Origin of the sequence: Gymnodinialimonas mytili, from assembly GCF_037544085.1 — a bacterium.
Classification (GTDB): Bacteria; Pseudomonadota; Alphaproteobacteria; order Rhodobacterales; family Rhodobacteraceae; genus Gymnodinialimonas; species Gymnodinialimonas mytili.
Window position 1 is genome coordinate 226443 of record NZ_JBBIFW010000003.1, and the last position, 56002, is coordinate 282444.

Sequence of the window (56002 nt, forward strand, 5' to 3'; positions counted from 1 at the left end):
GATCTCCACGCCACTGGCAAAATCAGTTCCGGCCAGTTCCATCACCTCCGGCACGACATCCTCTCCCTGACGCCGCCATTCATAGGCGCAAAGCAGCACGCATTGCGCCAGATTCAGCGACGGGAAATCCGGGTTCACCGGCACCGAAATAATCGCATCGGCCCGCGCCACATCGGCATTTTCCAGGCCTGCACGTTCCGGCCCGAACAAAACCGCCACCTTGCCCCCCGATGCCGCCATAGCCCGCGCCTGCTCCATTGCGCGCTCCGGCGTGACCACCGGCTTGGTCAGCCCCCGCCCACGGGCCGTCGTGGCAAAGACATAGGTGCAATCGGCCAATGCCTCGGGCAGATCCGCATAAGGCCCCGCATTCTCCAACAACCGCCCCGCCCCGCTGGCCAAGGCAACCGCGCGTTCATTCGGCCAGTCATCGCGCGGATCCACAACGCGCAGCCGGTCCAGCCCGAAATTCCACATCGCCCGCGCCGCGGCACCGATATTCTCGCCCATCTGCGGGCGGACCAAGACGAAGGCGGGTTGGCGGGGGGGCTGGGCGTTGGACATGGCCGCGCGATAAAGCCCGGCGCGCAGCGATGCAACCATGCCATTGCCCGGAGCGCGCCCAACCGCTATCAGCCCAGGGCAAAACGACGCCCAAAGGCACCGATATCATGGCTCAACCCGATCCCGATCACCCGCAAATCTATCTGATCAGCCCCACCGCTTTCGATCCGATGACCTTCGCGCCAAGCCTTGCGAGCCTGCTGGATGCGGTCGAAATCGCCTGCCTGCGCCTTGCGATTGCCGAAAGCGATGAGGATGCGGTGGCCCGCGCGGCCGATATGTGTCGTGAGGTTGCCCATGCCCGCGACGTGCCCCTGGTCATCGACCGGCATGTGCAGTTGGTGGAGCGATTGGGCCTCGACGGTGTGCATTTGACCGATGGCGCACGTTCTGTTCGGGCGACGCGCAAAACCTTGGGCGCCGATGCGATCCTGGGCAGCTATTGCGCCGCCTCTCGCCATGATGGGATGACGGCCGGTGAAACCGGGGCGGATTACATCAGCTTCGGCCCGGTCGGCAGCACCGATCTGGGGGATGGTACGCGTGCCGAGGCCGATCTGTTCGCCTGGTGGTCTCAGATGATTGAACTCCCCGTCGTCGCTGAAGGCGCGCTGGATGTCGCGCTGATCGAAGCTTTGGCGCCTGTCACAGATTTCTTCGCCATCGGCCCCGAAATCTGGCGCCATGAGGATCCGCTCAGGGCTCTCACCGAACTGACCGCACCGCTGCGCTAATCTTCGGTCAGACCGGCGCGCACCGCCTCCTCGGCGGCCGCGGCCAATGCCTTGCGCCCGCCCGATGCCGCGACATCGATCGGCGCGTGATAGACAACCTCGACATTCCCCCGGCCCGGGGTCGCCAAAACCTGCAACAGCGACCCGCCGAACTCCATAGACCCCCACCAGCCATAATGGCGCGGATGGGTGCCGGGCGGCGCCGTGTAGCGCAGTGTTACCGGCTGGATCGCAATGTCATCGGGCAAATGATCCGAGAAAAAGGCCGCAAACAACGTCGTTTTGAACGGTAAAACCCGCTTGCCGTCGGTTGAGGTGCCCTCAGGGAAGAACAACAGATGATGCCCGGCGCTCAGCCGATCCTCGAACAACCGGGTCTGCGCGGCGGCCTCTGCCCGGTCGCGGCGGATGAACAACGTGCCCGTTCCCCGTGCCAGCCAACCGATCCCCGCCCAGCCCGACACCTCGGCCTTGGCCACGAAATACATCCGCAGACCCGCATTCAGCACAAAGACATCCAGCCAGCTGACATGGTTCGCCACAAACGCGCCTGGCCGGACCATGGGGCGGCCGGACGTTCTTCGGCGCAGACCCACCAAGCGGCACGCCCAAATGCATACGAATTGGGTGATGAACGGAGTGAAGGGGCGGCGCAAACCCCAAATCATCCGCTCAGGCGGGCGCAGCAGCAAGAGCAGCGGAAAACAGATGCCCAGCAACAAAAGCAGAGGGGCCCCGCGTAAGATGATGCGCAGCCAATCGCTCAGACCTAGTTGCCGCATCTCCGGCTCAGGCGCTCCGCGCCAAGTGGTGCTCATGGGGCGGGCGCGCGTTGATAGATCGCGCGGTGGCTATCCGATATCCGGGCCACATCCATGACCAGGCACACATCGATGCAATTGAACGGACGGTCGATAAAGGCACCCTCCCCCACAAAACCACCCAGACGCAGATAGGCTTTGATCAGGGCCGGGATTTCGCGCACAGCACTCCGGCGATCCAGTTCCGCCGCCGGGATCAGATCCATCGGATACGCGCCGGGCGCCTTGGCCTTTGGGCGAATATCCTCAGGCGCCAGATGGCGATGATGCAGCAGCGATAGCGGCGCCGACAAGGGCTGCGGGTCAGTGCCATGGAATGAGGCGACACCGAACATCACCTCGATGCCATGTTCGGCGATGTAATCCGCCAAACCGTTCCACATCAGCATCATTGCAGGTCCGCCACGATATTCGGCATGGACGCAGGACCGGCCAAGCTCAAGCAATTGTCGACCCGATGCGCGGAGTGGCGTGATGTCGTACTCATCCTCCGAATAGAATTGCCCAGCCGCGCGCGCACCATCCAGGCGCATGACACGGTAGACCGCGACCACTTGGGCCTCTGCCGGACGGCGATGATCGAGAAGCATAAGATGGTCGAAAAACGGGTCGAACCGGTCGGCTTCCAACCGGGTGTCGTGGTCGACCAGCGCCCCGTCACCCCCCAATTCTTCTACAAAAACCTCGTAGCGCAGCCGTTGGGCCGCCCGGCGATCTGCATCGCTTCGGGCCAGGCGAAGCTCAAAATAAGGCGCGTCGATCTGCATCGGGTAGACCCATTCCTGTCCGCAGCCCTCTTAGCAGCCCCTTGCCCATATGCAAGGCGCAGCCCGAGTATGGTAGACGTAAGGGAATGCCGAGCGTTAAACGCTGGTTAACCAGTTTGGGCTAGTGTCACCTGCAACTATCAGGAGGGTGCGTCGATGATCAAAGCCACACGATTGCCGTCTAGCACGACTTTGCCCTCATGTTCGAAGTTCACTGTCACCTTGCCACCGATATTGGATTGCACCTGTCCAAGCCCCCATTCAGGGGCTGTGGGGTGGCGCACAAACATGCCAGGTTCCAGGATTGCGGTGATATCACCGGCAGCGGGATCGTCGCTGGCCATTGAAAAAGGATCCTTTCACGATGCGGGATGAGCATATCGATGCAGATGCGCGGTTGGCCGACCTTGTGGCGTCGCGGCTATGTCATGATTTAGTTAATCCGTTGGGTGCGATCGGCAATGGTGTTGAGCTGCTGGAAATGACCGGCAAGGCCGACGGCCCCGAGGTCGATTTGATCCGCGATGCCGTCCGCGCGGCAGAGGCGCGGATCCGCCTGTTTCGCCTCGCCTTCGGGGGCGCCGCGCCGGGTCAGGTCACCAGCGCGCGCGAAGCCCGCGCTGCGGCAGAGGGATATTTCAACCAAAGTCGCGTGGATCTGACCTGGATGAACGAGGCCGACGCGCCCCGTGCCGCAGTCAAGAACGCCTTCCTGATGCTGCTTTGCGCGGAAACGGCCCTGCCGCTGGGTGGGACGATCCGTATTTCGGTGGGTGAAAACTGGAATTGGCAGTTGGAGGCGACGGGTTCGCGGCTGAATATCGACGAAGATATCTGGTCGCTGCTGCGGTTCGGCACCCCCGGCGAAGGCCGCGCGCTTCGCCCCGCGGATGCTCAATTCCCCGTGCTGCAATTCGTTTGTGAGAAAACCGAGCGCAGCGTGAATTACGTGGTCGAAGACGACACGTTGCGCATGTCGCTATCCTGACGCCGCTTAAAGCGCGACCAGACCGGCGCGGAACCGGCGCATATTCTGTCGGTAATGCTCGGCTGACATCAGAAGCGCCTGCTTTGCGGCATCGTCAAGCTCTCGAACGACCCTGCCAGGCATGCCCATCACCAGCGATCCGTCCGGGATAACCTTGCCCTCAGGGATCAGAGCACCCGCTCCGATCAGGCAACCTGCGCCGATCACTGCACCGTTCAGCACCGTTGCGCCCATTCCGATCAGCGACCCGTCACCGATCGTGCAGCCATGGAGCATTGCCTTATGCCCGATCGTGCAATCCGCGCCGATCACCAGCGGAGAGCCGGGATCGGTGTGACAGACAACGTTTTCTTGCACATTAGATCCCGCGCCGACGCGGATTTCTTCATTGTCGCCGCGCAACGTGCATCCGAACCAGACCGAGGCGCCGGGTTCCAGCACCACATTGCCGATGACATGCGCATCCGGGGCGATCCAACTATCCTCGGCCACCTGCGGCGCGACCCCGTCCAAGGCATAGATCATAGCATATCCTCAAATTCCGATTGCAGCGCCCGCACCTGCCCCATCAAGGCAGGTTGTTGGGCGGCCTTCATGCGTTCGGCCGCGATGATGGTTTTCAGCTTCGCCTCGGTCGCATCGAGATCGTCGTTGATCAGGACGTAATCATACCCGTCCCAATGGCTGATTTCATCCCAGCTTTTCTGCATGCGCTTGGAAATCACGTCGGCCCCATCCTGACCGCGCGTTTCAAGACGCCGCCGCAACTCGCGAATCGAGGGGGGCAGGATGAAGATCGACAGCACATGGGGCGCCAAAGTTGATTTCTGGATTTGCTGCGCACCTTGCCAATCGATGTCGAACAGCACATCGCGCCCGGCCTCGATCGACGCCTGCACAGGCTCCAGGGGCGAGCCATAGAAATTCCCGAAGACGAATGCATGCTCCAGCATCGCACCGTCCTTGACCAAAGCTTTGAACCCCACCTCGTCCATGAACCGGTAATGCACGCCGTCTTCCTCGCCGGGACGCGGCGGGCGCGTCGTGGCCGAAACCGAGAAACTCAACGACGGATCCCAAGCCATCAACCGGCGGGCCAAGGTAGATTTCCCTGCCCCCGAAGGCGAGGACAGGATGATCAATAAACCGCGGCGATCGGGGCTGTCTTGCATGCTCATTCCACGTTTTGAACCTGTTCGCGCATCTGATCGATGGTCAGTTTCAGGTCAAGGCCAATGGCGGTCAGCGCGGCATCCTGCGCCTTGGAGCATAGCGTGTTGGCCTCGCGGTTGAACTCCTGCATCAGGAAATCCAGCTTGCGCCCGACCGGCCCGCCCCCAGCGATCAGATCGCGCGCGGCCTGGATATGGGCGCGGAGCCGGTCCAATTCTTCGGTGATGTCGGCTTTCACGGCGATCAGCGCCAATTCCTGCGCCAGGCGTGCCTCCTCAACCGCCTCGGTCGTTTCCAACACGGCCGCAATCTGGCTGCGTAATCGGGCGCCCTGGCCCGCCGCGCGCGCCTCTGCGGTGGTGGCGGCCTGTTCGGTCAGTTCTGCCATGCGCTCCAACTGGCCCAGCATCACCGTTTCCAGCGCCGCGCCCTCACTGCAGCGCATCGCCACGAAGGCCGCAATCAACGCGTCTGCTTCAGTCATCAGCGCCCCAACCTCGGGCAGAGCGCCGGTATCGGCGCCATCCATGACGCCGCGCAGGCCGAGAACATCCGCGGCGCGAGAGGGCGCCAGATCAACACCGGCTGCCCGCGCCCGCGCCTCGACCTCCGAAAGAGCGGCCAAGGCCTTGTTCAACGCGGAATCGTCCAAGGCCAATGCGCCGTCAGTTCCGGCGCGGCTCAGCCGCAGGCCAAGTTGGACATTGCCCCGCGTCAATGCGGTTTGCAGCGCCTTGCGCAGCGGCGCCTCCAATGCGCCCAACCCGTCAGGCAGACGCAGGCGCAGATCCAGACCGCGGCCATTGACACCGCGCATCTCCCAACTCCAGGTAAAGGCGCCCGCGCCACCTTCCGCCGAGGCATACGCCGTCATCGAGGCCAAGCCGGACTTACCCAAAATCTGATCCTAAGAAATTAACCATTTGCTCAGACTCCCCCTGCCCAGAAAATTTTATTCAGTGTATTTAAAAAAGGGACAGGAAGTGTCGGGCCGCGTCAAGATGGGCCGTTCAGTGCACACCCTGCCAGGGGGCCAGTTATAGTCGACCGAATAACCGGCGGAGTACGAATGATGACGATTGATACACAGATGAACGCTTCCGGCGGTAAGATCGATGCACGCCTGACGGCTCTGATCCGGTATTGGGACACGCTGCGCGGTGACCGTTTGGTGCCCGGCCGATTGGATGTGCAACCTGCCGAAATCGCGCGGCACCTGTCGCGGGTCTCGATCCTGGAACGCCCGCGCGCTGGCACGGTGCGGATGCGCTTGTCGGGCGCCAATCTGTCGAACCGGATGGGCCACGAATTACGCGGGATGCCGTTCCGCTCCCTGTTTGAAGCCAATGATCGCGAGCACGCCATGATTGCCGCTGAAACCGCCATGGCGACGCCTGCGATCACCGTTCTCGCCCTTGGGAACGCAAGCACTGGCGCGCTGTTGGATGGCCATCTGGCGATCCTGCCGCTGCTGGATACGCGCGGCCAATTGACCCGCGCCATGGCTGTCTATTCCGAACGGCCTGCCACCGCGGCCTTCCCGGCGATCGCATCCGGCCGGTTCACGGTGCTGAACACCTGGCAGATCGACATCCCCGAACATGGCCCGGTTCTGACCGAGTCAGGCCAACCCAAAGCGGTCTCTCGCCCGGTTCTGACATCTGGCAACCGCCAGATCGCGTTCGAAGCCGCGCCCTTGCCACAGGCGTCACTGCCGGTCGCAGCGCTTGCGGAAGGCCGCCCAGTCTTTCGAGTTATCCAGGGCGGACGCGCCTGATCGAGGCGACGCGCCGACAAAGAAAGGGCCCGAACCGCAACCGGTCGGGCCCTTTTTGGTATCTGATACGTCGGCTTTAGGCCGTGGCCCGCAACCCTTCGCGGCTATCGGACAATTCTTGCGCGACGAGGAAAGCCAGTTCCAGCGATTGCGATGCATTCAGGCGCGGATCGCAGGCGGTGTGGTACCGGCTGGCCAGGTCCTCCTCCATCACCGCGCGGACACCGCCGGTGCATTCGGTCACATCTTGGCCGGTCATCTCGAAATGCACGCCGCCGGGGATCGTGCCCTCGGCCCGGTGCACCGCGAAAAACTCCTGCACCTCTTCCAACACGCGCTGGAAGGGCCGGGTTTTGTAGCCGGTATTGGATTTGATCGTGTTGCCGTGCATCGGATCGCAGGTCCAGACCACAGGATGGGCCTCTTCCTCGACCGCGCGGATCAGCTTGGGCATGTGTTCGCCCACCGCGCCCGCCCCGAACCGGTTGATCAAAACGATCCGGCCCGCTTCGCGGGTTGGGTTCAGCAGATCCAGCAATTCTTTGAGATCCGAGCGTGTCAAAGACGGGCCGCATTTAATGCCGATCGGGTTCTGCACGCCACGGCAGAACTCCACATGGGCGCCATCGGGCTGCCGCGTGCGGTCGCCGATCCAGATCATATGACCCGAGCCCGCGAGCCATTTGCCCGAGGTCGAATCAAGCCGGCACAGCGCCTCTTCATATTCCAGCAGCAGCGCTTCGTGGCTGGTGTAGAATTCGACTTGGCTCAGTTCGTGATTGGTCTCACTGGTCAATCCGGCAGCCGTCATGAAATCCAACGCATCTTGGATCTGCCGCGCCATATCGGCATATTTCTCAGCCCCCTGCCCCTGGGTGAAACCCAGGGTCCAGGAATGGACATGATGAATATTGGCAAAGCCGCCGGTCGAAAACGCCCGCACCAGATTCAGCGACGCCGCCGCCTGGGTGTAGGCTTGCAGCATCTTCTCGGGGTTCGGAATGCGCGCCTCGGGTGTGAAGTCGAGTTCATTGATGATGTCGCCGCGATAGCTAGGCAACTCCACGCCGTCCTTCACCTCCATCGGCGCCGAGCGTGGCTTGGCGAATTGCCCGGCCATACGACCGATCTTCACCACAGGCACCTTGGCGCCATAGGTCAGCACCATCGCCATCTGCAACATCACCTTGAACGTGTCGCGAATGTTGTCGGCAGAGAATTCCGCGAAGCTTTCGGCACAATCGCCGCCTTGCAACAGAAAACCCTCTCCCCGCGCAACGGCCGCCAATTCGCGTTTCAGACGCCGCGCCTCACCGGCAAAGACCAGTGGCGGATACTTGGCCAACTGCGCCTCGACGGCGCCGAGAGCAGCTTGGTCGGGGTAATCGGGCATCTGGATCCGGGGCTTGCTGCGCCAGTCAGATTTTTCCCAATTTTGGGCAGTGGTCATAGTCATCTCCATCGATAAACGAGCCTCTCCTTACACAAGGCCCGCCTGGCTTCCAATCCCGCAAATTGTCAGCGTGGCATTGTCCCGATTGCCCGTGGCATTCTGGCCCGGTCTGATGGCCGGTCGACGCAGCCGCAATTGGCATCGATCTGGTGGTTTTTTCGCAGTTCTATCGCGGGGAAACCGGCTTTTGCATCTTCTGGGATTGCGCGAGTGAATAATTAGTGGTTTCGCTTAAAACGTGTGCAAGAAGCGCTGTGTCGAAGCAGTGCCGCCCGGTTGGAGAATGCGATGTCTGACGCATCCAGATCTGCGCGCCCCGGTGAGGGTCCGAAGCGGTTTATCTTCGTATTGCTGGACCAGTTTACGCTGCTGTGTTTTTCCTCGGCCGTTGAAGCGCTGCGTATTGCCAATCGCATGTCGGGGCGTGACCTGTATTCCTGGACCCTGGCGGGCGAAGGCGGCGATTATGCGCAAAGCTCATCCGGCATCTGGTTTCGCCTCGATACCGATCTGGACGAGGTGATGCGCGACGATACCGTTCTGATCTGCGGCGGCATCGATGTGGCCAAGGCCACCAGCAAGCGCATGCTCAGCTGGATCCGGCGCGAGGCTCGCAAGGGCCCGATGATCGGCGGGTTGTGCACGGCGGGCTACACGCTGGCCAAGGCCGGGCTGCTCGATGGCAAACGCGCCACGATCCATTGGGAAAACCAGGACAGTTTCACCGAGGAATTCGAAGAGGTCACCCTGACCAAATCGGTCTTCGTGATCGATGGCAACCGTATCACGACAGCGGGCGGCACGGCCTCGATCGATTTGATGCTCAAGATCATCGCCCAGGACCAGGGTGAGGAATTGGCCAATCTGGTGGCCGATCAGCTGATCTACACCTCGATCCGCACCGACCAAGACACGCAACGCCTGTCGATCCCGACACGGATCGGCGTGCGCCACCCCAAATTGGGCCAGGTCATCCGCATGATGGAGACCAATATCGAAGATCCGATCAGCCCGGCGCAACTGGCCCAGGAGGTCGGCATGTCGACGCGGCAATTGGAGCGGCTGTTCCGCCGCTATCTGAACCGCTCACCCAAGCGGTATTATATGGAATTGCGTCTGGCCAAGGCGCGAAACCTGCTGATGCAGACGGATATGAGCGTAATCAATGTGGCGCTGGCCTGTGGCTTTGCCTCACCTTCGCATTTCTCAAAATGCTACCGCGCGCATTACAGCACCACCCCCTATCGTGAGCGCGGCACCCACGCGGCCCGCACCAGCGCATGATCACCAAGCGGGCCTTGCTGGTTGTGGCCGCACCGATTGCAGCCGCGGCCCTTGGCTATTTTGCGATCCTGCTGCCGGTCAGCCAATGGCTTCGCGGGCATGATATCGAAGAGGCGATGGCGCAATTGCCCTCGCGCCTGATCGCACCGATGATCCTGGCCGAAGAAACCACACCCGATTTGGTTGTGTTCCAGGATGGCGATGACGGCTGGTTTGAATTGGATGTGTCCGCCCTGTCGCCGGAGCTTGAGATTGGCTTTTACGGCCCGCGCCTGTTCGACGCGATGATCGGAAATGACCATCTGCCGCTTTATTGCGGCGGCGAACGCGCGCAAGCGGGCAAGATCATCTGGGCCGTCTCCGACCGGCAGATCGCGCGCGATTATGCCTTTTGCAATCCCGGTCGCATGGATCTGGCCGCGCTCAGGCCGCTTGCCGCCCCGGTTGAGATGATCACCAGCGATTTCAACCGCGCTGAGCTTGATGCCGTCGGCGCCGAAATCAGCTCTGACCCTGATCGCGCGTGGGTGTCGTGGCCGCAAAGCTTCAGCCCACAAACCCATCGGCGTATTCTGTCCCTGCCGATGCTGTGGTTCGCCCCCGACAGTGATCGGTCGCGCCTCGATGTTCAGTTTCGTGTCGAAGAGGCCCTGTTGGAGGCGTTGGACCAGGATGGGACCGTCACGTTCAATCGACGCCCCAACACGCAGATGGTGGTCAGCATCGACCAGACGGATCAGGGCCCGGTTTCTGGCATGGCCGTGCGCCAAGGCGACGATTTGGTCGTTCTGAACGGCTTTTGGGCAGAGGCGCCGTTGGTGTCGGTCGATTGCATGCCAGACCGATGCGGTCGCCTGGATCAGGTGGACCTGGCACCGCTGATTGCGCCGGGCCGCGATATGGTCGCCCTGGAAAACGGCCTGCGCGATGGCGCCGTCTCGGAGGTCGAAATCGGGCCCGCCAGCAACGTCCCGAGCCTTGAGGCCCTGCGCCAAGACCGGATCTCCTGGACCTCTGCCACGCCGATCACCTACCAGATCCGCTATATCCAGCGGCCCTAGCCGTTGGTCTTCAAGCGGGCATTCCGCCCGCCCCGGCGTTTGGCGGCTGGCGCTTGGGCCAGTCCTTCGGTCAAGACAGCGCGCATCGGGTGGGTCTCGGGCTCGTGGCCGTGGCGGTCCAATAGCGCGCGGATCGCGGGGCTCGGATCGGGCGCGGTCTGGCTCAACGCCCAATCCACGAAGATCGAGCGGCATTCGGGCGCGCTGATCCCGTCAATCCGAAACGCTTCACGGATCAGGCCCTTGGGATCGATCGGATCATCCTGGCGCATGGTCTTTGGCTCCGGCATGGGGTGAAAGGGCTGCGTCGATGCTAAAGGCAGCATCTGCCCGCCACCTGTCAAGTTGCGCCACAAGGGCGGCCGTATCCGGCATATCCGTCAAGCGACACAGAAAATCGCGCCCGCCCGCCCCGATCACGTCCGGATCCAGGGGACCCTCGGCCATCAGGCGCCCGGCCTGGTTAACCTGCGCCTGGCCCGCATAGGCAGCGGCCAGCGCGTCGTCGTCCAATTGATCCACCACCGACCGCGCCGGGCTGCCCGCAATCAAGGCACGCGCCTGGGCCAGCAGCGCGATGTCCTGCATCCCGCCGGGGCCATCTTTCACCGCCCAAGTGCCGCCACGCCGCCCCGCCTCGGCCAGCCGGGCGCGCATCTGGGCGGCATCGTCCAACACTTCTTGCGCCTGACCCTGTCGCGCCGCAATGACGTCGCAACGCACCGCCTCCACATCGCGGGCCAGGCTCGCATCGCCAGCCACGGCACGCGCGCGGGTCAGGGCCATGTGCTCCCAGGTCCAGGCTTCATCCCGCTGATAACGTTCGAAAGCGGCCAGGGAAGTCGCCACAGGCCCCTGCCCACCGGACGGCCGCAAACGCATATCGACATCATAGAGCTTGCCCTCTGCCGTGGGTGCGGACAAAGCCGTGATCAGCGCCTTGGTCGCTTTGGCAAACCAATTGCGCGGATCGAGCGGCCTTGGGCCGTCGGTCATATCCACATCCCCCGCATCGAAGATCACGATCAGGTCCAGATCCGAGGCCGCATTCATTTCCTGCGCGCCCAGACTACCCATGGCCAGAACCACTCCGCCGCGCCCCGGCGCGGGCCCGTGGCGTTGCGCGATCTGTGCGCAAACCGCAGGCCAAAGAGCCGCCACCACCGCCTCACCAAGATCGCTGTAATGCCGCGCCGCATCTTCAGCCGAGATCAACCCGCGCAGCAAATGCACTCCGACACGGAAATGCCATTCCCGCCGCCATCGCCGCGCCATGTCCAGCTGAGCCTCGTAATCCAGCGGCGCCAATTCTTGCATAAGATCATCGCGCAATTCCTGGGCCCCAGGCCAAGGTGCAAAGAATTGACCATCCAGCACCGCATCCAACACCGCCGAATGGCGCGACAGATATTGCGCAAGGCCCGGCGCCGTCGCGCAGATATCGCAGATCAGATCCACCAGGCTTGGATTGGCCTCGAACAGGGAAAATAGCTGCACCCCGGCGGGCAATCCGCGCAGGAAGCCATCAAAATTCGCCAGCGCCTCATCGGGCTTGGCGGCCAGCGCAAAGCGGGCCAGCAGGTCGGGTTTCAGACGGTCGAAAATCTCCTGCCCGCGGGTGGACCGCAACGCGGGATAGCCCGGCCACCGCGCCATGATATCCTGCGCGCCCGCACTAACCTCGGGGGCCTCTTGAATGCGGGTCTTGGAGGCGTAGAGATCGCCGGTGATCTCTTCCACCGCCGCCAACCGATCCTCAAGATCCGCGCGATACCGGTCCACATCGTCCACGCCGCTCAGGCAGGCCAAACGCGCAAATCCGGCCGCGCTGCCCGGCAGATCATGGGTCTGGGCGTCGTCGATCATCTGAACGCGGTGTTCAGCCTCGCGCAGCGCCGTGTAGTGATCGGCCAGCGCCCCGGCCTGATCGCGACTGATCCAATCCGCGCGCGCCAGCGCCGCCAGCGCCTTGACGGTGCGCGGCTGGCGCAGCGCCGGATCGCGGCCACCGGCCACCAGCTGCCGTGTCTGGGCGAAAAACTCGATCTCGCGGATCCCGCCCGGACCCAGCTTCAGATTGCGCCCCTCTAAGGCCCGGGAATGCAGGCCCTTATGGTCACGGATACGCTGGCGCATGTCCATCGTCTCGGCCACAGCGGCAAAATCCAGATGGCGACGCCAGACAAAGGGCACCAGCGCCTCCAGAAACCGTGCGCCCGCCGCGACATTGCCCGCCGCGGGGCGCGCCTTGATATAGGCGGAACGCTCCCAGGTGCGCCCCTCGGCCTCGTAATAGCGCTCCGCCGCCGCCATCGAAATGCAGACCGGCGTGACCGACGCATCGGGCCGCAGCCGCAGATCGGTCCGGAACACATATCCGTCGGCCGTGATATCGCCGAGGCTCGCGGCCATGGCGCGGGTCGCTTTGATGAACCCGGCGCGCGCCTCCATCTCTTCGGCGGGGCCGTGAAACCGGGTTTCATCAAACAGGCAGATCAGGTCGATATCGGACGAATAATTCAGCTCTCCGGCGCCCATCTTGCCCATGGCCAGCGCCACCATGCCCGCCCCGTCGCGCAGCGCGTCTTCTTCGGTCTGGCCGGGGATCTTTCCGCGTTTCGCTTGCGTTTTGACATGAACGGCCAGCGCCGCCGAGACACACGCATCTGCAAAATCGCTCCAGGCCTGCGTCACGGTCGGCAAGGCCCACACACCACCCAGATCCGCCAGTGCCACAATTAATGCCGCGCGCCGTTTCAGGCCCCGCAGGCCCACATTTAACGTCTCAGCGGTCAAATCCCCGGTGGCCGCAATCAATTCCGCAATCACATCCTCGGGCGGCTGATCCAAGGCATGGCTCAGCCAATGCCCTTCCTTGCCAATCAACCCCGTCAGATAGGGCGAGGATCCCGCGCTGCCCCGGATCAGCTCGGCCATTTCCGGCCCCAAATGGGGCATCTTCGCCAACGCCTCGGCCCCGCGATCGGGCATATGGGCGATGGGGCAGCGGGTCAGACGGGCGGCAAAGGACATCGGGGGGCTTTTTTTCCGGGGTCAGATGACAATAGTGGCGCGGTACCGGAATGGCAGGGGAGAGGCAGCGTGTCAAAGTCACTGAAACGGGTCAAACGCGCCTTGGAAGAGGCTGGGCTGGCCATCGAGGTGGTCGAGATGGCCGAAGGCACCAAAACCGCTGCTGCCGCCGCACAAGCCGCCGGATGTGAGATCGACCAGATCGCGAAATCCATCATCTTCCGCGATGAGGCGACGGGCGCGGCGGTTCTGTTCGTGACGGCGGGCGGAAACCAAGTCGATGCGGCAAAGGCCAGCGCGTTGGCAGGGGCACCTTTGGGCAAGGCCGACGCCGCGCTGATCCGCGCCCAGACTGGCTTTGCCATTGGCGGCGTGTCCCCCGTGGGCCATCTGAACCCGATCCGCGCGTGGTATGATCCGCGCTTGCTGGAATTTGACGTGGTCTATGCCGCGGCGGGCACGCCAAATCACATCTTCGCCGCAGCGCCCGAGGATTTGCGCGTGCTGGCAGGGGCCGACACCGCCGATTTTACCGGCTAAGCGCGTTCAGCACCGATTGCGCCGCCCGCAGACCGGGCGGCGTGCCACCCGCCCCCAGACGCTCCATCGTCAGCTCCATAGCCGCCTGCTGCGCCACGCCCTGCCCGGTTAGAAGCCCGTCAAGCGCCCCGCGGATGGCATCCGGCTTGCAGTTTTCGGCCAGGAATTCCGGGATCGTGCGGGTTTCGGACACCAGATTGACCAAGGTCACGGTGTCGATCAGGATCGCGCGCTTCATGATGCGGCGCGTCAGCCAGTTCATGTCATAGGCAATCACCATCGGCACATGATTGGCGGCAAGCTCCAGCGACACCGTGCCCGACGCCGCCAAGGCCACATCCGCCGCCGCAAAGGCCGCACGTTTCTGGGCCGCGTCAGATGCGGGAAGAATCAGGGGCGTAGGCGCCCAATCCGCGGTCAGCTCTCGGACCGCATCGATGACATTCGGCGGTGCAGGGAGAACCAAATGCGCCTTGATACCCCGCAACGCGGTGCCAAAGATCGGCGCAAGCCGCGTCACCTCGGACCGTCGAGATCCCGGCAGAACCAGAACCATGGGGCCGTCGATCCCATGGGCCGCCCGGAAGGCTTGCGCCTCATCCGCATCCGCCACGGGCTCGGTCACCACCGGATGACCCACAAAATCGCAGCTCATCCCAGCCGCTTCCATATAGGGCGGCTCAAAAGGCAACAGCGCCAGCACATGGTCGATGACCTTGGCCATCTTATCCGCGCGCCCGGGCCGCCACGCCCAGACCGACGGCGCCACGTAATGAATGGTCTTCAGGCTCGGATTGGCCTGTTTCGCCAATTTCGCCACGCGCAGACAGAAATCCGGGCTGTCGATGGTGATCAACGCCTCCGCCCCGCTTTCGGCCACGGCCTGCGCCGTCTGCGCAATGCGGCGTTTGAGGTGAAAATACTTCGGCAGCACCTCTGCAATGCCCATCACCGCGAGTTCGTCATACGGAAAAAGCGAGCGAAGCCCCTGATCCGCCATCAGCGGCCCGCCGACACCATGGGCCTCGATCTCGCCCCCCGCCTCGCGCAGCCCCGCCATCAACGCCCCGCCCAATCGGTCGCCAGACGGCTCTCCGGCGACGAAGAACAGCCGTGTCACGGACCGGCCCATAGGTTGATGCCGGTCTCCGTACAGGCAGCCTCGATCCCGTCGCGATCCAACATCAGCACACCGCCCGCCGCGATCTCGATCCCGGCAAGCCCGGCGGCGGCGGCGGCGCGGATCGTCTCGGGTCCGATCGCGGGCATGTCGACACGCAGATCCTGACCGGGCTTGGGCCGCTTGACGAACACGCCGCCAGAGCCCGGCGCAGAGCTTGCCACAAACGCCAGCATCGAATCGGTGCCTTGCAGGGTTTCGATCCCGATCACCTGGCCGCCCGCAGCCACGGCGCCCTGCCCCACATCCAGCGGCCCGAGCGCGTCCAGAACGGCGCGGGCCCGGGCGGCATCCGCATCGCCCATCTGTTCACCGTAGAGAACACCCGCGGGCGCGATCAGGTCGGGCCGGATCTCATGGGCGGCAACAACGCGGAACCCATCCGCTTCGATCACCGCAATCACCGCGCGCAGCAGGGCATCATCGCCCTGCGACATCGCCGCCATCAGGGCGGGCATCTGCCGCGCGGTGAAGGGATCGAAGGCCACCGGATCCAGAGGCGGACGCGACATCGCACCTGCGAGGCAGATCTCTTCCACCTCAAGCTCCCTTAGCTTGTCGAACAATGCACCCAATTGCTCGAACCGCGCCTCAAGGGTTGGAACGACGCTGTCGATCTCGACCCCGCGGAACTGCACGATATGGGCCGGTTCGACCGCCGATAGCAGCCCCGGCAGTGCGCCCTGCCCCGCGAGGATCGCCAACATCACACTACTCCGGCGTCAGGAACGAGCGGTCGGAATCGCCCAGAACAAAATCAACGATATCGCGCACATAATCGCTGTCGATATCCTCATTGTCAGCCAGCCGCCGCGCGCGATCCTGGAACGAATTGCCCTCGCCCTGTTTCAGCGCCTGCAGGGCGGCGCGCAGAGCGGTGATATCGGATTTGGCAACACCGCGGCGCTTCAATCCAACCAGATTCAACCCGTCTAGCCGCCCGCGCGGCCCCTGCACTAGACCGTAGGGGATCACATCGTTGGTCACCATCGTCACAGCACCAATGATCACGCCTGACCCGATCCGTACCCGTTGCAAGACCCCCGACAGACCGCCGATGATGACGTCATCCCCGACGATGCAATGACCCGCCAGAGCCGAACAGTTCACCATCACCACCCGGTCGCCCACATGGCAATCATGCGCCACATGGGAATTGGCCAGAAACAACCCGTCATCGCCCACCTGCGTGACGCCGCCACCGCCCTCGGTACCGGTATTCATGGTCACCCCTTCGCGGATACGATTGCGCTTGCCCACGATCAGACGCGTTCGCTCGCCGCCGAATTTCTTGTCCTGGGGGATCTCGCCGATGGAGGTGAAGGGAAAGATCTCGGTTCCTTCGCCGATATCGGTCCAGCCGGTGACAATGGCATGCGATTTCAGTGTGACATTCGCCCCAAGCGTCACCTCGGGACCGACCATAGAAAACGGCCCGATGTAACATCCCGGCCCGATCACTGCGCCATCGTCGACAATGGCGGAGGCGTGAATCTCCGCGCTGGGATCAATCGCCATCAGCCAGCCTCCTTCGGCAGATCCATCATCGCGGTGAAGGCGCATTCGCAGGCCAATTCGCCCTCGACCAGGCCCTGCCCCTCGAATTTCCAGACCTTGGCGCCCGGCTTGCCGCGAGTCGCGTTCACATGCAGCTCCAGCACATCGCCCGGCCCCACCTTGCGGCGGAACTTGCAGGCATCGATCCCCATGAAATAGACGAGGAAATTCTTGTCGGCGAGGTCAGCCGACACCCCGACCATAACGGCCGCGGTTTGCGCCATCGCCTCGACAATCGTGACGCCGGGCATGATCGGCACGCCTGGAAAATGGCCTTGGAAATGCGGCTCGTTCACGGTGACGTTCTTAAGACCGATCGCCGAGGTGAAGGGCACGATATCCTTGACCCGGTCAACCAACAAAAACGGGTAGCGGTGGGGCAGAATGCGCTGGATCAGATCGATATCGGCGATGTCGGGCGTTTCGGCCGTCATGGGCTGCCTCCGGTATTGATCGGGATGGGTGTGGCCCTCCCGCTGCGTAAAACATGGGCGCTTCGCCCGGTTCGGCGACGGTTAGCAACTCCGCCCCGCCACGGCAAGGCGCGTGGGATTACTCCGGGTCGGTCAATCCGGGCAAATCGATGATCGGATCCGGCCCGCCATCGCCCAAGGTCTCGTCGATCTCGGCAATGGCTTCCTCGGTGATGTCGATGGAATCCGCGGAAAGCAGCACCGAGCGGGAATCGAGCAGCACAGCCGCGCCGCGATCTTCGATCAGTTGCAGCAAGACCGGCACCGATTCCTCGAAGAACCGCTGCTGCGCCGCATCGGCCTGCGCTTGCAAATCGCGGGTCTTGGCGTCTTGCGCGGCACGGATCGCGGTGACACGGATGTCAAACTCATCGGCCAGACCGCGAAATTCATCGGGCGGCATCGTTTCGCGCCGCTCGGTCAGGGCCAGTTCCTCTTCGGTCAAAAGCGACTCGATTTGGCGGTTCTCGTTCGCCAAAGCGGCAGAGGCCGCCTCAAGCTCACGCTGAAGGCGCATACCGTATTGCGTCAATTGCAGAAGACGTTCCTGGTTCAATACCAAAACCGCTGTGCCCTGATCCGGCGCATCCTGCTGCGCCAAGATCGGCGCAACAGGCAAGCAGAATGCAACACATAGGGCCAGAGCCAGGCGCATCGGGATCAGAAGCGCGCCTCGACGGTGAAGTCAAAGTTGCGCGTTTCGTCGTAATCCTCGACATCCACCGGATGCGTGAAGTTGAAGCGCAGTGGCCCCAGCGCGGTATCCCAGAAGATCGACACACCGACGACCGAGCGCAGGCGGAAGGAATCATCCACCTCCGTCCCGCCGAAACCCGCCGTATCATCCAGACCCCAGACCGACCCGACATCGGCGAACACGCCGCCGGAGATGCCGTATTCCTCGGGCAGACCAAGGGGGAACGCCGCTTCGAACCGCGCCACGGCGAAGTAGTTGCCGCCCAGGGGGTTTTCATTGGGCGCGGCAGTGTCGCGCGGCCCAAGGCCGAAGGGTTCAAAACCACGGATCTGGCGCGAGTTCAGCCGGAAGCGGTTGGACAAGCGCGTCCCATCATCCAGGGCGCTGACGGCACCGCCTTCAAGTGTCGCCCGCAAAGTGACCTCTTCACGGGCCACGCGGGTCTCGCCGATACCGGTGAAGCGGGTCCGAATGAATTCCGTATCGCCACCCAGGCCCGCATATTCGGCGGATACATTGAAGGCGACGCCTGCATTTGGGTTCAGGCCGGTTTCACGATTGTCGAAGGAATAGGCAAAGCCGACCGAAGAGGTATAGGCCTCGGTCTCTTCCCGCACCAAGATGGGGGAATCTTCTGTCGCATCCAGGCCGTCGATCTCATCGTAGTCGAACGAATAGAACAATCTCAGGCGGCCATTCTCGCTGATCGGGAATGCGATGGAGCTTCCGATACCATAATTGATCGTATCGAATTCCTGGTTCTGCGACTGTGTTTGGCCGTAGAAAGCCGTCAGCCCCAGCGCAAGATCCCGGCGTAAGAAGGCGGGCTCGGTGAACGAGAAGTTCAACGATTGGCCACCGGATACCGTGCTGAAGCTCAATGCGACGGCCTGGCCACGGCCCAGGAAATTCTGTTCCGAGAAATTCACCGCAATACCGGCGCCGCTATCGGTCGAATAGCTCGCCGAGAAGCCCAAGGCCCCCGTCGGTTGTTCTTCGACATCGACATCGACAATGACCTGCCCTTCGGAGGTGCCGGGGCGTCCATCCACGGCCACATCCGAGAAAAAGCCCGTGGCGCGGATGCGTTCGGCTGCGGCACGGATCTGGCGCGGATCTAGCGGGTCGCCTTCGACCACGTCGAATTGCCGGCGGATCACGCGATCCAAGGTCGTCTGGTTGCCCTCGATATCGATACGCTCAACAAAGACACGCTCACCGGGCGAGATGACGAATTCCACATCCACGGTCAGCGCCGCATCGTTGCGCACCAGCCGCGGTTCGATCCGCACAAACCGCAGACCCTGACTTGAGGCGAGGTTTTCCATCCGTGTGATCGTCGCATCGACGATGCGCGGCGAGTACCGAACGCCGGGACGGATGCGGATGACGTCCTGAAAATCAGCGGCATTGGCGCCGGGGAATTCAGAGACAACCGACAGGTTGCCGATCCGATAGCTCTGCCCTTCGCGAATGTTGAACGTCACGAAGTAAGCGCCACGGTCACGGCTAAGCTCCGGCGTCACGGACAGGATTTCGAAATCGATATAGCCACGGTCCTGGTAGAAATCGATCAGCAACTGGCGATCCAGCGCGATGCGATCCTCGATGAAGGTATCTGACCGGATCAAAGCGCGGAACAGGCCCGCCTGGGTCGATTCCAGCACCTGGCGCAGCCGACGGTCGGAATAATCACGGTTGCCGACAAAGGCGATGCGCTGGGTTTCCACGACCGAGCCTTCGGACACTTCGAAGACCAGATCGACGCGGTTGTTGTCGCGGCGAATGATCTGCGGCGTCGCAACAGCGGTCAGGCGCCCTGTAACGCGATACGCCTCCGCGATGGCGGCGGCATCACGCTCGGCGGTGACCGGCGAATAAACGCGGCGCGGGGTCGAACTGATCACCGCAAACAAATCATCATCGTCCAGGCGGCGATTGCCCTCAATCGCGATGCGATTGATCGTCGGAAATTCCACCACGCTGATGACCAGCGTATTTCCGCGCGGCGCGACCTCGACCGTCTCGAACAGGCCGGAATTCTGCAACCGCTGCAGGGCGTCATTGACCTGCCCCGCCGTCACCGTGGTGCCGGGCTCAAGCCCCGCCACCTCAAGGACAGACGCGTCATTGGTGCGTTCGTTGCCCTGAACATCGAAATTGTTGAACCGGAAGGCTTGAGCATGCGCCGGAGCTGCGAGCACCAAAACCAATAAAATAGCACTGACCAGACCGAACAGCAGACCTGCTCGTTCAGACTGGATTTGCGGAACCAAGTGCATGCGCGCACGACGGGCCATAGAATCCCACCTTCTTCGTCACTTTGCAGACAGCCTACGGGTATCCTGCGCCCGCGGGATCGTCAAACAGATGTGGCACATAAGTTGTGGGGCCACATGGGTTTGTCACAACCTGTGGCGAATCCAGCACGGGGCCACAGCATAGCTGCAGCCCTGAAAAGACTCGGAAATTTTGGGAATGCGATCGCTTAGAACGGTGCGATCAAACGCACGACCCAGCCCGCCAATGTCAGCGCGGCCATGATCAGAAGCGGCGCCAGAAAACGATCCATGTTCCACAGGACAAGGGCGCTCATACCGCGGTAGCTGTCTGCAAGAATACGCATCTCTTCGGGCTCCATCTCTCTCGGATGATGCGAAGATGCCCGCAGAATGTGGCACAAATCTGGCCACGATTGGGTCACTTTGCGCCGCTGCCCCTAAATCTAGGGGCAGAAGATATCGTTGGTCAGCGCAAACAGCATCAGCGACAGCAGCAATACCAGGCCCGTGGTCATGAAGGCATTCAGCACACGCGCGCTCGGCGGCTTGCCCGCCACCGCCTCATAGGCGTGGAAAACCAGATGGCCGCCATCCAGAACCGGAATGGGGAACAGGTTCAACAGGCCGACCGCCGTCGACAAAACCGCGATGAACCAGATGAAATTATCGATGCCCTGCGACGCCGCCGCGCCCGATGTCTCGGCAATGCCGATGGGCCCTTGCAGATTACAGGTCGAAATCTCGCCGACGATGATATGCCAAAGGCCCGACAGAGAGCTTTCCACCACAAACAGCGTCTGTTCCGCCCCAAATCCGATGGCCGCCAATGGCCCGACATTCTCGGTCAAAGGCTCGAAGATTAAACCGCCTGTGATGCCGATCAGCCAGCGTGTTTCAAATCCCCCATCCCGGTCGGGCAGCGCGGTTGACCGGGGGCTGAGTTCCTTTTCCAAGATCTCGCCATCACGCCAGAGCGTCAGCGCCAGAGGCGCCCCTTCCGAGGCATCGACAGCGGCCCGCAATTGGCTGAACGCATGGATCGGGGTGCCGTCCACGGCGGTCAGCACGTCCCCTTCCTGAATCCCGGCCGCGATGGCCGCCGATTGTGGCGTTACCGATTGCACGATGGGCAGGAGCGGGAATGCGGCCTCGACCGTGATCGCCTGTCCGTCGCGCACCACATCGTAGCTCACGGTCTGCGCGGGCTCCATATCACGGCTGATCGTGTAGACATCCGCCAAGGATTCCACGGGTTCGCCCGCGATGGCGGTGATCAAATCGCCCTCCTGCAGGATCGTCACATCGGCCGGAAGCGCCGCGGGGGGGCCGACGCGCGGCTCATCCACCGCGCGCCCCGATACCAGCACAACCGCGCCGAAAATCAGGATCGAGAGGATGAAGTTGAAGATCGGGCCTGCCGCCACCGTCGCCGCACGCGCCCATAGGGGCGCACCCGGCATGGTGCGCCGCCGCTCCGCCGGATCAAGCGCGTCGACGACCTCGGCATCCGCACCGGCAGAGGCCGCATTGGCATCGCCCAGGAATTTCACATATCCGCCAAAGGGCAATGCCGCCACCTGCCATCGCGTGCCACGTTTATCGACGCGGCTGAACAAGACCGGGCCGAAGCCGATGGAAAACACCTCGGCATGGATGCCCGACCAGCGCCCCACGATGTAGTGACCATATTCGTGGATCGCCACGATGATCGACAATGCGACGACGAAGGCGATCAGCGTGAAGCCGATATTGCCAAAGTTCGGAAGAAATTCCATTCCGCGTGCCTCTTAATTACTGCGCGTTCTGCCGTCGCTCTATCTGAGACCAAGCCGCCTGTCGTGCCATGTGGTCGGTCTGCATCACGTCCTCAAGGGTTTTGGGGGCAATTGAAAGGCTGGTTTGCGACGACATCGCGTCAAGACTTTCCTCAACAATGGTTGACATATCCATAAAACCAAGGCGCCCGGCAAGGAAACCGTCAAGTGCGACCTCTTTGGCCGCGTTGAAGATGGCGCCCGAAATGCCGCCCGTTTCCATGACCGCCCGCGCGATGCGCAGGGCCGGGTAGCGGGTGTCACAGGGCGCGCGGAATTCCAGCGTGGCGATCTGCGCCAGATCGATCCGCGCCACCGGCAGGTCGCGCCGATCCGGATAATGCAGCGCATAGCCGATGGCGTGGCGCATATCCGGCGCCCCCAGATGCGCCATCAACGCGCCATCGGTAAATCCGACCAGCGCATGGACGATGCTTTGCGGATGCACCACCGCTTCGATCCGGTCAGGCCCGACGCCAAAGAACTCTTTTGTTTCAATGAGTTCCATGGCTTTGTTGAACATGGAGGCGCTGTCGATGGTGATCCGCTGCCCCATATCCCAATTCGGATGGGCGCCCGCATCTTCGGGCGTGGCGCTGGCCAAGGCCTCAATCGGCCAATCGCGCAGGCCGCCACCCGAGGCGGTGATGATGATCCGCTCAACCGCCGCGATCTCTTCGCCCACCAGGGCCTGGAATACCGCCGAATGCTCACTATCGACGGGCAGGATCCGCGCGCCATGGGCGACCGCCTCGGCCAACAGGATCGGCCCCGCCGTCACCAGGCTTTCCTTGTTGGCCAGGGCCAGCGTGGTGCCATGGCGCAGGGCACGCAGCCCGGGCGCCAGGCCCGCCGCGCCGACAATGGCCGACATGATCCAATCGGCGGGGCGGTCCGCAGCCTCGATCAAGGCCGCCTCACCCGCCGCGGCCTCCACCCCAGAGCCCGCCAGCGCGCCGCGCAACTCATCCAACCGGGTCTCATCCGCGGTCACGGCGACATCGGCCCCCAGCCGGATCGCGTCGGCGGCAAGCTGTGCCACATTCCCCGCCCCCGTCAGCGCCACCACCTCATAGGCCTCAGGGTCCCGCGCGATCAGATCGAGCGTGTTTTGCCCGATCGAGCCCGTGGCCCCAAAGACGCTGACCCTGCGCGGCGCCCGCATCATGGCACCATCGCGTAGCCGACCAGCACAAAGGTCAGCCCCGCCACCAGAAATCCACCCATCATGCCGTCGAACCGGTCCAGCACGCCGCCATGGCCCGGCAACAGGTTGGAGCTGTCTTTCACCCCGGCCCGCCGCTTCAACGCCGATTCCGCGATATCCGACATCTGCGCGGCAAAGGACACGACCATCAGGAACAGCACGCCCACGATCACCGTCCCAAACGGAGAGCTCCAGCCAACCGCAACCGCGATCAGCGCAGCGCAGAGCCAGCCCGACACCGTGCCCGCCCAGGTCTTGTTGGGGCTGAGCGTGGGCCAGAATTTCGGCCCGCCGATCAGCTTGCCGAAGAAATAGCCCGCCACATCAGTGGCGATGACCGTGGCCACAACCAGCCACATCGCCGCCGGAACGCTTTGATGCAGATAGAAGAACAGGAAGGTTGCGGCAGGGATCATCGCGCCAAATGCGGTTTCCAGCCACGATTTGCGCACCACCGCCATCACCGCCAGCATCGCCAGCGCCATGACGATCAAAGCCACAGGCGCCGGGGCCAGAACCTGCGGCAGCGCGCTGTCCGTGGCCTCGGCAGTGACGGCAAATCGGTCCTCCAATATCAACGACACCGCTAACAACGCCGCCGTGATCACCGTGGCGCCCATTGCAAAAGGTTTTGTCAGCCGCACGATCAGACGAAAATACTCCCATAGCATCACAGCGCCCAAAACCGACAGAAGCAGCGCCAGAACCGGGCCGCCCAGCCACAGGCCCAGGCCCGCAACCCCTAACAGGACAAAGGCTGACACAAGGCGCGGCACCAGATCGGCAAATTTCGGACCCGACGCCATGGGAATTTAGGCCACGACCGCGCCGAACCGCCGTTCCCGCGCGCCAAACCGCCCCACCACCTCGGCAAAGATCTCGTCCGTGAAATCCGGCCAGAGCGTGTCGATGAACTCATATTCCGCGTAGGCCGATTGCCAGAGCAGGAAGTTCGAAATCCGTGCCTCGCCGGAGGTGCGGATCACCAGATCGGGATCGGGCAGCACATGGGTGTCGAGATATTTCGGAAAGGTCTCGTCATTGATCGATTTCGGATCCAGCTTGCCCAGTTGCACATCATAGGCCAAGCGCCGCGCCGCGCGCGCCACCTCGTCCCGACCGCCGTAATTCAGCGCAACCGTCAGATGCACCAGATCGTTATCGGCGGTCAGCAATTCCAGATTGTCCATCATATCGACCAGGGTCGGCTCCAGCCGCGTGCGATCGCCGATGAACCGCACCCGAACGCCATTGTTCAGCAGGTTCTGCGCCTCGCGCCGCAGATAGCGCTTGAACAGCTTCATCAGCCCCGCAACCTCGGTCTGGGTGCGCTTCCAATTCTCGGTCGAGAACGCGAAAATGGTCAGATATTTGACCGACAGGCCCGGACAGGCCTCGACAATCTCTTTCACGCGCTTGGCGCCGGCATGATGGCCGATCAGCCTTGGGCGATTGCGCATCTGCGCCCACCGTCCATTGCCGTCCATAATAATCGCCACATGATTGGGCGAAGTCGTCGATCGTGACATTGTCATGTCCTTTCGCGGCATCCAGGGCCGCTGCGTTTGGCGCGGTTATCTAGGGGCATAAACGATATTGCGAATGAAAGAACCGTTAGGTCTAAAAACAAGCGGGCCCGACGTGCCGCGAAGGTAACACTTGGCGGCGGGAACACGCCGATCCGCAGCAGACCCTTAGACCTGCATGATCTCTTCTTGTTTGGCATCCAACGCATCATCAACACGTTTGATATAGGTATCGGTCAACTCTTGTACCGCCCCTTCCCAGAATTTCTGGTCGTCTTCGCTGATCCCGTCGGCCTTGGCCTTCTTGATCTGGTCCATTCCATCGCGGCGGATATTGCGGATCGCAACGCGGCCATTTTCGGCATAGGTGCCCGCCACCTTGGTCAATTCGCGACGGCGTTCTTCGTTCAATTCGGGGATCGGCAGCATGATGATTGTGCCGTTCAGCTGCGGATTGATGCCCAGCCCGCTTTCACGGATCGCCTTTTCGACCTTGCCCACCAGGCCCTTGTCCCAGACATTCACCGTCACCATCCGCGGCTCGGGCACATTCACCGTGCCGACCTGATTGATCGGGGTCATGGCCCCATAGGCATCCACCATCACCGGCTCCAACATCGACGCGCTGGCCCGCCCGGTCCTGAGCGAGGCGAATTCGGTGCGCAGCGCCCCAATCGCGCCATCCATCCGCCGTTCCAGATCATCGGTATCGAGCATAAAATCGTCTGACATGGGTGCCTCGGAGCCTTCTTTTTGATCAGCACGTGAATAGGACAGCGAAGCGCTATTGTATAGACCGGCAAACCTGACCCCAGCCGCCACCGACCAAAGCGACCCTTTTCGCAGCGGTTTTAAGGCGGCTGCCGCTGCGTCAGCGCCATCTTGCGGGGGGCTGAGCCTACCAAAGATGTAATATTTGTGACATAGCCAACGCCACCGGTCTCTCCCGACATTGATATCTTGTAGAAGTCGTAATGAACAAGAGTCCCACCCCATCGCCTCAGGACAAGCCGAAACAGAAAGTGGAGGCGCCGATGGCGACGTCGCGCCGCCCAAAATGGTTGCGGCTCAGCTCGATCACCAAGATTTGTCTCGGCGTCTTTGGGATCGAGTTTTTAATCGGTGGCTCGGCGGAATTGTTCGGCATACCGGTGCGAGAATTGGTGCGCGACCCTGCCGCGGAATACGGATTTCCGGTCTATGGCGGCGCGTTTTCGACCATCGGCCTCGTCATTCTGGGCGCGGCCAGCATCTTGCTGATCGTCGGCTCTTTTGGGATCAGCTCGCCGTTGAAACGGGTTATGCAGCTAGGAGGCGTTCTCTCGGCCTGCATGACGATTGATGACGCGTTTATGCTACATGAACAGGTGCTGCCGGGCGTTTTCGGCATCTCCGAATATGCGGTTTATCTCATGTATTTTTGCGGCGCGCTTTATCTTTACGTCGAAACCTGGCGCATCGCGGATGCCTATCTGTTATCCGCGGCGCACGCTGCGGCGTTTTTCCTATGTGTGTCCGTTACGGCCGATGTCAGCGGGCTTTATGGCGGCTTCGCGTTCTGGTTTGAGGATTTTGCGAAGCTGTCAGGCTATGTCGCCATCCTGGCCTTCGCCATCCATGCCGCACGGCGCAACCTTCAGACCGCGCCGCCTGCCGAAAACTAGGCGGTGATGTCGTCGGCCCGTGGCATAGCACCGTCGCGCTCAGCCTCTCTTGGCGGGGTCAATCCGTCACTTTCGTGAACGTGCCCTCGCCCGACAGGATCGAGCGGAAGCCGCCCGGCGCGTCCAGGCTGAACACGATGATCGGCAGGTCGTTCTCGCGCGCCAGGGCGATGGCCGAGGCGTCCATGACCCCCAGATGCTGGGCCAGCACCTCATCATAGGTGACCGTCTCGAACCGTTTGGCATCTGCATGTTTGGCCGGGTCCTTGTCATAGACCCCGTCCACCTTGGTGCCCTTGAAGATCGCCTCACAATCCATCTCATTGGCGCGCAGGGTCGCGGCGGTGTCGGTGGTGAAATACGGATTGCCGGTGCCCGCCGCGAAGATCACGACGCGCTTTTTCTCAAGGTGGCGGATCGCGCGGCGGCGAATATACGGCTCAGCCACTTCGTTCATCGTGATCGCCGAGATCACCCGCGTGAACACACCGCTGCTTTCCAAGGCACTTTGCATGGCCAGCGCGTTCATCACCGTCGCCAGCATCCCCATGTAATCGGCCGTCGTCCGCTCCATCCCTTGGGCCGAGCCTTGGAGGCCGCGAAAAATGTTGCCGCCGCCGATCACCAGACAGATCTCCACCCCCAGATCGTGGACCGATTTGATCTCTGCCGCGATCCGTTCAACGGTGGGCGGGTGCAATCCAAATCCCTGGTCGCCCATCAACGCCTCGCCTGAGATTTTCAGCATGACACGGGAATATCGGGCGGCGGGGTTGGCGTCGGTGGACATGGGCGCTTCCTCGGTTTGAAATTTGGCGGCACCATGATCTAAAAGCGCATCCGGTTCAACGCCTTGCCACGCGGCAGGGGCACGCACCCGGATCGCAACATGAAGAACGGCGCGCATTGCATTGATAGACATCGACAATATCGATCCCGGAAAGCCGGTTTTAATCGCCGGTCCAACCGCATCGGGCAAGTCCGCCCTGGCCATGCGCATCGCCGAGACCCAGGGCCGGACCATCGTGAATGCCGATGCGCTGCAGGTCTATGAGGGCTGGCGCGTGCTGACCGCGCGCCCGTCACCCGCCGATGAGGCCGCCCTGCCCCATGCGCTTTACGGACATGTCCCGTTCGAGGCCAGCTACAGCGCCGGCCATTGGCTGCGTGACGCCACACAATATTTGACCGCTAACCCGGTCATCGTCGGCGGCACCGGGCTCTATTTCAAGGCCCTGACCGAGGGGCTGGCCGATATCCCCGCGACCCCGCCCGAGATCCGGGCCGAAGCCGACGCCCTGCCCTTTGCCCAACTCCTCGCCGATCTTGATGCCCACGACCCGACCCTCTCCGCGCGGATAGACCGGCAGAACCGCGCCCGCGTGCAGCGCGGCTGGGAGGTCTGGCGCGCCACCGGCACGCCGCTCTCCATCTGGCAGGCGCAGACCGCGCCGCCCGCCCTGCCCCTCAGCCGCGCCCATCCGATTGTGCTCAACGCCGACCGCGACTGGCTGGCCGAGCGCATCGCGCGCCGCTTCGACCTGATGATCGCGGACGGCGCCTTGGACGAGGCGCGCGCCAACCTGCCGCGCTGGCCCCAAGCGGGCGGAGCCGCCAAGGCCATCGGCGCGCCGGAACTGATCGCCCATCTCAACGGCGATCTGTCGCTGGACGACGCCCGCACAGCCGCCATCACCGCGACGCTGCAATATGCCAAGCGACAACGCACCTGGTTCCGCTCCAATATGGGGGCCTGGACCGCCCTCGACCTGCCGCGTTAACACTTCACCCTTGCGCGCGCCCTCCGCACCGCTACGCTACCCAAATGTTCGAACACTCTCGCCGCCCCATCGCCCATTCGGTCGCCTCTTTGGGCAAGCTCAGGATGCAAAATGCCTGGCGGGTCGAGATGCTGCACGCCTCGCCGAAGAACCGGCTTTACTGGATCACCCGCGGTCAGGGGCGCGTGACGATAAACTGCATCACCCGCGGCTATGGCCCCAATACGGCGGTCTTCGTGCCCGCGCGGGTGCCCATGGCGCTGGAGCTGGCCTCACAAACCCAGGGGCTCGAACTGTGCCTGCCGCCCGATAGCAGCCTGCGCCTGCCCGAGGCGCCGTTTCACCTGCGCGTCTCCAACATCGAAAGCCAATCCGCCCTGACCTCGCATATCGAAAAGATCGAGGCGGAACTGGCAGGCCGCGCGCCCGCGCTGGATCTGACCCTGATGGCCTATTCGCTGTTGATCTCGGCCTGGATGACGCGGGAATTGGCCAAACAGGAAGGCAGCATTCTGCGCGAACGCGCCCACCGCCTGGCCGAATTGTTCGCCGACCGGATGGAGGCGCAGTTCCGCAGCGGCAAAGGGGTCGCCGATTATGCCAAGGAATTGCAGGTCACGCCCACCCATCTCAGCCGCGTCTGCCGCGAGGCGGCGGGGCGTCCGGCCCATGCGCTGCTGACAGAGCGCATCATGTATGAGGCACGTCGCCTGCTGCTGGAAACCGATCTGGCGGCGCGCGAGGTGGCCGAACAGCTTGGCTTTTCCTCTGCTGCCTACTTCACCCGGGCCTTCAGCCAGGCCACCGGGCGCACCCCGACCGAGTTCCGCAAACCGCGCATTCGCGCATAGCCTGACGCTACGGAAGCTGGATCGCGACTCGCCTCACGCAGCGGTATACAGGTATATCTTCTACTGTCATTTCACCGGCGCAGGTCGGTTTTTGGCAAGTCTGATGTCGCAAATCATCACTTTCGCGGCGTTTCTGCCTGTTGACGCAAGTGTCCAATGCGGGCGCTAATATGATTGACACTGGCAGAGCCACCCCACCCATCACTCGGTCGTGGCGGCAAAAACACAAAAAAGAACGAAACGTTCATCAGGGAGATAAAAGAATGACAGATCGGACTCATATCACGCAAACGGGCGGGCTCGACACGCATCCCGTCGCCGAGATGTATGCAAGCGAACATCAGCGTGGCGAGCTGAGCCGCCGCGAATTCATGGTGCGCGCCACCGCCTTGGGGCTAAGCGCCGCCGCCGCCTATTCGCTGATCGGGGTTAACCCGGCCCAGGCCGATGGCCACCGCGTCACACCCGCCGCGGGCGGAACGCTGCGTATCCAGCAAGAGGTCCGCGCGCTGAAAGATCCGCGCACCTTCGATTGGTCGCAAATGGCCAATGTGACCCGCGGATTTCTGGAATACCTGATCGAATACAATGCCGATGGCTCGTTCTCCGGCATCCTGCTCGATTCTTGGGAGGCCAATGAAGACGCGACCGTCTACACGCTGAATGTGCGCCAGGGGATCACCTGGAACAACGGCGATCCGTTCACCGCCGAAGACGTCGCCGCCAATTTCGTTGGCTGGTGCGATGGCACGGTGGAAGGCAATTCCATGGCCACGCGGATGGGCGGCCTGGTCGATCCCGAAACCAACCAGGTGCGCGACGGCGCCATCGAGGTGGTCGATGAATATACGGTGCGTGTGACCTACCCCTCGCCCGATATCACTCTGGTGCCCGGCATCGCCGATTACCCGTCGGCCGTGCAGCACCGTGACCTGATCGGCACCAATCCTGCAGATCACGGCGTCGGCACGGGCGCCTACCGCATCACCTCTTACGAAGTGGGCGTCTCCGCGCGACTCGAACGCAACCCCGACCACACCTATTGGGGCGAGACCTATCTGGACGAGATCGTGTTCGTCGATCTGGGCCAGGACCCCGCCGCCTGGTTTGCGGGCGCCGAGGCCGACGAATTCGACATGACCTACGAGACCGTGGGCGAATTCGTGGATCTGTTTGCCGCCATCGGCTGGACCCAATCCGAGGTCACGACAGCCGCCACCGTGGTGATCCGCCCCAACCAGGGCAATGCGCCCTATGACGATGTGCGCGTGCGCCGCGCCATCGCAATGGCCGTCGATCCGCAGGTCTGCCTGGATCTGGGTATCAACGGCCAGGGCGTGACGGCAGAAAACCACCATGTCTGCCCGATCCATCCCGAATATGCCGAGCTTGACCCGCTGGTCCATGATCCTGCCGGCGCCCAGGCGCTGTTGGAAGAGGCCGGCCATGCCGAGACCGAGTTCGAGCTGATCTCGATCGATGACGATTACCGCAAGAACACCACCGATGCCGTGGCCGCCCAGCTGCGCGATGCGGGCTTCAATGTAACGCGGACAATCATCCCCGGCTCCACCTTCTGGAACGATTGGACGTCGTATCCGTTCAGCTCGACCAATTGGAACCACCGCGAATTGGGGGTGCAGATCCTCAACCTCGCCTACCGCACCGGTGTGCCATGGAACGAATCCGGCTTCTCCAATGCCGAGTTCGATGAGCTCCTGACACAGGCCAACGGAATCCAGGATGCCGATGCACGGCGCGAAGTCATGGCGCGGCTGCAAACGATCATGCAGGATGAGGGCGTGACGCTGCAGCCCTATTGGCGTTCGCTCTTCAGGCATTACCGTGACGGGATCGTGAATGCCGATATGCACCCAAAATTCGAAATCAACGTGCACTACCTTGGTTTCGCGGCGTGATGGGTTAGACTACTGACATCGGCGCCCGAAAACGGGCGTCGGTGAAGCCAGGCGGGGCAAAAGCAAAAATCCAATTTCCCGCACAGACTGAACCGGCCCCACGCCTTGCCTGCGTATCCTTGAGGGCCGGACAGTTGACCCAGGTGGCGCGTCGCCAAAACACCCCGCGCGCCGCCCAGACAACAGGGGATATCATCATATGGGGATGTTCATCTTGCGCCGGACCGGCGTGATGATCTTGACGGCCTTGTGCCTGACCTTCGTGGTCTTCTTTCTGACAAACCTGTTTCCGAACCTTGAGAAGCTCGCCAAAACCCAGGGCAATGCAAGGATGAGCGATGCCGAGGTTGTCAGCTGGCTCGACCGCAACGGCTATGGCGGACCGCTGGTGGTGCGCTACGGCGAATGGCTGGGCGTGGTCCCGGGATGGACCCGGACCAATGACGATACCGGCGCGGTGACAGGCCGCTGTATCGATTTCGGCATGGACGCCGAAGACGCGCCCACGCGCTGCGGTTTGCTGCAAGGCGATCTGGGCTTTTCCACCGTCTCCGATGACGAGGTCGGCAACATCATCGGCGGGCGGCTGATCCTGACAGGCAAGCTGATGTTCTGGGCCTTTGCCCTCATGGTGCCCGCCGCTTTGCTGGTCGGTGTGCTCGCCGGAATGCGCGAGGGCTCGCGGCTGGATCGAAGTCTCTCCACCTTCTCCATCGCCTCGACCGCCACACCGGAATATGTCTCGGGCGTGATCTTCATCGTGGTCTTCGCCTCCACCACGGCGGGCATCTCGGGCACGTTGACGGAATGGGGCTGGCTCGGCAGCGAGGGCTGGCTCGGCGACCGCCGCACGCTGTTTCTCGGCTCGGCCCGCTCGGCCATGGAAGACGGCATCACCTTCTGGAACTTCTTCCTGCCGGTCTTCACCATCGCGCTTTACGGCATGGGCTATATCGCCCGCATGACCCGCGCCTCCATGGCCGAGGTGATGACGGCACAATATATCCGCACCGCCCGCCTCAAAGGCGTCAGCTTCCGCAACATCGTCCTGAAACACGCGCTCCGCAACGCGCTGATCGCCCCTTTCACCGTCATCATGCTGCAATTCCCCTGGCTGCTGACCGGCGTGGTGATCGTGGAGACGCTGTTCAACTATAACGGCTTCGGCTGGACCATGGTGCAGGCCGCCTCCAACAACGATATCGAACTGCTCCTGGCCTGTTCCATCGTGGCGGTCTTCGTCGTCCTCGTGACCCAGCTGATCTCGGATATCGGCTACGTCTTCCTGAACCCCCGTATTCGGATCGCGTGAAGGAGCGCTCGGCATGGAACAACTCACCTGGACCGGCAGCTTCGGCGCCTTTCTCAACCCGCTCCTGCTGGCCGCCCTGGTCATCTTCCTTCTGGGCTTTGTCGCCAACACGATCCTGGCGCTAGCGGGCCTGCGCGCCGGTGATATGGAGGTCAATGCCGACGGCACGCTGGTCTTCAAACGCACCCCTGTCGACTATGCGCTGATGACGATGAAATACGCCGTGCTGCTGTTTCTGGCCTGCTGCGTGGTCTTTGTTCTGGGCGGCATCTTCCAGCCCGATATCCAGGCCAAAGGCATCTTGGGCGCGATGGCCGCGCGGCTGGTGCCGGTCTGGATCGCGCTGATCGTGATCTTTGCGGTCTCTGTCACCTTCAAGCGCAAGCTGGGCCTCTATGGCAAACTCTTCGACAGCCCGATCGGCATGGCCGGGTTTGGCCTGGTGATGTTCTGGATCTTTGCGGCGGTCTTTTCGGGGCTGATCGCGACCCATGGGGCACTCGACGTGATCTCCGGCCTGCGCAACGATCTGCCCGGCACGCCGCTGCCGAACCCGGCTGAGGGCCAATATCCCTATTACCTGCTGGGCGGCGACAATCTGGGCCGCGATGTGTTTTCCCGCGTGGTCTTCGGCGCGGCGGATGTACTGCAGATCGCACCGGTCGCGACGCTGTTTGCCTTCATGGTCGGCATCACACTGGGCCTGCCCGCGGGCTATTTCAGCGGATCCGCGTTCGAGATGCGGTCCCCCGGCTTCTACATCACCTGCGCCCTGGCCGGACTTGCCGCCGTGATCGGCGCAATCAGTGGCGGCCTGTCGGTGGGCCTCTGGACCCTGGTCGCGGCGGCGGTGGCGATCGGGCTGTTCCTGACCGTAAAACTCGACACGATCCTGACCTTCATCGCCAATCTCGCCCTGGCCTTTCCGGTCATCCTGCTGTTCTTCCTGCTGGTGACACCGGAAATCGTCGCCGCGGGCGTGCCGCAATATATGTCGATGGTGCTGTTCCTGTTCCCGATCATCTTCCTGGTGGTTCTGTTCAACTCGCGCTTCCACACACAGCCGATGACGCGCAATATCCTGGTCGCGGCGGCGGCGATTGTGGGCTTCACCGCCTATTTCTCGCTGATCTCGAACCGATCCGATGCCGATGCGCCGATCCGCTTCTGGCCAGAGGCGCTGGATTTCTTCGACATCCCCGGCAATCTCTTGATCGTCTTCGTGGCGGTGGTCTTCGTGAACTCACCCACCGTCTTCCGCATCGTGCGTGGCATCGTGCTGGATGTGAAAACCCGCGACTACGTGGCCGCGGCGCAAACCCGCGGCGAGGGCCCCTGGTACATCATGTTGTGGGAGATCCTGCCCAATGCGCGCGGGCCGCTGATCGTCGATTTCTGCCTGCGCATCGGCTATACCACGATCCTTCTGGGGACCTTGGGCTTCTTCGGTCTGGGGGTCAGCCCCGAAAGCCCCGATTGGGGCAGCACGATCAACGAAGGCCGCCGCCTTCTGACCGTCTATCCCCACCCGGCCCTGCCGCCCGCCTTGGCGCTGATGAGCCTGGTGCTGGGCCTCAACCTGCTGGCCGACGGCCTCCGCGAAGAAAGCCTGAGGGATTGATGCGCGGAGTGGTCCTTTCCCTCGCGGTGCTACAGGTTCCTGGCGCGCCAGCGGCGGCGCAAGATGTTCCGATTTGGCTGACCTGCAGCGGCATGGCCGAATACACCTATTGGGCCTACGACCAAATCCAGCAGGCCGAGGGTCACACCGACCATGCAGAGCGTATTCGCCTCCTGCGCATTTCATCCGGCGTCTTCGTGCAGACCCATGTCGAAGAGGTCGGCTGTACCGTAGACCGGCAGGATATTCGCGCCACGATCCAGGCTGAGGCGAACCTCGCATCCGACTACTTCGGCATCCGGCGTCAGGACGGAGACACTGCGCAGGACATACTGACCGAATATGACGGTATCCTGGATACCTGCATCGCCGATGTGGGAGCGGACCGTTTCACCCGCCTGATGGCTGATTTCGCCGAAAACGGCCCGCCCTGCGGGTGGACGGAATGAGCCCGCTGCATGCCCCCCGCCCTGGCCCTGATGCCGATGTTCTTGGGCCGCAACCTGCTGGCCGACGGCCTGCGCGCAGTCAGCCTGCCGGGTTAAAGATGGAGCGCCAAGATGATCTTCCCTCCGTCGAGCCGACCACCGCATACTCGCCGTGGGGCCTGGGGCTTTGTGGCGGTGATCGGCATCTTAGCGATTGTTGGGGCCATCGCCGTTGCCATCGAAATGCGCCGCGCACCCGCAAACGAACCCGGAGTGGCGCTGGCCTGGGGGCGCTACGGCCCAACCCACTCCATCGCCGAACGCGGCGAGACGGATGGCGCATGGGTTCTCTATTGCAGACGCACCGCAACCGAATGCCTGCCCCGGGCCGCTCGGCTCTGCGGTGGCCCGTTCGAAGCGACCGCGCTGCCGCAACCGGAATCGGGATGGCACGCCGTGGCACACCGCCGCAGCTTTGGCGCGCCAAACGATCAGGCGCAGCCTGTTCCCACGATAACGGAATGGTCCGAGAACCTGGACTTGCGCATGAGGCGAACCGGATTGATTGGCTTCCGGAACGGAAACCGCATCACCTGCCTCTCGCAATCATGAGCAAACCGATCATCGCCGAAGCGAGGGCAGAAATGTGTAGTTACGGAAAAACGACAGATTCACTACGCAAAAACTACGTCGCCTTTTGGCCCGCCAGTTAAGGAAAACTTGATATGGTCGATACGATCCCAGAGGATGTGACACCGGCGCCCGCGCACTATGACGGCCCGATCCTGGAAATCGATAACCTCTCGATTTCCTTTTTCACGCGGCTGCGCGAAATCCCCGCGGTGATGGATTTCTCCTGCACTGTGATGCCTGGGGAGGCGATGGGGCTTGTCGGTGAATCGGGCTGCGGAAAATCCACCGTGGCGCTTGGCGTAATGCAGGATCTGGGCGTGAACGGGCGCATTGTCGGCGGCTCGATCAAGTTCAAGGGCCGCGATCTGAACCAGATGTCGCCCGAGGAATTGCGGGATCTGCGCGGCTCGGAAATCGCGATGATCTATCAGGAACCGATGGCCTCGCTGAACCCTGCGATGAAGATCGGCAAGCAGCTCATGGAAGTGCCGATGATCCATGAGGGCAAGTCCGAGGCCGAGGCCTATAAGCTGGCTCTGGAGGCCGTCACCGATGTGCGCCTGCCCGATCCTGAGCGGATGCTGAAAAGCTATCCCCATCAGCTTTCGGGCGGTCAGCAGCAGCGCATCGTGATCGCTATGGCCTTGATGTCAAAGCCGTCTTTGCTGATCCTCGATGAGCCCACGACGGCTCTGGATGTGACGGTCGAGGCCGGGATCGTCGATCTGGTGAAGGGTCTGGGTGAGAAATACGGCACCTCGATGCTGTTCATTTCGCATAATCTGGGCCTTGTGCTGGAAACCTGCGATCGGCTCTGCGTGATGTATTCCGGCGAGGCGGTCGAGACGGGCTCGATTGCCGATGTGTTCGACAAGATGCAGCACCCCTATACGCAGGCCCTGTTCCGCTCGATCCCGCTGCCCGGCGCCGACAAGAATGCGCGGCCCCTGATCGCCATTCCGGGGAACTTTCCCCTGCCCCATGAACGCCCGCCCGGCTGCAATTTCGGGCCGCGCTGCACGTATTTTGAAGCGGGACGCTGCGACGGCGGCGAGATTGCGATGCAAGAGGTCGCGGGCGACGACCGCCACGCGACCCGCTGCCTGAAATTCCAGGAAATCGACTGGAACGCCCCGCCCGAACTGGCCGCCACAACCGAAAAAGCGCCCATCGGCGATACGGTCCTGAAGGTGGATAACCTCAAGAAATATTACGAGGTCGCCGCAAACGCGCTCTTCGGCGGCGGCGACACCAAAGTCGTCAAAGCCAACGAGACCCTCAGCTTTGAAGCCCGCGAGTCGGAAACCCTTGCAATCGTTGGAGAATCCGGTTGCGGCAAGTCCACGCTCGCGAAGGTTTTAATGGGGTTGGAGACCGCAACCGATGGCGAAATCCTGTTGGGCAATCAAGACATCCAGAATACCGCAATCGAAGATCGCGACACCGGCATGGTGTCTTCGGTGCAGATGGTGTTCCAGAACCCGTTCGACACGCTGAACCCCTCCATGAGCGTCGGGCGCCAGATCATCCGTGCGCTTGAAGTGTTCAAGATCGGCGCCAATGATGCTGAACGGCGCACGCGGATGCTGGAGCTTTTGGACCTGGTGAAACTGCCCCGCGCCTTTGCCGACCGGATGCCGCGGCAATTGTCCGGCGGCCAAAAGCAGCGGGTGGGCATCGCCCGCGCCTTTGCCGGTGATGCGCAGATCGTAGTGGCAGACGAGCCGGTCTCAGCCCTGGACGTGTCGGTGCAAGCGGCGGTCACCGATCTGTTGATGGAGATCCAGCGCCGCGAGAAGACGACGCTTCTGTTCATCTCCCACGATCTGAGCATCGTGCGCTATCTCAGCGACCGCGTGATGGTGATGTATCTGGGCCATGTGGTGGAGATTGGGGATACGGAACAAGTCTTTAGCCCACCCTACCATCCCTATACAGAAGCGCTTTTGTCGGCTGTGCCCATCGCCGATACCTCAATCGAAAAACAGAACATCGTTCTGGAAGGTGATATTCCGTCGGCGATGAACCCGCCGACAGGCTGCCCGTTCCAGACACGCTGCCGCTGGAAATCCGAGGTGCCTGGCGGGCTCTGCGAAAAAGAGGTTCCGCCGATGCGGACCTTGGCCACCGGACATGAAATCAAATGTCATCTGGCCGAGGACATCCTGGCGCGGATGGATCCGGTGATCAAAATCGCCGCGGAATGATCAACGTCGGAGGGGGCGCTGCCCCCGCTGCTGCGCAGCCCCCCGGAGTTTTTGGCCAAGATGAAAGAGCGGCGCCGGAACGGCGTGAAATAGCCTCAGGCGCCTGAAACATTGGCCGCGGCGACGGCGACAGATTTGATGACAGCGTAGCCGCGCCAGCCATCCTCCAGCGCCATGGCCTGGGCGGAGCGTCGGGTGACGCGCGACAGCAGCCTATCGCCACCGGCATCCAATTGCACCATGACGCCCGGTCCTGCCCCTTCGCGTATCGCGGTGATTTGAACCGGCAAGACATTCAACGCCGAAATCCCGCGCGGGCGATGGGCGGCGAGCATGATGTCTTGCGCTTCGATCCGAATGCGCACCACCGCGCCGATGGGCTGGTCGAGGGCCGGCAGCAGCAACGCACCCGCCTGGCAGGACAGTTCGGTCAATCCATCCGAGTGGTGATCGGTGATACGCGCCTGCAAGACAGCGCCGGCCTCTCGCACGCCCAGGCTCGGCGCCAGATCCGGGTCTGACAGCAAATCCGCCGCGGGCCCGAAGCGGATCACGCGGCCGTTTTCCAAGGCGACAAGCGTTGTGGCCAGCCGCGCTACCTCCGCCACAGAATGGGACACGTAGAGCATGGGAATGCCCGCCTGATCGCGCAGCCGTTCAAGATAAGGCAGGATCTCGGCCTTGCGGGCCTCGTCGAGGGCCGCGAGCGGTTCGTCCAGCAGCAGAAGGCGGGGCTCGGTCAGCAGCGCCCGGCCGATGGCGACGCGCTGCGCCTCACCGCCGGACAGCGCGGCAGGGCGACGGTCGAGAAGATCGCCGATGCCCAGCATGTCGACAATCGGCGCCATATCCGGGCTGCGCTGGCCGTAACGTAGATTTCCGCGGACGCTCATATGGGGAAACAGGCGCGGTTCCTGGAAGACATATCCGATGCGCCGCGCGGGAATGGGCAGATCCTGCAGGTCTGAATCGCCAATGCGGATCCGCGCCTCATCAACATGAAGAACGCCCGCCACGGCATTGACAATACTTGTCTTTCCCGCACCGGACCGACCAAACAGAGCGGTTACGCCTCCGGGCGCCTCAAAGGCGACGTCCAGGTCGAAACCGGGAAATCGATGACGCAAGGCGATCTCAAGCATCGCGGCCTCGCACTCGATCCGTCACCCGCCGCGCCAAGCCCTCGGAAACCAGCAAGGCGCCCATCGCGACCACAATCGACACAATCACCAATCGCCAGGCCGAGGCCTCGCCCCCCGGCACCTGCAGGAAAGCGTAGATGGCCGATGGCAGCGTCCGCGTCTCGCCCGGGATGTTCGACACGAAAGTGATCGTCGCGCCGAACTCGCCCATCGCCTTGGCGAAGGCCAGGATCGCGCCGGTCAGCACGCCGGGCGCGATCAGTGGCAGGGTGATGGTCAGGAACACGCGCAGGCGCGACGCGCCCAATGTGGCGGCGGCCTCTTCCAATTTGGGATCCACCGCCTCGATCGACAGGCGGATCGCGCGGACCATGAGCGGAAAGGCCATGATCGCCGCCGCCAGGGCCGCGCCTGTCCAGCGGAACGCCACGCCCAGACCCAGCCCTTCCAGCATGGCACCGACCGGGGCTTGGGGGCCGAACGTGATCAGCAGCAGATAGCCCGTGACCACCGGTGGGAGGATCAGCGGCAAATGCACCAATCCATTCAGCAGACCATGGCCCGGAAAGCGTCGCCGCGCGAGGACAAACGCAACGAGGATGCCGAGGGGCAAGCTGACCAAAGTGGCCACGAAAGCGACCCGCAGCGACAGCGCCAAGGCCTGCCATTCCGCCGGGCCTAACCAATCGCTCATTCGATCAATCCAAACCCGGCGCCGCTGAACGTCGCGCGCGCCAAAGGCTCATCGAGAAATTCCAGGAACGCATTGCCTGCCGCCCCGGCCCGGGCCGTCAAGGCCACTGGGTAGCGGATCGGCGGATGCGCGTCTTGGGGGATCTCGGCCAGGATGGTAACGCGACGCTCATGCACAGCGTCGGTCGCGTAGACGATCCCATAGCGCGCGGCCCCGATGGCCACCAACAGCTGCGCGGCGCGGACATTGTCGGCCTCGATCACGCGGGAGGCGACCGCGTCCCACAGGCCCAGATCCTCCAACGCGGCGCGCGCATAGAGCCCCGCAGGCACGGCCTGGGTCAGCGCCAAGGCGAGCCGCCCATCATCCAGCAACGCAGGCAGATCAGCCAGATCCACCGGATCGCGTTGCTGCCAGGAGCCGATCAGAACCAGCCGATTGCTCAACAGATCACGCCGCGTCGCGGGAGCAATCGCCGCGGCGGCCTGCAAATGGTCCATCCAGTCGGTATGGGCGAGCAAGACCAGATCGGCAGGCGCCCCGGCCTCCACCTGTCGGGCCAAGGCAGACGATCCGGCATAAGACAGGACGACCTCGTGCCCGGTTTCGCGCGTGAAGGCCTCGGCAATCTCGTCGAGCGGCCCGGCCAGCGAGGCCGCGGCGAAGATCGTCACTTGCTCGGCCCGAGCGGGCACGACGAAGGTCAGGCAGGTAAGAAGGGCAGCCAGAATGCGCATGACGTGACTATCACCCGCCGCGCGATGGGCGGCAAGCCAAGACGGTTGGACCCGCGTTTAGCCTTCAAAAAGAAGAATAGGGCTTCTGAACGACCCACAGCTTTGCTGATCGAAGTCGCGTTCCCAACGGGAACTTTGGCCCCCTCTCCGCTGTCCGGTCGGTCTCCAAACAGAAAAATGGGGGGCACTGAGGCCCCCCGAGGTTCGCTGATCAGGCTCTGATATTTACTGCCCGAGATGTTCTGCCTGCGGCCTGATCCGCGTCAGAGGCGAGCGCACCCGCCTCGGATATCGCGGGTCTCCATGGGAGACCCTTGAGTGGGATGGAGCGAAACCTGGTGCTTTCGCGTGTCCCATCCCGGTTACTCAGATGCGCGCACAGTGGGGCGCGCGCACCCGATCTCTTGCTCAGTCGAGATTGTTGCGTTTGGACCCATCGGGGTTCGACGCAACATATTCCACTCGACCGTTGTGCCTCGTGTGGTAGCCGGGGTGTTGACCCTGTTTGACTTCCTTCACGAGCTTTGATCTTGAAACTTCACATCCCCGACCCGCCACTTTGAAGCGAGTATTGAGGCCTGTTGGTCCCTCTTTCGTCACTGAGATTCTGCGTGTTCTTGCCATTTCAATTTCCTTTGGCAGCTATCCACAGACACTCACAGGGTGAAATGATCTGTGGACGTTTCTCAGCACGCTATTGATCGCATCGTTCGACTCTGTAGTTCTCCATGCATCGACCCGTGAGGGCCGAACTTGCTTCTCCTGCAGCGTGCTAGGCGTTTGCAGGATGAGCGGGGGCAGGTGTTGGCGCACCTGCCCCCAACCCTCAATCTCTCAGCTACACCCGCTCGTCGCGCCGCAGGTGTTGCACTTCATGCAGGTGCCGTTGCGCACCAGCGTGTAGTTGCCGCATTCGCCGCAGGCCTCGCCCTCATAGCCTTGCATCTTGGCCTTGGTCCGCGCGTCGATGGCGACGGTGCCGGTGGTGACAGCCGTTGTGTCGGCCGCCGCAGCGATGGTGCCGCCCGACTTCGTCTCAGGGACCAGCGTTTCAAGCACGGCGACCGGATCCTGGCCGCCTTGGAGCACGACCAATTCCTGGGGCGCCCGCTTGCGCAGATAACCGGTGGAGGCAACTTGCTTGAGCACTTCCAGGGGGTCGGAGCCCCGGCTTTCCGGCACTTCCTCGAAGTTGCGAACGCCTTCCTCGGCACCGCGCCCGATGCTGTCGAAGGTCTCCCCTTCCGGCTGCACATGGGCCAGATCGGTGCGATCCAGATAGCTGACCGCCAATTCCCGGAAGATGTAATCGAGGATCGACGTCGCGTTCTTGATCGCCTCATTGCCCTGCACCATGCCCGAGGGTTCGAACTTGGTGAAGGTGAAGGCGTCCACGAATTCCTCCAGCGGCACGCCATACTGAAGGCCCACCGACACCGCGATGGCGAAATTGTTCATCATCGCGCGGAAGCCTGCGCCTTCCTTGTGCATGTCGATGAAGATCTCACCCAGCGAACCATCAGAATATTCGCCGGTCCGCAGATAGACCTTGTGGCCTCCGACCATGGCCTTTTGGGTATAGCCCTTGCGGCGATCCGGCATCTTTTCGCGACCCCGGGCAATCTCCTTGACGATGATCTTTTCGACCACCTTCTCGGCCAGAACAGCGGCCTTTTCCTGGGGTGTGCCGGTTTCCAGCACTTCGGCAGCCTCATCGTCATCCTCGACCAACGCGGCAGCCAGGGGCTGAGACAGCTTAGACCCGTCGCGGTAGAGCGCATTGGCCTTCACGCCGAGGCTCCAGGACAATTCATAGGCCTTCTGACAATCTTCGATCGTGGCCGAGTTCGGCATGTTGATCGTCTTGGAGATTGCGCCCGAGATGAAGGATTGAGCGGCGGCCATCATGTGGATGTGAGAGTCCACACTCAGGAACCGCTTGCCCTTCTTCCCGCAGGGGTTCGCGCAGTCAAAGACGCCCAGATGTTCGTCCTTGAGGAACGGCGCACCCTCCAAGGTCATGGTCCCACAGACATGGTCGTTGGCGGCCTCGATATCGGCTTTCGAAAAGCCCAGATGGCGCAGCATGTCAAAGGTGGGATCGTTCAGCTTCTCCGCCGGGATGCCCAGGGTCTGGGTGCAGAATTCCGCGCCCAGGGTCCATTGGTTAAAGACGAAGCGAATGTCGAAGGCTTGCGGCAGGGCGGCTTCGATCTTCTCGATCTCAGCGGGGCCGAAACCGTGGCCGATCAGGCCGGTATGGTTGATGCCCGGGGCCTGACCCAACGTGCCGTGGCCGACCGCATAGGCGATGATCTCCTCGATCTGGCTGGAGCTGTAGCCCAACCCGTCCAGCGCGCCGGGAACCGAGCGGTTGATGATCTTGAAGTAACCGCCGCCGGCGAGCTTTTTGAACTTGACCAGGGCGAAGTCGGGCTCGATCCCGGTCGTGTCGCAATCCATCACCAGGCCAATCGTGCCTGTCGGCGCGATCACCGTTGCCTGCGCATTGCGATAGCCGTGCTGTTCGCCGAGCGTCAGCGCCTCGTCCCAAGCCTGCTTGGCCAGCTCGACCAGCTTGTTATCGGGGCAGTTCACCTGATCGAGCGGGACCGGATTGACGTTGACGTCCTCATAGCCGTCAATCTTGCCATAGGCCGCGTTGCGGTGGTTGCGCATGACGCGCAGCATGTGCTCACGGTTGCGGTCATAACCCGAAAAGGCGCCCAATTCACTGGCCACCTCAGCCGAGGTCGCATAGGCCACACCGGTCATGATCGCGGTCAGGGCGCCGCACATGGCACGACCCTCTGCACTGTCATAGCCGTAGCCCATATTCATCAGGAGCCCGCCGATATTGGCGTAGCCCAGACCAAGCGTGCGGAAATCGTAGCTGAGCTGCGCGATCTCCTTTGAGGGGAACTGCGCCATCATCACGCTGATTTCCAGCGTCAGAGTCCAAAGCCGCGTCGCATGCATGTAGCTTTCCGCATCGAACGTGCCGCCGGAATAGAAGGTCAGCAGGTTCATCGAGGCCAAATTGCACGCGGTGTCGTCCAGGAACATGTATTCCGAGCACGGGTTCGAGCCGCGGATCGGGCCGTCTTCCGGGCAGGTGTGCCAGGCATTGACCGTATCGTGGTACTGGATGCCCGGATCGGCGCAGGCCCAGGCGGCATGGCCCACCTTTTCCCACAGATCGCGGGCTTTGATTTCTTTCGAGACCGACCCATCCTTACGGTTCACCAATTCCCACATCTCGTCGTTTTCAACGGCCTTAAGGAAGGCATCGGTCACGCGGATGGAGTTGTTCGAGTTCTGGCCGGAAACGCTGTTATAGGCCTCCGAGTCCCAATCGGTGTCGTAGGTCGGGAATTCGATGCTGGTATGGCCCTGCTTGGCATAATCCAGCACGCGCTTGATGTACGTCTCTGGGATGGCGACCTTTTTGGCCTCACGGATTGCGGTTTTCAGGCCCGGGTTCTTGATCGGATCCACCGCATCGTCCAACGCCCCGTCCCATTCACGGATTGCGGCGAAGATACCGTTCAGCATCTTCTCGTGCATCTTGGAGCCCGCGACGATGCTCGCCACTTTCTGCTCTTCCAGCACCTTCCACTCGATGAAATCCTCGATATCGGGGTGATCCGCATCGACGATCACCATCTTGGCCGCGCGCCGCGTTGTCCCGCCCGACTTGATCGCGCCTGCTGCACGGTCGCCGATCTTCAGGAACCCCATTAGGCCAGACGACTTGCCGCCGCCCGACAGTTTCTCGCCCTCGCCGCGCAGATGGCTAAAGTTGGTGCCCGTGCCCGAGCCATATTTGAACAGCCGCGCCTCACGCACCCAGAGATCCATGATGCCACCATCATTCACCAAATCGTCGGCAACCGACTGGATGAAGCAGGCATGGGGCTGCGGGTGTTCGTAAGCGCTGCTCGACTTGGTCAGCTTGCCGGTCTTGTAGTCAACGTAGTGATGCCCCTGGGACGGTCCATCGATGCCATAGGCCCAATGCAGACCGGTATTGAACCATTGGGGTGAGTTCGGTGCCGCCATCTGGCGCGCCAGCATGATCTGCATTTCGTCAAAATAGGCGCGCGCATCGGTCTCGTCGCTGAAATAGCCGCCTTTCCAGCCCCAATAGCACCAGGCCCCTGCAAGGCGCCGGAAGACCTGCTTGGCGCTTGTTTCGCCACCATAGCGCTGGTCCTCCGGCATAGCCTCCAGCGCCGTTTCGTCGGCCACGTGACGCTGGAGGAATGCGGGCACCCCTTTTTCCCGAACCGGTTTCGTCGCGGCGGGAACACCGGCTTTGCGGAAATACTTCTGGGCGATCACATCCGACGCGACCTGGCTCCACCCTTGGGGGATTTCCACGTCGTCGAGTTTGAACACCACGGTGCCGTCCGGGTTGCGGATCTCGGACGTTGTCGTGGTGAATTCAAGATCCGCGTAAACATCTGCGCCGTCGCGTGTGAACCGCCGTTCGATCTTCATTGCGTCTGCCCCTAGCATCGTGGCCGTGCTGGCCGTTTGTCCTTTGCCGCGGTCTGCCAGGGTCTTGCGCCCTCTGACCGTCGAATTCCGTGTGAGGCGTCGCGCCCCAGACAGACAAAGCTCCGCCATCGACCAAAATGCATTTGGCCGCCTGTCTGCGTTGCGTTTGTCGTCGTCTGGTTGAGGTGACTCTCTGCCCCTGCCGGAGTGGCGCTATATGTGGTGGCGTCTGACCCGGCCCACACAAACTGACGTAGAGAGACCAACTGGGTCAATCATTTTTTTGTCACATTCATCTGGTTTTCAGACTTGCAATCGAACCTCACCGCGATGGTTCATCCGATAGTTGCGATTCCCAGATTTTGCTGGCTGGCCGGTAGGATCGCGGTTTCGCGAGCAAAAACAAGCGGACCGGCGATATAGCTGCGATGCAGCATCAACGCGTTCGCGAGCCCGATACAACCTGACCGGGTGCGAAAAAGAATCTGCGCTCGCCGCACAAGATCTAGCGCGATCGGCCAAATATGGCCTGACAGCCACACCATATGCCGGGATCTTAACCAAGGTTAATACTAAATGTAGTGATTTTGGAGATGGTCGGGGCGGCGAGATTCGAACTCACGACCCCCTGTACCCAAAACAGGTGCGCTACCAGACTGCGCCACGCCCCGACCGTGCGCTGCTCTTATCGGGTCAACGGGCGCCCTGGCAAGCCCCCAGACGTCACTCAGCGCAACTCCATGCAGCAAGATCGGCGTCAATTGCCGGATGGCGCAGTTCCGTGCCGGGCGCGATCCCGAAACCCGCGGCCACGCCGCCATTGACCTCCAGCACATATTGAATGTCGTCGCTACCGCCCGGGATCGGCGTGCGATCAAGCGGGATTGCATTGGCATGGACGTTCACCACCGTGCCAGTCGCATCGAGAAACACCATATCCAGGGGGATCAGCGTGTTTTCCATCCAGAAGCTGACCCGTTGCGGGCCGTCATAGACAAACAACATGCCCGACATGCGGGCCATCTCTTCGACATGCATCAGCCCCTGCGCGCGTTCGGCGGCGTCATCGGCCACCGAAACGCGAAACCGTGCGGTGCCCCAATCACCACGCAGCTCAACCCGATCATCGCGACACGCCGCGATTGCGGGCGCGGCTGTGACCGCCATCGAAACCATGATCGCTGCAAAAATGCTCTGCCGCATCGTTCGCGCCTTTCGTCACCCAATGGGCGCTATACTGCGAAGATGCCTTACAAGGTCAAGGCGCCGCCTATCACGGGGCTGTGTGACCGGAGCAGTGTGTCGCCGCAAAGCGAGAAAAGTCAGCCGAGATCCCAGGTCCGCACCTCAGCGGCCATCTTGCCGCGCGGACCGTCGATCACCTTGATGGCAATCGCTTCGCCCGGCTGCAGCTCGGTAAAGCCGGACCGGCGCAGCACTTCTATATGCACGAAGACATCGCCAGGCTCCCCAAAGATATTGGCGAACCCAAAGCCCTTGGCCTTGTCAAACCACTTAACCCGGGCCGCCAAAAGCGGGTGGTCAGACACGTCGGGTATGTCGAACCCCTCGGCATTTTGGGTCGGCTCCGCCGGTTCGGGGAGGTCAATCGACAGGATCTCTGTCGCCTGCAATCCGCGATTGGTCTGTTGGGCGCGCAAGGACACAAACGCCCCCTCCGCTACCGACGAGCGGCCGAAATTGCGCAGCACATTGGCATGCAAAAGAACGTCCGGACCACCAGCGGCATCCAAAACAAAGCCGAAGCCTTTGGCTGCGTCGAACCACTTAATGTGCCCTTCAACCAGGGCGGTTACTACTTGCTGCACTGGGAGGCCCACGCCGATATCCTTCAGCCGTTAACCTTACGGGTTATAAAGCGCTTTTCCAGACTGACCTTGTAAAAATATGCAGTGAAATCAACGCGAATTCACGAAACACTGTACAAACTAGCAAATCCGCAACACCTTTCGTCAGGTTACGTTCGCGTCAAGCTATGGATTTAGGCGTTGAACCTGCCAGCTGTCCGAAGCCTGTGCGCGCGACCAACGGAACCGGTCATGGAGCCGAAAGGCACCATCGGCCCAGAACTCGATCTCCAGCGGCGTGATCCGGATACCGCCCCAGAATGGCGGGCGCTTGGGATTCGGGCCATGGGTCGCCGTGATCTTGGCCACCTTCGCCATCAGTGAGGCGCGCCCTTCCAAGGGTTGCGACTGATCCGAGGCCCAAGCGCCCAGGCGGCTTTTGAGCGACCGGCTGGCATAATAGGCATCGGCCTGCGGCCCCTCCTCGCGCTCGGTCAGGCCACGGACGCGGATCTGTCGACGAAGGCTTTTCCAATGCATCACGAACGCAGCTTTACCGGCGCTTTCGATCTCCTGCGCTTTGACCGAACCGTAATTGGTGTAGAACACAAAGCCGCCATGCCCCGCGCCAGTCACCTCGATCTCTTTCAGCAGAACCATCCGCGCATTGGGCAAGCCGTCGGCATCGACCGTCGACAGCGCAATCGCATTGGCATCGTTGGGCTCCGTCCGCTCCGCCTCGCTTAACCAGGCTTGCGCCAAAGCGATTGGGTCATCCCCGGCAAATATATCGCTGCGATCCGACATTGCGTCCCCCGTTTTCATCTTTACCGACCAGCTAGCGGGCGACATCGCAGGCGGCAAGGGTCAGCTTATCTTGAAGCCATCGGGGCGATGCCCTACGACGGGCCAAAGTGATAGACCAAGACGGCGGAGAATAAGTCGATGGGAATGATGGACGGAAAACGCGGGCTGATCATGGGGCTCGCCAACGACAAATCCATCGCTTGGGGTATCGCAAAGGCACTGGCCACCGAGGGCGCGGACCTGGCGTTTTCGTATCAAGGCGACGCCTTGCTGAAACGCGTGCAGCCGCTGGCCGCGCAACTGGGGTCGGATCTTGTCGTGCCCTGCGATGTGGGCGACGAGGCGTCACTGGATACGCTTTTTGAAACACTCGAAAAGGAATGGGGCAGTCTGGATTTCGTTGTCCACGCCATAGGCTTCTCGGATAAGAACGAACTCCGCGGTCGCTATGTGGAGACTTCGCCCGCGAATTTCGAGATGACGATGAACATCTCGGTCTATTCCTTCACCGCCGTGTGCCAGCGCGCCGAAAAGATGATGCCCAATGGTGGCTCTCTGCTGACGCTGACTTATTACGGCTCCGAAAAGGTCATGCCTCATTACAATGTCATGGGGGTCGCGAAGGCCGCACTGGAAGCCTCGGTCATGTATCTGGCCGAAGATCTGGGCCGCGATGGGATCCGCGTGAATGCGATCAGCGCGGGCACGATCAAAACGCTTGCCGCCAGCGGCATTGGCGATTTTCGCTACATCCTGAAATGGAACGAGAACAACGCCCCCCTGCGGCGGACCGTGTCACAGGATGAGGTCGGCAAATCGGCCTTGTATCTTCTCAGCGATCTGGGCAGCGCTGTGACCGGCGAGGTCCACCATGTCGATGCCGGCTATCACGTGATCGGAATGAAAAACCCCGAAGCGCCGGATATGAGCCTGGATAAGAAGGACGCGCAGTGACCATCGACTGGGTTCATTTGGTCGCGTTTAATGCAACGTTGCTCGCGGCGATTGCATCCCCTGGCCCGTCTTTGCTGTTCTTGATCCGCACGGCGATGGCGGATGGGCGGGGCGCCGGGATCGCCGCGGCCATGGGCTTGGGCCTGATGGCATCGCTGTGGACATTGGCGGCGCTTCTAGGCCTCGACGCGCTCTTCACCCTGTTTCCGTGGGCCTATACCGCCGTGAAAATCGGTGGCGCGGCCTATCTGATCTGGATCGCCGTCCAGACTTGGCGCCATGCGCGCGCGCCGGTGGCCGCGGCCAGTGCGGCAAGCCATGGTCGCGCGTTCCGTCAGGGCATGTTGGTGAACCTGGCCAACCCGAAATCGGTGCTCTTCTCGGCGGCGGTGATTGTTGTGATCTTTCCCGCCGGGCTGACCAGCGCCGACAAGGCGCTGATCTACGTGAACCATCTGGGTGTCGAGATGGTGGTGCAACCGGCCTTGGCCGTTGCCCTCTCGACGGGTTGGGTGCGCAGGCGCTATCTGGGGGCGAAACAGATTTTCGACAGGATCGCAGCGGGCGTTTTGGGCGCGCTTGGCGTGCGATTGCTATTGGACCGAGGCTAAGACATGACCACACAACTTCCCCATGAAAAAGGCTTCCACGTGAGCTGGGATCAGATCCATCGCGACGCACGCGCATTGGCCTGGCGGCTCGACAAACGTGGGCCGGGTGAGGATGGCGCCTGGCGGGCCGTGGTCGCGATCACGCGCGGCGGCATGGCGCCTGCGATGATTGTCAGCCGGGAATTGGACATCCGAACTGTCGATACGATCTCTGTGAAATCCTACCATGCGGGCGGTGGCAAAGCCGATCAGCAACGCGATGCGGAGGTACTGAAACACCCTGACGCCGAGTTGATGGGCGACGGGACCGGCGTGTTGGTGATCGACGATCTGGTCGATAGCGGCAAGACGCTGGAATTGGTTCGTGAGCTGTACCCCAACGCCCATTTCGCCACCGTCTATGCCAAGCCCAAGGGGGAACCGATGGTGGATACCTTCATCACCGGGGTCAGCCAGGATACCTGGATCTTCTTTCCCTGGGACATGGCGCTGCAATATGTGGAGCCCTATCGCGGCAAGGACTGAGCGAGGCCGGAAAACGCACGTTCTGCGGGACGGAATGCGTGAGAATTCCGCACCGCTGAGTGGCCCGGTCGTCACAATCGGCGAATCTTGAGCTTCGTCAAGCGGTTGGCCTCGCGCTCTGCCACTTCGAAACGGAAGCCGTGGAACGCGAAGCATTGCCCCGGAACCGGGATCGTCTGTGCTTCATGGATGACCAAGCCCGCCACCGTATTCGCCTCTTCGTCGGGAAGCGCCCAATCGGCGGCGCGGTTCAGATCGCGGATCGTCATGCCGCCATCAATCAGGTAGTTTCCAGCGCCGTCTGGGCGCAGAACCTGCGCGTCTTCAACATCGAATTCATCCGTGATCTCGCCCACGATCTCTTCCAAGATATCTTCCAGCGTGATCAGACCGCGCAGGGCGCCATATTCGTCCACGACCAGCGCAAAATGCGTGTGACGGCGCAGAAACTGCCGCATCTGATCGTCCAGCGTTGTCGTTTCCGGCACGAAATACGGTTTCATCGCCACATCGGCGATGTCGAAGCCCGCCAGTCCGGGCGCATCTTCGCCGCGGGTCAGCCGGTCGATGACGCGCAGCAGGTCCTTGGCGTGGACCACGCCCATGATGTTTTCCTGATCGTCCTTGAACACCGGCAGGCGCGTATGGGGCGATTGCAAAGCCTGGCTCAAAATCTGTTCGGGAGCGGCATCTGCATCGATCATCTCGATGCCGGAGCGGTGCAACATGATCTCTTCCACCGTCCGTTCATGCAGGTCGAGCGCGCCCAGAAGCCGGTCGCGATGCTCTTTCTCGACCGAGCCTTCCTGATGGCCAATGGACAAGGCGCCGATGATCTCTTCCTGAACCGACAGCATGTTGGCGCCCGCTTCGATGCGCAGACCAAACAGCCGCAGCACGCCGCGCACCAATACCCGCACCACGGCAACAACCGGCGCCATGATCGCGATGATCAGCCCGATGGGCCGGGCGATCCGCGCCGCGGCGGTTTCGGCATTGTTGATCGCATAGGTCTTGGGCAGGACCTCGGCAAAGATCAGTACCAGCGCGGTCATCACCAGGGTGGCCAGCGCCACGCCGCCCTCGCCCAATATCGCCGTAAACAAGGCCGTGGCCAGCGAGGTCGCCAGGATATTCACCAGGTTGTTGCCCAGCAGAATGCCGCCAATCAGGCGTTCATTGTCTTCCTTCAGGTCCAGTGCCCGTTGCGCACCGCGCGATCCCCAATCGCCCTTATCGGCCATCGAGCGCAGTTTCCCGCGCGAGGCCGCGGTCAGCGCCGTTTCAGAGCCTGAGAAAAAGCCGGAGCAGACCAGCAGCAACGCAATGACGCCTGCAATGATCCAGGTGGTCGGGTCGGCGAGTGCGCTGGGTTCGGGAAGCGGAAGATCGTTGTCCATGGGCGGGTTATGGGGGCGGCGCAGGCGTGGTTCAAGGGCACAGACGGTTAGTCGTCGCGCGCCAGGGGGTGGTTTTGCAGAACCAGATCGCGCAACCGCTCATCCAGGATATGAGTGTAGATCTCGGTCGTGGCGATGTCGGCATGGCCCAAAAGCGTCTGGATCGCGCGCAGATCGGCGCCGTTTTGCAGCAGATGCGTTGCAAATGCGTGGCGTAAGGTATGTGGTGTCACGCTGGCCGGATCGATGCCGGCCGACAGGCTCAGATCCTTGATTAGGGTGAAAAACCGCACCCGGGTCAGGTGCCCGGATTTCCCGCGCGAGGGGAAGGCGAAGCTGGAAGGCTTGGTGCCTGTTTCGGCTTGGGCAACCTCCTCGGCCTTATCGCGATGGCTTAGCCAGGCGGCGATCGCGTCCCGGGCGGGCGGCGACAGCGGCACGATGCGTTCCTTGCCGCCCTTCCCCTTCACCAACAGCATCTGCGGATCGCCGCGCAACGCCGCCACAGGCAGCGAGACCAACTCGGTCACCCGCAAGCCCGTCGCATAGAGGATCTGCATCAGGCAATGGTTGCGCAGGCGCTCGCCGGGATTGCGCCCGTGATGCGCGGCAGCAATCAGCAACGCATCCACTTGCTCAAGGCTTAGCGTCTTGGGCAAACGGCGCGCCCGGCCCGGCCCGGTGATCTGAAGAACCGGATTGTCGCCGCGCCAGCCTTCTTCAAAGGCAAACCGATAAAGCTGTTTCAGCGAGGACAGGCGCCGCGCGCGGGTGGCTTTGGCCAATCCTTCCGCCTCAAGCCCCGCCAGATAATCCTCGAATGCAGCGCGATCCGCAGTGGCAAAGCGGCGCCCCTTGCGCCCTAGCCACGCCATCGCATCCTTCAAATCGCGTCCATAGGCCAACAGGGTATTCGTCGCAGCGCCTTGTTCGGCGGCGGCCGCATCCAGATACAGCGAGATCCAGGCGCTATCCGTGCTGGGACCGGCCATGCGCTAGGCCTCGAGCAACAGCAGTTGCAAAGCGGAGCGGCGCGCCACATCTTCCAGCCCCACCGCGCGCAGCAAGATAAGCGCATCGGCCAGATCGTCGCCATCCCCGCGCCCCTCAGCCAAGACCAGCGCGGCGCGCAACAGCGCTTCGCCCAGGCGATTCTCCTCAAGATACAAGCTGTAGCGATGGGCTGGCGGATCGGAGGAAAACGCGCTGGCAATGGCGTTTTGCAGCAGATCGGCCCCCGCCGGGGGCGTGGCGGGCACACCTCGGGCAATGTCAAAGGCAAAGGCCTCCGCCGGATCCTGCGCAATCGCGGATTGCGCCACCTCTTCGTAGATCGGCGACAAGAGCCCCACACGCCGCGCCAAGATCCCGGCACGCCCTGTCAACGGCAGGCGCAGCAGGCGGTCTGCATAGATCTCGGCAAATGCCACCTCCAGCCCCGCTTCCTCCATCGCGGTCCAGGCGGGGCCCAGTCGCGCACTGGTTTCAGCCGGATCGCCGGCCAGCAACGCGGCGTCAAAGGCCTGCAACGCCCCAACGCGATCCCATACCGCGCCCGAGGCCGAAGGGGTCTGCGCCGTGTAGATCGCCAGCCATTGCTGAGGCGCGATGGCGCCCGACCGGGTCAACCGTTCCGCGGCATCCAATTGCGCCCGCCACCCGGCCAGGACGTTTAGATCGGCGTGCACAAAAGCCAATGGCAGGCCGGACGCATCGGGCCGTTCGGCAATCGCCATCCGCATCTGGAATTCCAGCGGCGTGAGGTTGGTATCGGGGGGCAAAGGCGGCTCGCCTTCAAACAATTCGGGGTCGAGGAACCGCGCGATCAGATCGGCCTCGTCCTCGGTGATGCGCCCAAGAACTTCGCCGGTATCCAGCGACAATGCCGCCGCCGACCAATCGCCGCCGCGTGCAAGACAAAAGATCCGCGCCGGGAAGGTCGGGGCGATATCGGGGTTGGCATTCATCACCGCACAGGCCCGCTGCCCATGGCCCGTCAGCAGCGAGACATCGAAAAAGCGCCGGAACACCGACGGCTCGGTCGGGCCGGCACGCTCCATCAACGCCTGGGCCGGATCCAGCGCCCCGCGATCCAGAAGCATGTCCAATCGCGCCAAAAACAGCTCGGACCCTTCCGGCGGCGCATCCCTCGGCGGGTCAAGCTCCGCCAAGGCCAAACGCTGGGTAAAGCTCTGCATCGCAGGCAGGCCCACGATTGGTTGCGCGCGCATCAACCGCGCCAGATCCTCGGTCCGCGACGTCCCCCAAAGGCCCGCCGGAAGACCCGTGATCGTGTTGGGCAGCAGGCCAACCGCATCCAATTGCACCGCATCCAGGGGCAGCACCGTGATTTCGGGAACGGACGCATCGGTCGCCACATTGGCATGGGGGCGTGTGATCGTATCCGACAGCCAGGCAGGCTCGCCCAAGGGTGGCAAGTCCGCCACGCCATTCTGAGCCCAGACGGGTCCCGCGGCGATCAGCACGCATCCAATCAGGCAAGGGATCCGCGCAAACATACCCTAGTCCAGATCCAGGTCGATCGGCTGCGTCACATTCTGTACCTCCGGCTGCAAAAAGCCCGAATAGGCATAGCCCAAAAGCGCGACAAAACCCAGAAAGGCCAGAAAGACCAAAATGATAAGGATGCGCCCCATGCCCGTGTCCCGCTTACCCGTTTCCAGTGTCCGGCGCCCCAGCGCTGCCCCGGTTACGTCACGGTGTTCGGCGTTTGCCGCCGCGACCAATTGCATATAAGCCATGGTCGGCGAGATGTCGCCAGCCAGGGGGATAATTTTTCAAAGATGGGCGAAAGCGCGCCACAGCTTTCCGAGACCTTGACCCGCAGCGTTGTGCTGATCGGGATGATGGGCGCCGGAAAAACCGCGATCGGCAAATCGCTGGCCACCACGCTTGACGTGCCGATCCGCGATTCCGATGCCGAAATCGTGCAATCCTCGCAATTGACCGTCGCCGAGATTTTCGAACGCTATGGCGAGCCGTTCTTTCGCGAGAAAGAGGGGCAAGTGATCGCGCGCCTGTTGGATGGACCACCCTGCATTCTGTCGACCGGCGGCGGGGCCTGGATGACCGAGGCCAACCGTGACCTGCTGACGGCGCGTGCAGCGGTGGTTTGGCTGGAGGCGGATCTTGAGCTACTTTGGAACCGCGTGCGCCATAAATCTCACCGCCCGCTTCTGCGCACCGACGACCCGAAAGCGACCTTGGCCGCACTTCTGGACCAACGCGGGCCGGTCTACGCACTGGCCCCCGAAAAGGTCCATGTCGCCCCAGATTGGTCGATTGATCAGACAGCTGCGGCCGTGTTGGAGATCTTACGCAAAACCGGCACCATCCGCCCGAAAGTAAGCCAGACATGACAGATATCGTTCACGTTCCCCTGGGCGACCGCGCCTATGACGTTGTGATCGGCCCCGGCCTCGTGAAAGCGGCAGATCGCCATGTGCAGCCCTTTCTGGCACGGCCAAAGGTCTGGATCGTGACCGAGCGGAACGTGGCCGCCCTGCATCTCGACACGTTACAGGGCGCGCTGTCCGGCGGCGGTATCGCCTCGGAGGCTTTGGTGTTGGAGCCCGGCGAGGCCACCAAGAACTGGGACAATCTACAACACGTAGCCGATTGGTTGCTGTCCGAGAAAGTCGAACGGCGCGATATCGTGATCGCGTTTGGCGGCGGTGTGATCGGTGATCTGGTGGGCTTTGCCGCCGCGATCCATCGCCGTGGCATCCGGTTCGTGCAGATCCCAACCTCTCTGCTGGCGCAGGTCGACAGTTCGGTGGGCGGCAAGACCGGGATCAACACCGCCCATGGCAAGAACCTGATCGGGGCCTTTCATCAACCCGCATTGGTGCTGGCCGATATCGCGGTTCTGGGCACGCTGACCCCGCGCGATTTCCGCGCAGGATATGGTGAGGTCGCGAAATACGGGCTGTTAGGGGATGCGGATTTCTTCGCCTGGCTCGAAGCCAACGGCCCTGCCCTGGCGGCGGGCGATCTGGACCTGAGGCAAGAGGCCGTGCGCCGCTCGGTCCAGATGAAGGCCGATATTGTCGTGCGGGATGAGACCGAGCAAGGCGACCGGGCGCTTTTGAACCTTGGCCATACCTTTTGCCATGCGCTGGAGGCGGCGACTGGCTATTCCGACCGCCTGCTGCATGGCGAGGGCGTGGCCATCGGTTGTGCGCTGGCCTTTGAGTTGTCCGCGCGGCTGGGCCTGTGCCCGCAAGAAGATCCAAGCCGCGTCCGCGCGCACCTGGCTGACATGCAGATGTTGCGCGATCTCAGAGACATAAAGGGCGATCTTCCCGACGCGCACACGCTTCTGGATCTCATGGGGCAGGACAAGAAGGTCATCGATGGCCAGTTGCGGTTTATTCTGGCACGCGGCATCGGCGCGGCCTTCGTGACCTCAGACGTCCCGCGCGATCAGGTCCGCAACCTCCTGTCCGAGCAACTCGCCGACCGCTGACGCTTCGCGCGCAGAAAACCGCGTTTTTCGTCTCGGATTTCGTGCGAAATCCGGGTCCGCGCCGACCTGATATGTCGCATTCGGACTTGCCGCACACAAAACCCCATCGTCACATGGCGCAAAACGACAGGAGTTGCCCCATGACGACCCAGACCCGCGTATGTATCATTGGTGGCGGCGTGGTGGGCTGCTCGGTTGCCTACCACCTCACCAAGCTTGGCTGGTCCGATGTGCTGCTGCTGGAACGCTCCGAACTCACTTCGGGCTCCACCTGGCACGCCGCGGGCGGGTTTCACACCCTGAACGGCGATACGAATATGGCCGCTTTGCAGGGCTACACGATCCGGCTTTACGAGGAATTGGAAGAGCTTACGGGCATGTCTTGCGGTCTGCATCATGTGGGCGGCGTCACCCTGGCCGATACACCCGAACGGCTGGATATGCTGAAAGCCGAACGCGCCAAGCACCGGTTCATGGGCCTTGAGACAGAGATCATTGGCCCCGATGATATCAAGGCGCTCTCACCGATCACCAATACCGAGAATGTGTTGGGCGCGCTTTACGATCCGCTCGACGGTCACCTTGACCCATCGGGCACAACCCATGCCTATGCCAAGGCTGCGCGGATGGGTGGCGCCGATATTCGCACTCATACCAAAGTGTTGGAGACCAACCCTCAACCCGATGGAAGTTGGGAGATTGTCACCGATCAAGGCACAATCCATGCCGAACATGTGGTGAATGCCGCGGGTCTTTGGGCCCGCGAAGTGGCGGCGATGGCAGGCTATTATCTGCCGCTTCACCCGATGGAGCACCAATACCTCGTCACGGAAGAAACACCCGAAATCTACGAACGCGAGAGCGAGCATCCGCATATCGTGGACCCGGCAGGCGAAAGCTATCTGCGACAGGAAGGTCGCGGGCTATGTATCGGATTTTACGAGAAAACTTGCCGCCCCTGGGCCGTTGACGGCACGCCTTGGGA

General features: G+C 62.3%; 56 protein-coding genes and 1 tRNA gene (2 of these 57 only partly in view). 21 read left to right on the forward strand and 36 right to left on the reverse strand.

Annotated elements, in window-relative coordinates; all coding sequences use genetic code 11:
• A protein-coding gene (locus tag V8J82_RS15350; protein ID WP_339976271.1) for an RNA methyltransferase crosses the window boundary here: on the reverse strand, window positions 1-564 show its 5' portion. The gene continues 210 nt to the left of window position 1, outside the view; the window shows 564 of its 774 coding nt (coding positions 1-564); it begins with the start codon at window positions 562-564; its stop codon lies beyond the left edge, outside the window.
• 107 nt (window positions 565-671) lie between these two features.
• Between V8J82_RS15350 and V8J82_RS15355 the strand changes: the two genes are divergently transcribed.
• Window positions 672-1298, forward strand: a complete 627-nt coding sequence (locus V8J82_RS15355) for a thiamine phosphate synthase (protein ID WP_339976272.1) — start codon at window positions 672-674, stop codon at window positions 1296-1298.
• Here the strand turns inward: V8J82_RS15355 and olsA are convergent.
• The 3 genes from olsA to V8J82_RS15370 form a co-directional block, all read right to left on the reverse strand.
• Window positions 1295-2116 carry a lyso-ornithine lipid O-acyltransferase gene (gene olsA / locus V8J82_RS15360; protein WP_339976273.1) on the reverse strand — a complete coding sequence of 274 codons (822 nt, stop codon included), beginning with the start codon at window positions 2114-2116 and terminating at the stop codon, window positions 1295-1297. The two genes, V8J82_RS15355 and olsA, sit on opposite strands and share 4 nt — an antisense overlap.
• Entirely contained in the window at window positions 2113-2886 is a 774-nt protein-coding gene (gene olsB / locus V8J82_RS15365) for an L-ornithine N(alpha)-acyltransferase (protein WP_339976274.1), read from the reverse strand. Before olsB ends, olsA begins: the two co-directional genes overlap by 4 nt.
• Window positions 2887-3026: 140 nt before the next feature.
• Window positions 3027-3230: a DUF3553 domain-containing protein gene (locus V8J82_RS15370; RefSeq protein ID WP_339976275.1), complete on the reverse strand. Its 204-nt coding sequence runs from the start codon at window positions 3228-3230 to the stop codon at window positions 3027-3029.
• 20 nt (window positions 3231-3250) lie between these two features.
• Between V8J82_RS15370 and V8J82_RS15375 the strand changes: the two genes are divergently transcribed.
• Complete coding sequence (locus V8J82_RS15375; protein WP_339976276.1) at window positions 3251-3874, forward strand: histidine phosphotransferase family protein; 624 nt, start codon at window positions 3251-3253, stop codon at window positions 3872-3874.
• A gap of 6 nt (window positions 3875-3880) precedes the next feature.
• Here the strand turns inward: V8J82_RS15375 and V8J82_RS15380 are convergent, their stop codons facing one another.
• From V8J82_RS15380 to V8J82_RS15390, 3 genes are read right to left on the reverse strand one after another with little or no spacing between them, the layout of a single operon-like run.
• Entirely contained in the window at window positions 3881-4399 is a 519-nt protein-coding gene (locus V8J82_RS15380) for a gamma carbonic anhydrase family protein (protein WP_339976277.1), read from the reverse strand.
• On the reverse strand, window positions 4396-5052 hold the full coding sequence (gmk, locus tag V8J82_RS15385; RefSeq protein WP_339976278.1) for a guanylate kinase: 657 nt from the start codon (window positions 5050-5052) through the stop codon (window positions 4396-4398). The genes V8J82_RS15380 and gmk overlap by 4 nt, the downstream gene beginning before the upstream one ends.
• Entirely contained in the window at window positions 5049-5921 is an 873-nt protein-coding gene (locus V8J82_RS15390; protein WP_339976654.1) for a YicC/YloC family endoribonuclease, read from the reverse strand. The genes gmk and V8J82_RS15390 overlap by 4 nt, the downstream gene beginning before the upstream one ends.
• A gap of 198 nt (window positions 5922-6119) precedes the next feature.
• On the opposite strand from V8J82_RS15390, the gene V8J82_RS15395 reads away from it, so the two are divergent.
• Entirely contained in the window at window positions 6120-6824 is a 705-nt protein-coding gene (locus V8J82_RS15395; protein ID WP_339976279.1) for a PAS domain-containing protein, read from the forward strand.
• Between the two features lie 76 nt (window positions 6825-6900).
• Here the strand turns inward: V8J82_RS15395 and V8J82_RS15400 are convergent, their stop codons facing one another.
• Window positions 6901-8274: a class II 3-deoxy-7-phosphoheptulonate synthase gene (locus tag V8J82_RS15400; RefSeq protein WP_339976280.1), complete on the reverse strand. Its 1374-nt coding sequence runs from the start codon at window positions 8272-8274 to the stop codon at window positions 6901-6903.
• Window positions 8275-8565: 291 nt separating this feature from the next.
• On the opposite strand from V8J82_RS15400, the gene V8J82_RS15405 reads away from it, so the two are divergent.
• Together V8J82_RS15405 and V8J82_RS15410 are read left to right on the forward strand one after the other, a co-directional pair.
• Complete coding sequence (locus V8J82_RS15405) at window positions 8566-9561, forward strand: GlxA family transcriptional regulator (RefSeq protein WP_339976281.1); 996 nt, start codon at window positions 8566-8568, stop codon at window positions 9559-9561.
• Window positions 9558-10622, forward strand: a complete 1065-nt coding sequence (locus V8J82_RS15410; protein WP_339976282.1) for a hypothetical protein — start codon at window positions 9558-9560, stop codon at window positions 10620-10622. The genes V8J82_RS15405 and V8J82_RS15410 overlap by 4 nt, the downstream gene beginning before the upstream one ends.
• On the opposite strand, the gene V8J82_RS15415 is transcribed toward V8J82_RS15410, so the two are convergent.
• Complete coding sequence (locus tag V8J82_RS15415; protein ID WP_339976283.1) at window positions 10619-10894, reverse strand: hypothetical protein; 276 nt, start codon at window positions 10892-10894, stop codon at window positions 10619-10621. The two genes, V8J82_RS15410 and V8J82_RS15415, sit on opposite strands and share 4 nt — an antisense overlap.
• The gene (gene glnE / locus V8J82_RS15420) at window positions 10881-13613 is read right to left on the reverse strand and encodes a bifunctional [glutamate--ammonia ligase]-adenylyl-L-tyrosine phosphorylase/[glutamate--ammonia-ligase] adenylyltransferase (RefSeq protein ID WP_339976284.1); all 2733 of its coding nucleotides are present in this window, start codon (window positions 13611-13613) and stop codon (window positions 10881-10883) included. Before glnE ends, V8J82_RS15415 begins: the two co-directional genes overlap by 14 nt.
• A gap of 111 nt (window positions 13614-13724) precedes the next feature.
• Here glnE and V8J82_RS15425 point away from each other — a divergent pair, with 111 nt between their 5' ends.
• Window positions 13725-14195, forward strand: a complete 471-nt coding sequence (locus tag V8J82_RS15425; protein ID WP_339976285.1) for a YbaK/EbsC family protein — start codon at window positions 13725-13727, stop codon at window positions 14193-14195.
• Here the strand turns inward: V8J82_RS15425 and lpxB are convergent.
• From lpxB to frr, 12 genes are all read right to left on the reverse strand, one after another.
• The gene (gene lpxB, locus V8J82_RS15430; RefSeq protein WP_339976286.1) at window positions 14185-15327 is read right to left on the reverse strand and encodes a lipid-A-disaccharide synthase; all 1143 of its coding nucleotides are present in this window, start codon (window positions 15325-15327) and stop codon (window positions 14185-14187) included. The genes V8J82_RS15425 and lpxB overlap by 11 nt on opposite strands.
• Window positions 15312-16082: an LpxI family protein gene (locus V8J82_RS15435; RefSeq protein ID WP_339976287.1), complete on the reverse strand. Its 771-nt coding sequence runs from the start codon at window positions 16080-16082 to the stop codon at window positions 15312-15314. Before V8J82_RS15435 ends, lpxB begins: the two co-directional genes overlap by 16 nt.
• A gap of 4 nt (window positions 16083-16086) precedes the next feature.
• A complete protein-coding gene (gene lpxA, locus V8J82_RS15440; RefSeq protein WP_339976288.1) occupies window positions 16087-16893 on the reverse strand; it encodes an acyl-ACP--UDP-N-acetylglucosamine O-acyltransferase in 807 nt (268 codons plus the stop codon).
• Window positions 16893-17366 carry a 3-hydroxyacyl-ACP dehydratase FabZ gene (gene fabZ, locus V8J82_RS15445; protein ID WP_339976289.1) on the reverse strand — a complete coding sequence of 158 codons (474 nt, stop codon included), beginning with the start codon at window positions 17364-17366 and terminating at the stop codon, window positions 16893-16895. Before fabZ ends, lpxA begins: the two co-directional genes overlap by 1 nt.
• A gap of 118 nt (window positions 17367-17484) precedes the next feature.
• On the reverse strand, window positions 17485-18060 hold the full coding sequence (locus tag V8J82_RS15450) for an OmpH/Skp family outer membrane protein (RefSeq protein ID WP_339976290.1): 576 nt from the start codon (window positions 18058-18060) through the stop codon (window positions 17485-17487).
• A 5-nt stretch (window positions 18061-18065) separates the two neighbouring features.
• Window positions 18066-20402: an outer membrane protein assembly factor BamA gene (gene bamA / locus V8J82_RS15455; RefSeq protein ID WP_339976291.1), complete on the reverse strand. Its 2337-nt coding sequence runs from the start codon at window positions 20400-20402 to the stop codon at window positions 18066-18068.
• A gap of 188 nt (window positions 20403-20590) precedes the next feature.
• On the reverse strand, window positions 20591-20728 hold the full coding sequence (locus V8J82_RS15460) for a hypothetical protein (protein ID WP_339976292.1): 138 nt from the start codon (window positions 20726-20728) through the stop codon (window positions 20591-20593).
• Window positions 20729-20827: 99 nt separating this feature from the next.
• Window positions 20828-22159 (reverse strand): RIP metalloprotease RseP, encoded by a 1332-nt coding sequence (gene rseP, locus V8J82_RS15465; RefSeq protein WP_339976293.1) that lies wholly within the window; start codon window positions 22157-22159, stop codon window positions 20828-20830.
• A gap of 16 nt (window positions 22160-22175) precedes the next feature.
• Complete coding sequence (gene dxr / locus V8J82_RS15470) at window positions 22176-23363, reverse strand: 1-deoxy-D-xylulose-5-phosphate reductoisomerase (RefSeq protein WP_339976294.1); 1188 nt, start codon at window positions 23361-23363, stop codon at window positions 22176-22178.
• A complete protein-coding gene (locus V8J82_RS15475) occupies window positions 23363-24211 on the reverse strand; it encodes a phosphatidate cytidylyltransferase (protein WP_339976295.1) in 849 nt (282 codons plus the stop codon). The genes dxr and V8J82_RS15475 overlap by 1 nt, the downstream gene beginning before the upstream one ends.
• A gap of 6 nt (window positions 24212-24217) precedes the next feature.
• Window positions 24218-24934, reverse strand: coding sequence for a polyprenyl diphosphate synthase (uppS, locus tag V8J82_RS15480; RefSeq protein ID WP_339976296.1), 717 nt, complete (start codon window positions 24932-24934; stop codon window positions 24218-24220).
• A 165-nt stretch (window positions 24935-25099) separates the two neighbouring features.
• Window positions 25100-25663, reverse strand: coding sequence for a ribosome recycling factor (gene frr, locus V8J82_RS15485; RefSeq protein WP_339976297.1), 564 nt, complete (start codon window positions 25661-25663; stop codon window positions 25100-25102).
• 242 nt (window positions 25664-25905) lie between these two features.
• On the opposite strand from frr, the gene V8J82_RS15490 reads away from it, so the two are divergent.
• Entirely contained in the window at window positions 25906-26595 is a 690-nt protein-coding gene (locus V8J82_RS15490) for a DUF8692 domain-containing protein (RefSeq protein WP_339976299.1), read from the forward strand.
• Between the two features lie 58 nt (window positions 26596-26653).
• Here the strand turns inward: V8J82_RS15490 and pyrH are convergent, their stop codons facing one another.
• On the reverse strand, window positions 26654-27385 hold the full coding sequence (gene pyrH / locus V8J82_RS15495; RefSeq protein WP_339976656.1) for a UMP kinase: 732 nt from the start codon (window positions 27383-27385) through the stop codon (window positions 26654-26656).
• 121 nt (window positions 27386-27506) lie between these two features.
• Here pyrH and miaA point away from each other — a divergent pair, with 121 nt between their 5' ends.
• The 8 genes from miaA (at window position 27507) to V8J82_RS15535 (ending at window position 37347) form a co-directional block, all read left to right on the forward strand.
• The gene (miaA, locus tag V8J82_RS15500; protein WP_339976301.1) at window positions 27507-28376 is read left to right on the forward strand and encodes a tRNA (adenosine(37)-N6)-dimethylallyltransferase MiaA; all 870 of its coding nucleotides are present in this window, start codon (window positions 27507-27509) and stop codon (window positions 28374-28376) included.
• 44 nt (window positions 28377-28420) lie between these two features.
• Window positions 28421-29227 carry an AraC family transcriptional regulator gene (locus V8J82_RS15505; RefSeq protein ID WP_339976303.1) on the forward strand — a complete coding sequence of 269 codons (807 nt, stop codon included), beginning with the start codon at window positions 28421-28423 and terminating at the stop codon, window positions 29225-29227.
• Window positions 29228-29490: 263 nt separating this feature from the next.
• Entirely contained in the window at window positions 29491-31146 is a 1656-nt protein-coding gene (locus V8J82_RS15510) for an ABC transporter substrate-binding protein (RefSeq protein WP_339976305.1), read from the forward strand.
• Between the two features lie 199 nt (window positions 31147-31345).
• Window positions 31346-32458: an ABC transporter permease gene (locus V8J82_RS15515; protein WP_339976307.1), complete on the forward strand. Its 1113-nt coding sequence runs from the start codon at window positions 31346-31348 to the stop codon at window positions 32456-32458.
• Window positions 32459-32471: 13 nt separating this feature from the next.
• A complete protein-coding gene (locus tag V8J82_RS15520; RefSeq protein ID WP_339976309.1) occupies window positions 32472-34079 on the forward strand; it encodes an ABC transporter permease in 1608 nt (535 codons plus the stop codon).
• 8 nt (window positions 34080-34087) lie between these two features.
• Entirely contained in the window at window positions 34088-34528 is a 441-nt protein-coding gene (locus V8J82_RS15525; protein ID WP_339976311.1) for a hypothetical protein, read from the forward strand.
• A gap of 111 nt (window positions 34529-34639) precedes the next feature.
• Complete coding sequence (locus tag V8J82_RS15530) at window positions 34640-35119, forward strand: hypothetical protein (RefSeq protein ID WP_339976313.1); 480 nt, start codon at window positions 34640-34642, stop codon at window positions 35117-35119.
• Between the two features lie 113 nt (window positions 35120-35232).
• Window positions 35233-37347, forward strand: a complete 2115-nt coding sequence (locus V8J82_RS15535; RefSeq protein WP_339976315.1) for a dipeptide ABC transporter ATP-binding protein — start codon at window positions 35233-35235, stop codon at window positions 37345-37347.
• Between the two features lie 95 nt (window positions 37348-37442).
• Here the strand turns inward: V8J82_RS15535 and modC are convergent, their stop codons facing one another.
• The 9 genes from modC to pdxH form a co-directional block, all read right to left on the reverse strand.
• Window positions 37443-38489 carry a molybdenum ABC transporter ATP-binding protein gene (modC, locus tag V8J82_RS15540; RefSeq protein ID WP_339976317.1) on the reverse strand — a complete coding sequence of 349 codons (1047 nt, stop codon included), beginning with the start codon at window positions 38487-38489 and terminating at the stop codon, window positions 37443-37445.
• On the reverse strand, window positions 38482-39183 hold the full coding sequence (gene modB, locus V8J82_RS15545) for a molybdate ABC transporter permease subunit (protein WP_339976319.1): 702 nt from the start codon (window positions 39181-39183) through the stop codon (window positions 38482-38484). The genes modC and modB overlap by 8 nt, the downstream gene beginning before the upstream one ends.
• Entirely contained in the window at window positions 39180-39920 is a 741-nt protein-coding gene (modA, locus tag V8J82_RS15550) for a molybdate ABC transporter substrate-binding protein (RefSeq protein ID WP_339976321.1), read from the reverse strand. The genes modB and modA overlap by 4 nt, the downstream gene beginning before the upstream one ends.
• Window positions 39921-40328: 408 nt before the next feature.
• On the reverse strand, window positions 40329-40544 hold the full coding sequence (locus V8J82_RS23710; RefSeq protein WP_439650077.1) for a DUF3892 domain-containing protein: 216 nt from the start codon (window positions 40542-40544) through the stop codon (window positions 40329-40331).
• A gap of 210 nt (window positions 40545-40754) precedes the next feature.
• Entirely contained in the window at window positions 40755-44423 is a 3669-nt protein-coding gene (locus V8J82_RS15555; RefSeq protein WP_339976323.1) for a vitamin B12-dependent ribonucleotide reductase, read from the reverse strand.
• A gap of 594 nt (window positions 44424-45017) precedes the next feature.
• Window positions 45018-45094, reverse strand: a tRNA-Pro gene (locus tag V8J82_RS15560).
• Window positions 45095-45146: 52 nt separating this feature from the next.
• The gene (locus V8J82_RS15565) at window positions 45147-45626 is read right to left on the reverse strand and encodes a DUF192 domain-containing protein (RefSeq protein WP_339976325.1); all 480 of its coding nucleotides are present in this window, start codon (window positions 45624-45626) and stop codon (window positions 45147-45149) included.
• A gap of 119 nt (window positions 45627-45745) precedes the next feature.
• On the reverse strand, window positions 45746-46264 hold the full coding sequence (locus tag V8J82_RS15570; protein ID WP_339976327.1) for a cold-shock protein: 519 nt from the start codon (window positions 46262-46264) through the stop codon (window positions 45746-45748).
• A 153-nt stretch (window positions 46265-46417) separates the two neighbouring features.
• Window positions 46418-47038 (reverse strand): pyridoxamine 5'-phosphate oxidase, encoded by a 621-nt coding sequence (gene pdxH / locus V8J82_RS15575; protein WP_339976329.1) that lies wholly within the window; start codon window positions 47036-47038, stop codon window positions 46418-46420.
• A gap of 138 nt (window positions 47039-47176) precedes the next feature.
• Here pdxH and fabI point away from each other — a divergent pair, with 138 nt between their 5' ends.
• The 3 genes from fabI to gpt are packed head-to-tail and all read left to right on the forward strand — an operon-like array spanning window position 47177 to window position 49128.
• Window positions 47177-47992 carry an enoyl-ACP reductase FabI gene (gene fabI / locus V8J82_RS15580; protein ID WP_339976331.1) on the forward strand — a complete coding sequence of 272 codons (816 nt, stop codon included), beginning with the start codon at window positions 47177-47179 and terminating at the stop codon, window positions 47990-47992.
• Window positions 47989-48603 (forward strand): LysE family translocator, encoded by a 615-nt coding sequence (locus V8J82_RS15585; protein WP_339976333.1) that lies wholly within the window; start codon window positions 47989-47991, stop codon window positions 48601-48603. Before fabI ends, V8J82_RS15585 begins: the two co-directional genes overlap by 4 nt.
• 3 nt (window positions 48604-48606) lie before the next feature.
• On the forward strand, window positions 48607-49128 hold the full coding sequence (gene gpt, locus V8J82_RS15590; protein ID WP_339976335.1) for a xanthine phosphoribosyltransferase: 522 nt from the start codon (window positions 48607-48609) through the stop codon (window positions 49126-49128).
• Between the two features lie 71 nt (window positions 49129-49199).
• On the opposite strand, the gene V8J82_RS15595 is transcribed toward gpt, so the two are convergent.
• Genes V8J82_RS15595 through V8J82_RS15610 form a run of 4 tightly spaced genes read right to left on the reverse strand, consistent with a single transcriptional unit; the run spans window position 49200 to window position 53290 of the window.
• Window positions 49200-50528 (reverse strand): HlyC/CorC family transporter, encoded by a 1329-nt coding sequence (locus tag V8J82_RS15595; RefSeq protein WP_339976337.1) that lies wholly within the window; start codon window positions 50526-50528, stop codon window positions 49200-49202.
• A gap of 47 nt (window positions 50529-50575) precedes the next feature.
• Window positions 50576-51520 carry a tyrosine recombinase gene (locus V8J82_RS15600; protein ID WP_339976339.1) on the reverse strand — a complete coding sequence of 315 codons (945 nt, stop codon included), beginning with the start codon at window positions 51518-51520 and terminating at the stop codon, window positions 50576-50578.
• Window positions 51521-51523: 3 nt separating this feature from the next.
• Window positions 51524-53014, reverse strand: coding sequence for a hypothetical protein (locus V8J82_RS15605; RefSeq protein ID WP_339976341.1), 1491 nt, complete (start codon window positions 53012-53014; stop codon window positions 51524-51526).
• A 36-nt stretch (window positions 53015-53050) separates the two neighbouring features.
• Window positions 53051-53290, reverse strand: a complete 240-nt coding sequence (locus V8J82_RS15610) for a hypothetical protein (protein ID WP_339976343.1) — start codon at window positions 53288-53290, stop codon at window positions 53051-53053.
• A 42-nt stretch (window positions 53291-53332) separates the two neighbouring features.
• Here V8J82_RS15610 and V8J82_RS15615 point away from each other — a divergent pair, with 42 nt between their 5' ends.
• The 3 genes from V8J82_RS15615 to V8J82_RS15625 all read left to right on the forward strand — a co-directional run.
• A complete protein-coding gene (locus V8J82_RS15615; RefSeq protein WP_339976345.1) occupies window positions 53333-53908 on the forward strand; it encodes a shikimate kinase in 576 nt (191 codons plus the stop codon).
• Window positions 53905-55017 (forward strand): 3-dehydroquinate synthase, encoded by a 1113-nt coding sequence (gene aroB, locus V8J82_RS15620; protein ID WP_339976347.1) that lies wholly within the window; start codon window positions 53905-53907, stop codon window positions 55015-55017. The genes V8J82_RS15615 and aroB overlap by 4 nt, the downstream gene beginning before the upstream one ends.
• A 140-nt stretch (window positions 55018-55157) precedes the next feature.
• Window positions 55158-56002: the 5' end (the start) of a GcvT family protein gene (locus V8J82_RS15625; protein ID WP_339976350.1), read on the forward strand. The gene runs 1564 nt beyond the window's last position; only the first 845 of its 2409 coding nucleotides appear in the window; its start codon is at window positions 55158-55160; the stop codon falls past the right edge of the window.

Excerpts from the sequence above, each read along its gene's own strand:
- V8J82_RS15355 (WP_339976272.1), top strand. The coding sequence starts at position 672 with ATGGCTCAACCCGATCCCGATCACCCGCAAATCTATCTGATCAGCCCC.
- olsA (WP_339976273.1), bottom strand. The coding sequence starts at position 2,116 with ATGAGCACCACTTGGCGCGGAGCGCCTGAGCCGGAGATGCGGCAACTA.
- olsB (WP_339976274.1), bottom strand. The coding sequence starts at position 2,886 with ATGCAGATCGACGCGCCTTATTTTGAGCTTCGCCTGGCCCGAAGCGAT.
- V8J82_RS15370 (WP_339976275.1), bottom strand. The coding sequence starts at position 3,230 with ATGGCCAGCGACGATCCCGCTGCCGGTGATATCACCGCAATCCTGGAA.
- V8J82_RS15375 (WP_339976276.1), top strand. The coding sequence starts at position 3,251 with ATGCGGGATGAGCATATCGATGCAGATGCGCGGTTGGCCGACCTTGTG.
- V8J82_RS15380 (WP_339976277.1), bottom strand. The coding sequence starts at position 4,399 with ATGATCTATGCCTTGGACGGGGTCGCGCCGCAGGTGGCCGAGGATAGT.
- gmk (WP_339976278.1), bottom strand. The coding sequence starts at position 5,052 with ATGAGCATGCAAGACAGCCCCGATCGCCGCGGTTTATTGATCATCCTG.
- V8J82_RS15390 (WP_339976654.1), bottom strand. The coding sequence starts at position 5,921 with ATGACGGCGTATGCCTCGGCGGAAGGTGGCGCGGGCGCCTTTACCTGG.
- V8J82_RS15395 (WP_339976279.1), top strand. The coding sequence starts at position 6,120 with ATGACGATTGATACACAGATGAACGCTTCCGGCGGTAAGATCGATGCA.
- V8J82_RS15400 (WP_339976280.1), bottom strand. The coding sequence starts at position 8,274 with ATGACCACTGCCCAAAATTGGGAAAAATCTGACTGGCGCAGCAAGCCC.
- V8J82_RS15405 (WP_339976281.1), top strand. The coding sequence starts at position 8,566 with ATGTCTGACGCATCCAGATCTGCGCGCCCCGGTGAGGGTCCGAAGCGG.
- V8J82_RS15410 (WP_339976282.1), top strand. The coding sequence starts at position 9,558 with ATGATCACCAAGCGGGCCTTGCTGGTTGTGGCCGCACCGATTGCAGCC.
- V8J82_RS15415 (WP_339976283.1), bottom strand. The coding sequence starts at position 10,894 with ATGCGCCAGGATGATCCGATCGATCCCAAGGGCCTGATCCGTGAAGCG.
- glnE (WP_339976284.1), bottom strand. The coding sequence starts at position 13,613 with ATGCCCGATCGCGGGGCCGAGGCGTTGGCGAAGATGCCCCATTTGGGG.
- lpxB (WP_339976286.1), bottom strand. The coding sequence starts at position 15,327 with ATGGGCCGGTCCGTGACACGGCTGTTCTTCGTCGCCGGAGAGCCGTCT.
- V8J82_RS15435 (WP_339976287.1), bottom strand. The coding sequence starts at position 16,082 with ATGTTGGCGATCCTCGCGGGGCAGGGCGCACTGCCGGGGCTGCTATCG.
- lpxA (WP_339976288.1), bottom strand. The coding sequence starts at position 16,893 with ATGGCGATTGATCCCAGCGCGGAGATTCACGCCTCCGCCATTGTCGAC.
- fabZ (WP_339976289.1), bottom strand. The coding sequence starts at position 17,366 with ATGACGGCCGAAACGCCCGACATCGCCGATATCGATCTGATCCAGCGC.
- V8J82_RS15450 (WP_339976290.1), bottom strand. The coding sequence starts at position 18,060 with ATGCGCCTGGCTCTGGCCCTATGTGTTGCATTCTGCTTGCCTGTTGCG.
- bamA (WP_339976291.1), bottom strand. The coding sequence starts at position 20,402 with ATGGCCCGTCGTGCGCGCATGCACTTGGTTCCGCAAATCCAGTCTGAA.
- V8J82_RS15460 (WP_339976292.1), bottom strand. The coding sequence starts at position 20,728 with ATGCGTATTCTTGCAGACAGCTACCGCGGTATGAGCGCCCTTGTCCTG.
- rseP (WP_339976293.1), bottom strand. The coding sequence starts at position 22,159 with ATGGAATTTCTTCCGAACTTTGGCAATATCGGCTTCACGCTGATCGCC.
- dxr (WP_339976294.1), bottom strand. The coding sequence starts at position 23,363 with ATGCGGGCGCCGCGCAGGGTCAGCGTCTTTGGGGCCACGGGCTCGATC.
- V8J82_RS15475 (WP_339976295.1), bottom strand. The coding sequence starts at position 24,211 with ATGGCGTCGGGTCCGAAATTTGCCGATCTGGTGCCGCGCCTTGTGTCA.
- uppS (WP_339976296.1), bottom strand. The coding sequence starts at position 24,934 with ATGTCACGATCGACGACTTCGCCCAATCATGTGGCGATTATTATGGAC.
- frr (WP_339976297.1), bottom strand. The coding sequence starts at position 25,663 with ATGTCAGACGATTTTATGCTCGATACCGATGATCTGGAACGGCGGATG.
- V8J82_RS15490 (WP_339976299.1), top strand. The coding sequence starts at position 25,906 with ATGAACAAGAGTCCCACCCCATCGCCTCAGGACAAGCCGAAACAGAAA.
- pyrH (WP_339976656.1), bottom strand. The coding sequence starts at position 27,385 with ATGTCCACCGACGCCAACCCCGCCGCCCGATATTCCCGTGTCATGCTG.
- V8J82_RS15505 (WP_339976303.1), top strand. The coding sequence starts at position 28,421 with ATGTTCGAACACTCTCGCCGCCCCATCGCCCATTCGGTCGCCTCTTTG.
- V8J82_RS15510 (WP_339976305.1), top strand. The coding sequence starts at position 29,491 with ATGACAGATCGGACTCATATCACGCAAACGGGCGGGCTCGACACGCAT.
- V8J82_RS15515 (WP_339976307.1), top strand. The coding sequence starts at position 31,346 with ATGGGGATGTTCATCTTGCGCCGGACCGGCGTGATGATCTTGACGGCC.
- V8J82_RS15520 (WP_339976309.1), top strand. The coding sequence starts at position 32,472 with ATGGAACAACTCACCTGGACCGGCAGCTTCGGCGCCTTTCTCAACCCG.
- V8J82_RS15530 (WP_339976313.1), top strand. The coding sequence starts at position 34,640 with ATGATCTTCCCTCCGTCGAGCCGACCACCGCATACTCGCCGTGGGGCC.
- V8J82_RS15535 (WP_339976315.1), top strand. The coding sequence starts at position 35,233 with ATGGTCGATACGATCCCAGAGGATGTGACACCGGCGCCCGCGCACTAT.
- modC (WP_339976317.1), bottom strand. The coding sequence starts at position 38,489 with ATGCTTGAGATCGCCTTGCGTCATCGATTTCCCGGTTTCGACCTGGAC.
- modB (WP_339976319.1), bottom strand. The coding sequence starts at position 39,183 with ATGAGCGATTGGTTAGGCCCGGCGGAATGGCAGGCCTTGGCGCTGTCG.
- modA (WP_339976321.1), bottom strand. The coding sequence starts at position 39,920 with ATGCGCATTCTGGCTGCCCTTCTTACCTGCCTGACCTTCGTCGTGCCC.
- V8J82_RS23710 (WP_439650077.1), bottom strand. The coding sequence starts at position 40,544 with ATGGCAAGAACACGCAGAATCTCAGTGACGAAAGAGGGACCAACAGGC.
- V8J82_RS15555 (WP_339976323.1), bottom strand. The coding sequence starts at position 44,423 with ATGAAGATCGAACGGCGGTTCACACGCGACGGCGCAGATGTTTACGCG.
- V8J82_RS15565 (WP_339976325.1), bottom strand. The coding sequence starts at position 45,626 with ATGCGGCAGAGCATTTTTGCAGCGATCATGGTTTCGATGGCGGTCACA.
- pdxH (WP_339976329.1), bottom strand. The coding sequence starts at position 47,038 with ATGTCGGATCGCAGCGATATATTTGCCGGGGATGACCCAATCGCTTTG.
- fabI (WP_339976331.1), top strand. The coding sequence starts at position 47,177 with ATGGGAATGATGGACGGAAAACGCGGGCTGATCATGGGGCTCGCCAAC.
- gpt (WP_339976335.1), top strand. The coding sequence starts at position 48,607 with ATGACCACACAACTTCCCCATGAAAAAGGCTTCCACGTGAGCTGGGAT.
- V8J82_RS15595 (WP_339976337.1), bottom strand. The coding sequence starts at position 50,528 with ATGGACAACGATCTTCCGCTTCCCGAACCCAGCGCACTCGCCGACCCG.
- V8J82_RS15600 (WP_339976339.1), bottom strand. The coding sequence starts at position 51,520 with ATGGCCGGTCCCAGCACGGATAGCGCCTGGATCTCGCTGTATCTGGAT.
- V8J82_RS15610 (WP_339976343.1), bottom strand. The coding sequence starts at position 53,290 with ATGGCTTATATGCAATTGGTCGCGGCGGCAAACGCCGAACACCGTGAC.
- V8J82_RS15615 (WP_339976345.1), top strand. The coding sequence starts at position 53,333 with ATGGGCGAAAGCGCGCCACAGCTTTCCGAGACCTTGACCCGCAGCGTT.
- aroB (WP_339976347.1), top strand. The coding sequence starts at position 53,905 with ATGACAGATATCGTTCACGTTCCCCTGGGCGACCGCGCCTATGACGTT.